This window comes from Desulfocicer niacini, assembly GCF_054657595.1.
On the sequence record NZ_BAAHYK010000022.1, the window covers coordinates 57672 to 105468 of the forward strand.

General features: G+C 50.2%; 31 protein-coding genes (1 of these 31 running past the window's edge). 19 read left to right on the top strand and 12 right to left on the bottom strand.

The genetic code is table 11. The features are described 5' to 3' along the window. From ACYQ2M_RS13355 to ACYQ2M_RS13395, 9 genes are all read left to right on the top strand, one after another. On the top strand, positions 1–828 hold the 3' portion of the coding sequence (locus tag ACYQ2M_RS13355) for a GHMP family kinase ATP-binding protein (RefSeq protein ID WP_459916850.1). It extends 216 nt beyond the left edge of the window; 828 of the gene's 1044 nt are visible here — the last part of the coding sequence; its start codon lies off the left edge, out of view; its stop codon occupies positions 826–828. Between the two features lie 121 nt (positions 829–949). Next, entirely contained in the window at positions 950–1831 is an 882-nt protein-coding gene (glyQ, locus tag ACYQ2M_RS13360) for a glycine--tRNA ligase subunit alpha (RefSeq protein ID WP_459916851.1), read from the top strand. A 2-nt stretch (positions 1832–1833) separates the two neighbouring features. After that, the gene (gene glyS / locus ACYQ2M_RS13365; protein WP_459916852.1) at positions 1834–3909 is read left to right on the top strand and encodes a glycine--tRNA ligase subunit beta; all 2076 of its coding nucleotides are present in this window, start codon (positions 1834–1836) and stop codon (positions 3907–3909) included. A 202-nt stretch (positions 3910–4111) separates the two neighbouring features. Next, positions 4112–4369: a hypothetical protein gene (locus ACYQ2M_RS13370; protein ID WP_459916853.1), complete on the top strand. Its 258-nt coding sequence runs from the start codon at positions 4112–4114 to the stop codon at positions 4367–4369. Next, the gene (locus ACYQ2M_RS13375; RefSeq protein WP_459916854.1) at positions 4338–5255 is read left to right on the top strand and encodes a nucleoside phosphorylase; all 918 of its coding nucleotides are present in this window, start codon (positions 4338–4340) and stop codon (positions 5253–5255) included. The genes ACYQ2M_RS13370 and ACYQ2M_RS13375 overlap by 32 nt, the downstream gene beginning before the upstream one ends. A gap of 79 nt (positions 5256–5334) precedes the next feature. Then, on the top strand, positions 5335–7368 hold the full coding sequence (gene ligA, locus ACYQ2M_RS13380; protein WP_459916855.1) for an NAD-dependent DNA ligase LigA: 2034 nt from the start codon (positions 5335–5337) through the stop codon (positions 7366–7368). Between the two features lie 263 nt (positions 7369–7631). Next, positions 7632–8771 (top strand): acyl-CoA dehydrogenase family protein, encoded by a 1140-nt coding sequence (locus tag ACYQ2M_RS13385; protein ID WP_459916856.1) that lies wholly within the window; start codon positions 7632–7634, stop codon positions 8769–8771. Between the two features lie 86 nt (positions 8772–8857). Further along, the gene (locus ACYQ2M_RS13390; RefSeq protein ID WP_459916857.1) at positions 8858–9634 is read left to right on the top strand and encodes an electron transfer flavoprotein subunit beta/FixA family protein; all 777 of its coding nucleotides are present in this window, start codon (positions 8858–8860) and stop codon (positions 9632–9634) included. A gap of 15 nt (positions 9635–9649) precedes the next feature. Next, the gene (locus ACYQ2M_RS13395; protein ID WP_459916858.1) at positions 9650–11269 is read left to right on the top strand and encodes an FAD-binding protein; all 1620 of its coding nucleotides are present in this window, start codon (positions 9650–9652) and stop codon (positions 11267–11269) included. A gap of 81 nt (positions 11270–11350) precedes the next feature. On the opposite strand, the gene ACYQ2M_RS13400 is transcribed toward ACYQ2M_RS13395, so the two are convergent. The 5 genes from ACYQ2M_RS13400 to ACYQ2M_RS13420 form a co-directional block, all read right to left on the bottom strand. Beyond that, positions 11351–11533 (bottom strand): hypothetical protein, encoded by a 183-nt coding sequence (locus ACYQ2M_RS13400; RefSeq protein WP_459916859.1) that lies wholly within the window; start codon positions 11531–11533, stop codon positions 11351–11353. A 379-nt stretch (positions 11534–11912) separates the two neighbouring features. Beyond that, on the bottom strand, positions 11913–12617 hold the full coding sequence (locus ACYQ2M_RS13405; protein ID WP_459916860.1) for a thiamine pyrophosphate-dependent enzyme: 705 nt from the start codon (positions 12615–12617) through the stop codon (positions 11913–11915). A 92-nt stretch (positions 12618–12709) separates the two neighbouring features. Further along, on the bottom strand, positions 12710–12970 hold the full coding sequence (locus ACYQ2M_RS13410) for a hypothetical protein (RefSeq protein WP_459916881.1): 261 nt from the start codon (positions 12968–12970) through the stop codon (positions 12710–12712). Positions 12971–12972: 2 nt separating this feature from the next. After that, positions 12973–13455: a thiamine pyrophosphate-binding protein gene (locus ACYQ2M_RS13415; RefSeq protein WP_459916861.1), complete on the bottom strand. Its 483-nt coding sequence runs from the start codon at positions 13453–13455 to the stop codon at positions 12973–12975. Between the two features lie 147 nt (positions 13456–13602). After that, entirely contained in the window at positions 13603–14886 is a 1284-nt protein-coding gene (locus ACYQ2M_RS13420) for a nickel pincer cofactor-dependent isomerase, group 22 (protein WP_459916862.1), read from the bottom strand. Between the two features lie 997 nt (positions 14887–15883). Between ACYQ2M_RS13420 and ACYQ2M_RS13425 the strand changes: the two genes are divergently transcribed. Genes ACYQ2M_RS13425 through ACYQ2M_RS13440 form a run of 4 tightly spaced genes read left to right on the top strand, consistent with a single transcriptional unit; the run spans position 15884 to position 18648 of the window. Continuing rightward, positions 15884–17218 carry a TolC family protein gene (locus ACYQ2M_RS13425; RefSeq protein WP_459916863.1) on the top strand — a complete coding sequence of 445 codons (1335 nt, stop codon included), beginning with the start codon at positions 15884–15886 and terminating at the stop codon, positions 17216–17218. Positions 17219–17223: 5 nt separating this feature from the next. Beyond that, entirely contained in the window at positions 17224–17979 is a 756-nt protein-coding gene (locus tag ACYQ2M_RS13430; protein WP_459916864.1) for a response regulator, read from the top strand. 30 nt (positions 17980–18009) lie between these two features. After that, positions 18010–18453 (top strand): DUF3842 family protein, encoded by a 444-nt coding sequence (locus ACYQ2M_RS13435; protein WP_459916865.1) that lies wholly within the window; start codon positions 18010–18012, stop codon positions 18451–18453. Positions 18454–18459: 6 nt separating this feature from the next. Beyond that, on the top strand, positions 18460–18648 hold the full coding sequence (locus tag ACYQ2M_RS13440) for a CooT family nickel-binding protein (RefSeq protein ID WP_459916866.1): 189 nt from the start codon (positions 18460–18462) through the stop codon (positions 18646–18648). 322 nt (positions 18649–18970) lie between these two features. Here the strand turns inward: ACYQ2M_RS13440 and gltA are convergent, their stop codons facing one another. From gltA to ACYQ2M_RS13460, 4 genes are all read right to left on the bottom strand, one after another. Further along, positions 18971–20383, bottom strand: a complete 1413-nt coding sequence (gene gltA / locus ACYQ2M_RS13445) for an NADPH-dependent glutamate synthase (protein ID WP_459916867.1) — start codon at positions 20381–20383, stop codon at positions 18971–18973. 83 nt (positions 20384–20466) lie between these two features. Next, positions 20467–21291: a sulfide/dihydroorotate dehydrogenase-like FAD/NAD-binding protein gene (locus ACYQ2M_RS13450; protein WP_459916868.1), complete on the bottom strand. Its 825-nt coding sequence runs from the start codon at positions 21289–21291 to the stop codon at positions 20467–20469. 707 nt (positions 21292–21998) lie between these two features. Continuing rightward, positions 21999–22496 carry a peptidylprolyl isomerase gene (locus tag ACYQ2M_RS13455; RefSeq protein WP_459916869.1) on the bottom strand — a complete coding sequence of 166 codons (498 nt, stop codon included), beginning with the start codon at positions 22494–22496 and terminating at the stop codon, positions 21999–22001. A gap of 368 nt (positions 22497–22864) precedes the next feature. Further along, positions 22865–24826, bottom strand: a complete 1962-nt coding sequence (locus ACYQ2M_RS13460; protein ID WP_459916870.1) for a phosphoenolpyruvate carboxykinase (GTP) — start codon at positions 24824–24826, stop codon at positions 22865–22867. Between the two features lie 468 nt (positions 24827–25294). Here ACYQ2M_RS13460 and ACYQ2M_RS13465 point away from each other — a divergent pair, with 468 nt between their 5' ends. The 3 genes from ACYQ2M_RS13465 to ispH are packed head-to-tail and all read left to right on the top strand — an operon-like array spanning position 25295 to position 28619. Then, on the top strand, positions 25295–26053 hold the full coding sequence (locus ACYQ2M_RS13465) for a ParA family protein (protein ID WP_459916871.1): 759 nt from the start codon (positions 25295–25297) through the stop codon (positions 26051–26053). Then, positions 26050–26916 (top strand): ParB/RepB/Spo0J family partition protein, encoded by an 867-nt coding sequence (locus tag ACYQ2M_RS13470; protein WP_459916872.1) that lies wholly within the window; start codon positions 26050–26052, stop codon positions 26914–26916. Before ACYQ2M_RS13465 ends, ACYQ2M_RS13470 begins: the two co-directional genes overlap by 4 nt. Continuing rightward, positions 26913–28619 (top strand): 4-hydroxy-3-methylbut-2-enyl diphosphate reductase, encoded by a 1707-nt coding sequence (gene ispH / locus ACYQ2M_RS13475; RefSeq protein WP_459916873.1) that lies wholly within the window; start codon positions 26913–26915, stop codon positions 28617–28619. The genes ACYQ2M_RS13470 and ispH overlap by 4 nt, the downstream gene beginning before the upstream one ends. Here ispH and ACYQ2M_RS13480 read toward each other — a convergent pair. Together ACYQ2M_RS13480 and ACYQ2M_RS13485 are read right to left on the bottom strand one after the other, a co-directional pair. Continuing rightward, entirely contained in the window at positions 28545–29555 is a 1011-nt protein-coding gene (locus ACYQ2M_RS13480; RefSeq protein ID WP_459916874.1) for a 1-acylglycerol-3-phosphate O-acyltransferase, YihG family, read from the bottom strand. The genes ispH and ACYQ2M_RS13480 overlap by 75 nt on opposite strands. A 52-nt stretch (positions 29556–29607) precedes the next feature. Further along, positions 29608–31092, bottom strand: coding sequence for a sigma-54-dependent transcriptional regulator (locus tag ACYQ2M_RS13485; protein WP_459916875.1), 1485 nt, complete (start codon positions 31090–31092; stop codon positions 29608–29610). A 252-nt stretch (positions 31093–31344) separates the two neighbouring features. Here ACYQ2M_RS13485 and ACYQ2M_RS13490 point away from each other — a divergent pair, with 252 nt between their 5' ends. Beyond that, a complete protein-coding gene (locus tag ACYQ2M_RS13490) occupies positions 31345–43152 on the top strand; it encodes a beta-ketoacyl synthase N-terminal-like domain-containing protein (protein ID WP_459916876.1) in 11808 nt (3935 codons plus the stop codon). Positions 43153–43171: 19 nt separating this feature from the next. Here ACYQ2M_RS13490 and ACYQ2M_RS13495 read toward each other — a convergent pair whose 3' ends face one another. Next, positions 43172–44119, bottom strand: a complete 948-nt coding sequence (locus tag ACYQ2M_RS13495; RefSeq protein WP_459916877.1) for a patatin-like phospholipase family protein — start codon at positions 44117–44119, stop codon at positions 43172–43174. A gap of 484 nt (positions 44120–44603) precedes the next feature. On the opposite strand from ACYQ2M_RS13495, the gene ACYQ2M_RS13500 reads away from it, so the two are divergent. Next, positions 44604–45053, top strand: a complete 450-nt coding sequence (locus tag ACYQ2M_RS13500) for a ferritin-like domain-containing protein (RefSeq protein ID WP_459916878.1) — start codon at positions 44604–44606, stop codon at positions 45051–45053. Further along, positions 45047–47701, top strand: a complete 2655-nt coding sequence (gene recD2, locus ACYQ2M_RS13505; RefSeq protein WP_459916879.1) for an SF1B family DNA helicase RecD2 — start codon at positions 45047–45049, stop codon at positions 47699–47701. Before ACYQ2M_RS13500 ends, recD2 begins: the two co-directional genes overlap by 7 nt. Positions 47702–47797: the final 96 nt, after the last annotated feature.

The window sequence follows — 47797 nt, forward strand, 5'->3', positions numbered from 1 at the left end:
GCCGAGTTTGATGCACAAACGGTTCCCTTTACCCATCCCATGGGTTTGATGTTTGCAGTGGTGCGGTTTTTCAATGGTCATGGGGTCCATGTACACATCGAATCTTCTTCTCCCCCGAGAAGCGCCCTGGGCGGATCTTCCGCCGCCGCCGTGGCCATGGTAGCAGCCTTTAATAAAGCCCTGGAACATCTGGTGGAACCCGGTCCCGCCGCTGCCATAGCCCATCACATTGAATCCAGCGTGGCAGGCGTTCCCTGTGGTCAGCAAGATCAGTTGGCCGCAGCATTTGGCGGGGTGAACCTATGGCACTGGACCGTTGAAAAGGGACATCCCGCCTTTGTAAAGGAACCTGTCTTTTCCGATGAGAATGCCTTGACAAGCCTCAACAGCAATCTTCTGGTGGCCTATTGCGGCATCCCCCATGTGTCAAGTGATATCAACAAAAGATGGGTAAATCAGTTCCTTTCCGGGCAAAATCGTGATAAATGGGAGCAAATTGTAAAACTCACTGCTGGGTTTTCCGCTGCGGTTAAAGCACAGGATTTTCACCGAGCAGGACAGTTGATGAACCAGGAAACCCGCATCCGACTGGACATGACACCCGATGTTCTGGATGACACCGGTCAGGCCCTGTTCAGTGCAGCCCAGGACATGGGTTGCGGTGCCCGATTCACCGGGGCTGGGGGTGGGGGATGTCTCTGGGCCATTGGTGCGGATTCCACCATGGAAAAATTGAGACAGCAATGGCAGGCAATACTGATAAACAAGGATCAGGGGCACCTTTTGGAAACGGCCGTTGATCATAAAGGTATAATGATACTCTCATGAGTCGTGGATTTCCATTCTTCACACCTCAATGTTCTGGTGAAAAAACAAAATCAGTACATGAAATGGTGGCAGATTGGAAATACTTATGACGGACGAGTGATACTTTAAAGGCGAAAAAACTATGAATTTTCAGGAAGTAATTTTAAATCTGCAAAAATTCTGGGCAGATCAGGGATGTGTCATCATTCAACCCTACGACCAGGAAGTGGGGGCTGGCACCTTTCACCATGCCACCACCTTGAAATCACTGGGACCGGAACCCTGGAAGGTGGCCTATGTGCAGCCTTCCCGGCGGCCCACCGACGGCCGGTATGGAGAAAACCCCAACCGACTCCAGCATTACTACCAGTTCCAGGTGCTGCTCAAACCCTCCCCCGCCGATGTGCAGAAGCTGTATCTTGACAGCTTGAAATGCATCGGCATTGATCCCCTGGCCCATGATATCCGCTTTGTGGAGGATGACTGGGAATCCCCCACCTTGGGCGCATCGGGCCTTGGCTGGGAGGTGTGGCTGGACGGCATGGAGGTTACCCAGTTCACCTATTTTCAAGTGGCGGGAAGCCTGGAATTAAGCCCCATTTCCGTGGAGCTCACCTATGGACTGGAACGGCTTTGCATGTATCTCCAGGGGGTGGACAGCGTATATGATCTCATGTGGAACGACACCATCACCTATGGCGATGTCTACCACCAGCAGGAGGTGGAGCAGTCCACCTATAACTTTGAGGTGGCCAACACAGATGTGCTGTTTGATCTTTTCTCAAAATATGAGGGTGAGGCCCTGCGCATTGTCAAACAGGGCCTGGTACTGCCAGCCTATGAATTCTGTCTGAAATGTTCCCACACCTTTAACCTTCTGGACGCAAGGGGAGTTATCAGCGTCACGGAAAGAACCGGGTACATCGGAAGAATCAGAAACATTGCAAGGGAATGTGCCAAGGCCTATGTGGCCCAGAGAGAAGCCCTGGGGCATCCCCTTTTAAAACAGGATAAACAGGTGTAATCATGAGTGATCTTTTAGTTGAAATCGGCGCGGAGGAAATCCCCGCCGGATACATAGTTCCTGCCCTTGCGGCATTTCGGGAAAGCCTTATTTCAGCCCTTGTCAGGGCCCGGATCAAACATGGGGCAGCAAAGGTATATGGCACCCCCCGACGGCTGGCGGTGATCATTGACCAGGTGGCAGACACCCAGACGGCAAAAAACTCCACCGTCATGGGTCCTCCGGCCCGGGTGGGATATGACAAAGACGGCAATCCCACCATTGCCGCAGAAAAGTTTGCAGAAAAAGCAGGCGTATCCCTTTCGGAGGTGACCACCACAACCACGGACAAGGGTGACTATCTGACAGTGATGATAGAAGAGCCCTGCCTGTCTGCAGCGGATATTCTGGCCGAGGCCCTGCCGGGTATAATTTTAAACCTTCCCTTTCCCAAGCGCATGCGATGGGGCAGCCTTTCCATCAGTTTTGCCCGGCCCATCATTTCTTTAACCGCCCTTCTGGGGGAAACGGTGATTCCCTTCAAGGTGGGTAACATCACCTCGTCCAACGAGGTGTTCGGGCATTTTTTCATGCATCCGGGAAAATTTCCTGTGGCATCCCCGACCAATTACCTGGAGTTGCTTCGATCCAAGGGAGTTATTGCCGACATTGACGAAAGAAAAGCCCTTTTAATCCAGGAAATCGAAAAGACAGCCGCAGTCCATGACAGCCATATTCTAAAAGATGACGAACTGGTGGACATTGTCACCAATCTCGTGGAATATCCCTATCCTGTGGTGGGCAGATTTGACGAGGAATTTCTGGAAGTGCCCGACGAGGCATTGATCACGGCCATGAGAGAACACCAGAAATACTTTGCCCTCACCGATGCCAACGGCGCTTTAAAGCCCTGCTTCATTGCCGTGAACAACACCCTGGCAACGGACATGGATGTGGTGGCCGCAGGCCATGGAAAGGTGATCCGGGCCCGCCTAGCCGATGCCCAGTTCTTTTACAAGGTGGATCTGGAATCCACCCTGGATGATTTTGCCGAGAAACTTAAAAAAGTCACCTTCCAGGCAAGCCTTGGCTCCATGTATGAAAAACGCCAGCGCCTGGAGGCACTGGGACAGTACCTCACCGGTGTGGTTTACCCCGACGGCAATGAGACCCTTCTTGAAAATGTTGTCCGGGCTGCCCGGATCTGCAAGGCGGATCTTGTAAGCCAGATGGTCATTGAGTTCACCAAGCTCCAGGGGGTCATCGGCCGGGTTTATGCCGAAAAGGCCGGGGAAAACAAAGAAGTATCCACTGCCATCGAACAGCATTACCGTCCGGTGCATGCCGGAGCGGAGCTTCCGGCATCTGAAACGGGCAAACTGCTTGCCCTGGCCGACAAGATGGACAGTATCTGCGGTTGCTTTTCCATTGATCTGGTTCCCACCGGAGCCTCTGATCCCTATGCCCTTCGCCGCCAGAGTATAGGCATTGTCCAGATCATACTGGAGGCAGGGTTTACCTTTTCGCTTAAATCCCTGGTGGAAAAAGGCGTATCCCTTTATGTGGACGACACAGACAAAAAAGCCCCAGTGGTTGATCAGGTCCTGGCCTTTATCAAAGGCCGCATGGGCAACATGCTGGTGGACCAGGGTCATTCCCGTGAATCTGTAAATTCGGCCCTGGCCGTTTCCTTTGACAATGTCCCTGACTGCCTGCTTAGAATCACTGCTCTGGATGCCATGCGCAGGGAATCTGATTTTGAGCCCCTGTCCATTGCCTTTAAACGGGTGGTTAACATCCTTAAAAAGGCACAGATCAAGGAAGACATAACAGTGGATGAAACCCTGTTTGAAGATGACTCGGAAAAAGACCTTTATGCCGCCTGCCAGGCTGTGGGGGAACAGGTAAAAGCTTTCACGGCTGCCGGTGATTATGAAAAGGCCCTAAGAAAAATCGCCACTTTAAGACCCTTTGTGGATCGATTCTTTGATGAGGTTATGGTCATGGTGGAGGATGAGGCTGTAAAGCAAAACCGCATGGGACTTTTGTGTGATGTGGCCGCATTATTTCAGAACATTGCAGATTTTACGTTGATATAATGCACATGGCATTAACCAACTGCCACAACGAAAAATGAAAATGGCATGGTGCCGCCCCCGACGGGCGAGCGGTTCGGCTCCGGACCGCTCGCCCACCGGGGGCTGTGCTGTCGGCACTTTGAGGCAGTATTTTTATAAAAATTAAAATGAGAACATCATCGGGCATGCATATCATCATCCTGATGTATATGAGGAGTAAGAAATGGCAGGTTATGATCCTGAAAAAGACAAAACATTAAATGAGTGGAAATGTGAAGAGACCGGGTTGATGGTCTCCATTCATCAATATGCCGGCGGCGAGCCAAAACTGCAGATCGGCCCCAGAATTTTAAAAAAAAAGGACGGCACCGACCGTGCCCCCTCCAAAGCAGGCCGCCTGTCCATGGAAGACGTATTGTGGCTATATGACATCATTGATGAGGTAAAGGATGAGCTTTCCGACGTTGTCGGACCTGAATAGTCCATCCCTGGTACCACCGGTGGGGGTCGGAAAGGCCCCGGATCTTTCCCCCCTTGCGGTGATGATCAGCACGGTACCTGATGTACGCTATATCAAAAAAAGCCTGGGTCAGCCCCGGTCCAGGCCTTTTTTTATGGGAGAGCTGTTCTCAACCCCGGTGACCTCGGGAGCATGCCCGGACCAGAACACACAGGATAATGCTCCTGGCGCATCCATGAACCATTTTACAACATTCATGGAAAACCAGGACCAAGACCCACGCAAAAAGGCAACACAGTCCACTGTCATGGAGAACACCGTCTCCTTTGCCGGTCCTTACATGGGAGCCCCCTACGCCGCCATGATGCTGGAAACCTTCATTGCCCGGGGGGTCCGGCAGATAATTATTATTGGCTGGTGCGGGTCCATTTCACCCACGGTGAACATCGGGGATATCCTGATGCCGGATGCTGCCATTTCCCACGAAGGCACTTCCATGAATTACATGGATTCCCCCGAAGATTTTCCGGTGATATACCCCCCCGCCCCGCCGTCATCTGCCATGGGTCTTGCCGGAAACCTTTCCGGCTTTCTCCATAAAAGGAAGATACCTTTTAAGAAAGGATACATCTGGACCACGGATGCCATTTACCGGGAAACAAGACAAAAGGTGAATTTTTTTCATTCCCGGGGGGCCCTGGCCGTGGAAATGGAGTGTTCCGCCCTTTTTGCCGTGGCGGCTTACCGCGGGGTGGAGCTGGTTCCGCTTTTAGTGGTGTCAGACGATCTATGCGGTACCCGGTGGAAACCTGCCTTTAAAACCAAAGCCTTTGCCCATGCCCGGAAAGTGGTTAACCATGCCATCATAGATTTTTGCGGTCAACCTGAGTATCGCATGACAATCTAAATGAAACACAAGCCTGCCCCCGTTTACCCATGACGAATGGCTGACCTTGTGACCAAGCCCAATTTTTATTGAGGAATCCATGGAAAACGCATTAATAAAGCAGGAGGCGTTAACCCTCCAGCGGGAATTAAACCGCCATAATTTTCTTTACCATACCAAGGATGCCCCGGAAATTTCCGATGCCGAATACGACCGGATGATGGTCCGGCTTCTGGAAATTGAAAAAAAATTCCCCGACCTTTCCACCCAGGATTCTCCCACCCGCAGGGTGGGGGCTGCGCTTCTGGATGCCTTTGAAAGTGCTCCCCATTCCCTTCCCATGTTAAGCCTTGACAATGCCTTCTCCGACGGGGATATCCTGGATTTTCATAAACGGGTGCTAAAATTTTTAAAAAATGCGCCGGTATCTTACATTGTGGAACCCAAGATGGATGGCGTAGCCGTGGAGCTTTGCTATGAAAGGGGACTTCTCACCCGGGCCACCACCCGGGGGGACGGAGTTGTGGGAGAGGTAATAACAGACAACGTAAGAACCATCCGCGCCATTCCCCTGCGCCTTGTTCTGCCAACGGACATGCCTGTTCCCGAAGTACTGGAAGTCAGAGGCGAGGTGATCATCAAGGCCAAGGATTTTGTGGAATTAAACCGCAAACAGCAGGAAAAAAACCTGCCGGTGTTTGCCAACCCCCGCAACGCCGCCGCCGGTTCTTTAAGACAGCTCAATTCCAGAATCACCGCCTCCCGGCCCCTGTCCATGTTTGTCTACGGCACCGGGCTTTGCCGGGGCATTTCCTTTGAATCCCATGGCAATATGCTTGCCACCCTTGAAAGCATGGGCTTCCCGGTGAATCCCCTGATAAAGCAGGACCTTTCCATACAGAAAGTTTTAACCCAATACCGGAAACTTGAAAAAATACGCCATACGCTTCCCTACGAAATTGACGGTATGGTGATCAAGGTGGACGACATTAAATTACAGGAAACCCTGGGGGTTAAAACCCGAAGTCCCCGGTGGGCCATTGCCTATAAATTTCCTGCCGTGGAGGCCACCACCGTGATCAATGACATTATTATCCAGGTGGGTCGCACCGGTATTTTAACCCCGGTGGCCCAGCTTGAACCTGTTTCGGTGGGGGGAGTAACGGTTTCCCGGGCCACCCTGCACAACGCCGATGAAATCATCAGAAAAGATGTCCGGGTGGGGGACCAGGTGGTGGTGATCCGGGCCGGGGATGTGATTCCCAAGGTGATGAAGGTCTTAACCCAGCACCGCACCGGAGAAGAGAAACCCTTTATCATGCCCGATGCCTGCCCGGTGTGCCACAGCAGGGTGCAACGACTGGCCGACGAGGCCGCAGTTAAATGCATCAATGTGTCTTGCAGTGCCCAGATCAAGGAACGCATCCGACATTTTGTATCCAAGGGAGCCTTTGATGTGGACGGCATGGGCAAAAAATTGGTGGAACAGCTGGTGGACCGTGGTATAGTGTCCTCATTTGCCGATCTTTTTACCCTGGAAAAACCGGTGTTGTCCGCCATGGATCGCATGGGGGACAAGTCTGCTGCCAACATTGTAACGGCATTGAAAAACGCAGCCGCCATTACCCTTCCAAGGTTTATAGTTGCCCTTGGCATTGATCACACAGGAGAAAATGCGGCCCTGCTCCTGGCCCGGCATTGTGAAACACTGGAAGGGGTTATGACCGCCTCCCGGGAAACCCTGGAAGGTATTGACGGTATTGGACCCAAAACCGCTTCTGCGGTGCATGATTTTTTTGCAAATGCAGACAATCGCCGTGTCATTGAGCAATTGCTGGCCAATGGGGTGAGCGTGGCGGCCTCCAGGGAAAAAAACCTTCCTGGCAATTCGGCAGTACAACCAGGCCCCCTGGCTGATAAAACCGTGGTGCTCACCGGCACTTTATCCACCATGACCCGGAACGAAGCAAAAAATCATTTGCAGACTCTGGGTGCCCGGGTGACGTCGTCCATCAGTGCCAAAACCGATTTCCTTGTGGCCGGGGAATCTGCGGGCAGTAAGCTTACAAAGGCCCGAAATCTGGGCGTCACCATCCTGGATGAAGCGCAGTTCAGAGAACTGGCCGGATTATGAACCACAAAGAGTCCTTGCCACACCTCGACCACCCGGTGAAATGCTCAGATGGATGGCAAATGCCATGACCAGGCCTGCCTCCTGCCAGCACCCCTGATGCTATGACCACGCTTGAATTTATTTTAACTTTGATGGCCACGCAAAAAGTCCGATGTTTGATTTTCAACCACACCCCCTTGCCGCTGATACCTGTTCAGCAGTAATAAACCAATGATTGGACTTTTTACAGGTTTATCAACTTTCGGAGTTGCATGTAATTAATTATGGATACGTTCTTAACGGAAAAACATCGCATTGTCAGAAGTTCAGTGAGGGCCTTTGCCCAGCGTGAAATCATGCCCATTGCCCGGGAAATTGATGAAGACCGAAGATTTCCCTGGGAGGTAGTAGATAAAATGGGAAAGCTTGGCTATCTTGGAATCCAGGCCCCCCGGGAACTTGGGGGGGCCGGTATGGATGCCGTGAGCTACATCATCATCATTGAAGAAATCTCCAGGGCTGCGGCATCCCTTGGACTTCTTTCCTCGGTCCACAACAGCGTGGCCCTTTATCCAATACTTGCCTTTGGCAATGCCTTTCATCATGAAAAATTTGTGCCGGACCTGGCCACGGGCAAAAAAATCGGGGCCTTCTGCCTCACCGAACCCAATGCCGGTTCCGATGCCTCGGCCATTGAAGCCACGGCCATCAGGGACGGCGGTCATTACATTGTCAATGCCAACAAGGTGTTTGTCACCAATGGCGGCGTGGCCGATATTTGCGTGATGTTTGTCAGAACAGATCCCGCTGCCGGTCCCCGGGGCATCAGCGTCATTGTGGCCGAAAAAGGAACCCCAGGATTTGTGGTGGGAGAAAAGGAAAATTTGTCCGGCATGAGGGCCAACCCGGTATGTTCCATTCGCCTGAGCGACTGCAAAATCCCCGTGGATAACCTGCTTGCCAGGGAGGGCATGGGTCTCAAAATCGGTCTTGCAGCCCTGGATACCGGCCGCATAGGCATTGCAGCCCAGGCCGTGGGCATTGCCCAGGCAGCTCTTTTGGAGGGCATTAAATATGCAAAGGAGCGTATCCAGTTCAAGGTGCCCATTGCCAAACATCAGTCCATCCAGAACATGATTGCCGACATGGGTACAAAGGTGGAATCCGCAAGGCTAATGGTGTACCGGGCAGCGCTTCTTAAAGACCGGAAACAACCCTTTTCCAAGGAGGCGGCCATGGCTAAACTCATGGCCAGTGAAACGGCAAGCCAAGTGGCGGACATGGCCGTGCAGATCCATGGCGGATATGGCTATTCCAAGGCTTACAGCGTGGAACGGTATTACCGGGATGCAAGGATCACAAGAATTTACGAGGGAACCAGCGAAGTGCATCGCATGGTTATTGCGCGGCATATTCTTTCTTGATTCTCAATGCTGCGAGTGATTCTTCGTTGGGTCGGCCTGCCGACATGAACGTCATAAAAAAACTATAGAAAGCGTGTGGAAAAAATATGGGACTGAATATAATTGTGTGTGTAAAAGCGGTGGTGGAAGGATCTTGGGCTCCGGGACCCGGTGCCCGGAAAACAACTACCCTGAACCTGTTTGACCGCCCGGCCATTGACATGGCCATGCAGTTGATCCAAAAATATGACGGCACGGTGACCCTGGTTTCCATGGGACCGGAATCGGCCTGTTCCGCCCTGTACGAAGGGCTGTCCATGGGTCCCGGCCAGGCGGTGCTTTTATGTGATCCATTATTCCGGGAGTCCGACACCTATGTCACGGCCCGGGTTTTGTCGGCTGCCATTGACAAATTATCTCCCTTCGACCTCCTGCTCTTTGGTACCCGGTCTTCGGACAGTGACACCGGCCATGTGGGACCCCAGACGGCCCAGATGCTTGGCCTTCCCTATATATCCAACGTTTACACAATAGAAGACCCGGACATGAAAAACACCCGAGTGAAACGGCGGGCAGACGGATTTCTGGAACAATTTGAGCTGTCAGGCCCGGCGGCCATGAGCGTTATACCCGGCAATACGGCCCATGAATACACGGGCCTTTATGAAATTGAAAACACCTTTGACAATAAATCCATCCAGCACTGGGATCATACACATCTGGGGCTTGGAGCCCACGAAACAGGGCTTGCAGCATCCCCCACAAAAATTGTGGCATTAAATCCCCACAAACAGCAGAAACAGTGCCGCTTCATTACCGGAAGTATGGCCCAGGCAGCTGAAACACTTGCGCAGACCCTGTCACAGGAAGGATTGGTGGAGTAAACGATGACAACGGACATGAATATACAATCAAATAAGGCTGATGTGGCTGGAAAAGAAATCTGGGTATATGGAGATCTGAGAACCTCTGGTATGCTCAACAACAGCCTTAATGTACTGGCCGGAGCCCGGCAGCTGGCGGCTGAAACCGGTGGAAAGACCGTTTTTGTCATGACTCAAAAAGACACCCGCCACAACCCCGAAGCCGTCCCTGAAAGCGTTGCCGCAGACAAGGCACTGAAACACGGGGCTGACAAGATACTGCAACTTGAAGCATCGGTAAAGGGCTATCTGATGCCCGAAGCCGAGGCCCGGGTGCTTGCCCATGGCGTGTGTCAGAAAAATCCCAGTGTATTTGTCTTCCCATTAAATGTGATGTCCCGAGAAATCTGTGCCCGGGCAGCAGTGCTGTGCCATGCCGGCATGATTGCCGACTGCATGGATTTTGAATATGATGCCGGAGAGATCATTGCGGTTTGTCCCTCCCACGGCGGGGAAGTCATGGCCCGGCTGGGATTTTCTAACCCCGATGTCACCGGATTTATCACGGTGCAGCCCACGGCCTTTACCAGGAAAGAAACAGACACCTCCATGGGAGAAACCGAAACACTGACGGTGCAGCATGCTCTCCCGGACAACAAGATGACCTTTCTTTCCAGCCGTCGGGAACCCACCTCCCGGAAAAGCCTTGAATCTGCAGCTAAAATTGTGGTGGGCGGGGCAGGTTTGGGTAATATTGAGGGATTTTCAGCCCTTCGAAAATTGTCCGCGGCCCTGGGAGCTGAAACCGGAGCGACAAGGCCACCGGTACTGTGGCATTGGATAGACGAAGATCGCCTCATCGGCCAGACCGGCAAAACCGTTTCTCCTAAACTTTTGATTTCCCTTGGCACCTCCGGGGCCGTCCAATACACCGCCGGCATCACCGGCGCAAAAACCATTGTGGCCGTGAACAAAGACCCCGATGCCCCCATTTTCCGCTTTGCCGACATCGGTATTGTGGGGGATGTGAATCTTTTTCTGCCGGTATTCACCAAAAAAATTCAGCAGATTTCGCTGCGCTCCCTGGCCGATGCCATGGACACCGATGGCGCATCCGTGGAGGGAGGCGATTTTGGTTCAAGATTGATCCGCATGCGTCGTTCCCACGGCCTGACAAGGGAAGTCCTGGCCGAATCCGTAGGCCGCACCCCGGAATTCATTAAAGATGTGGAGAACAATCAGACCACGGCTTCGGTGGGCCTGCTTTTAAAGCTTGCCGAGGTATTTGACATTGATGCCGGTACATTTCTAAATGAAGAAGAGCAGACAAAACTTGTTGGAGAACGGGCCCAGGCCTATACCCGGCGAACATCCAACTACCATTACCAGAGCCTGACCCCGGGGGCGGAGAACGAGCATCTGCGGGTGTTCATGATCACCATTGAATCGCGCCAGAAGCATAAGCCGGTGGACTATCGCCACGAGGGTGAAGAGTTTGTTTATGTGCTTGGAGGAAAACTGGAGCTGACACTGGATGGTAAAAATCATACATTAATGCCCGGGGAATCCATGAAGTATAATTCCCAGATCCCCCATCAGCTCAAAAGCTTAAGCGATGAAAAGACCCGATGTCTGGTTACGCTGTATACGCCTTAACAGACTAGGGCTGGACAACATCTGCCTGATTTTCGCACTTCAGGCATTCACGGGTGTGCCTGAATCAGAACTTCATGACCTTTATTTGCCAGCCTCTCGACTGTAAAGGATTTCTAAATGCAATGCAACCCCTTCAACAAGCATACCCTGCCTGGCAATAACGCTGGCGGTGTAACCGGGCATTAACAGACATTTCAGGTGGGGGTGACGGGTGGTAATCTTTCCCTGCCCCCACCCCAAAGTGGCCCAGTTGTGACCAAGCACGTATACCGCCTCTCAACACCTTATTTCCCAATGCTTCCGGGTACCGCCCACCCGCTGGATACAGCGCCGCCTTGAGTTTATTAAGGTGCTTTTTCAGTGTAGATTCATTGATGCCTAATTTTTTGGGCATTTCACGATAGGGCATTTTATTATCCATGGATATCAATGCCAGTATCTCCTTTTGTCACTGGGGCAACATGGACTGACTGTTCATTGAGCCACCTTCCTTTACAATCGCACCATGGCTGGAGATTCTGTTTTCCGGTGGAAATTCTCAAAAAAAATGGGCCAGACCTGCATAAAAGCAAGCCTGACCCCATTTTATTTTTCCTGATTTCTGCGGATTACAGCCTTGGGCTATACAAAATCTGACATCGACTTATGCATCCTTCTGGGGACGCATGTCAGCCTTGTCGATGCCGGCAACGGCAACGGGTTTTTTCATGGCATTCCGACGGAACGGGTCGCCCAATTCCATGTTGGTCATGATTTCAATGAAGGTGGTTTTACCTTCTTTCATCTGGGCTTTCACGGCAATCTTAAGCTGCTGGGTGACCTCTTCCATAGTGAAGGCCTGGACACCGTTAACCCCGCATGCTTTGGCCACTTCTGCATAGGAAACATCCCGGTTAAGTTCCGTTCCCACAAAGTTATCGTCGTACCACAAGGTACTGTTTCTCTTTTCTGCACCCCAGTGATAATTACGGAAAATAATCATGGTGATGGCAGGCCACTCTTCACGACCGCAGGCAGCCATTTCATTCATGGAGATACCAAAGGCACCGTCACCGGCAAACCCCACCACAGGGACATTGGGTTTAGCAATTTTTGCACCAAGAATGGCAGGAAAACCGTATCCACAGGGTCCGAACATGCCGGGAGCCAGGGATTTACGACCTTCTTCAAATGTCGGGTAGGCAGCACCCAGGGCACAGCTGTTTCCAATATCTGAAGAAATAATAGCATCCTTAGGAAATCCATCCACAATGGCACGCCATGCCATGTGGGAGGTGATTTTAGCGGGATCGGCGGCCTGGGCACGCTGGTTCCAGGTTGTGCCGGGATCATCATTTTCATGATCCATGCCGGCCAGTTCTGCAGCCCAATCGGCTTTAATTTTTGCAATGGTGGCCTTGCGTACTTCACGATCTGCATCACCGGCTGTAACAGCAAGTTTTACCAGAATGGAGGTGCCACTTTTTTAGCATCACCCACAATACCCACGGATATTTTTCTGGTCAGCCCAATGCGATTGGGGTTGATGTCCACCTGGATAACTTCTGCCTTTGTGGGCCAGTACTCAATGCCATATCCGGGCAGTGTAGAAAAGAGATTCAGGCGGGTACCTAGGGCAAGAACCACATCCGCCTTGGCAATGAGCTGCATGGCAGCCTTTGATCCGTTATATCCAAGCGTACCTGTCTGTGTACATGGGATGGCTACCGGGGAACATTGATCTGGGCAGGGGCAGAAGCCCGCTTGGCCTGGATGATAACCCGGTTGAGCACTTCTGCCACCCGGGAAGGATGGAGTACTTCTTCCTGGTAGGCCACCATGTCTTCAAATACTGCCATCTGGGGTACTTCCTGGAAACCACCCTGGCCCATGCTCATGTTGGCAGCCTGGGGGATAACCAAAAGAAGGGGAGTATGGTTCCAGTAAGCGGTTTTAACAGGCGTTACAAAGTTGGTGATGCCGGGGCCGTTCTGGGCAATCATCATGGACATCTTGCCCGATGCGCGGGTGAAGCCATCGGCCATGGTTCCGGCATTTCCCTCATGACCGCAGTCCCAGAAGATGATTCCAGCCTTGGGAAACAGATCGGAGATGGGCATCATGGCAGAGCCGATAATTCCAAAAGCGTGTTCAATACCGTGCATCTGAAGTACTTTTACAAAAGCCTCTTCGGTGGTCATTTTCATTTTTCAAACCATCCAAGTAAATATATTGTCTTACCCCTGAAACTAAGGGGTAAAAATATCTGCCGCCGTATGCAGATATATCATGATAAACTCATAGGTATCTAATATATCACATATCATATGTCTATCAAAGAGATTTTTCAATTATCAAATATTTTCCAATTCCCCTGTTTCATCAAAGCCCAAGACAACTTTTTCAAAAATTTCGGCGATGTCCATGGCCTCAAGGTCGGGCAATAGGGCTTTGCTTGCCCAGAACTCCTGGACGTGGAGGGTATCTTTAATAATAACGGCCCTTATATTTAAAGGGTTCAGAGGTCCCAGGGTGGTAAAGGCCGCCTGGATGGCCTTTTCATCACTGGGCAGGCGGATGGGAATAAAGGCCTTTCTCAACGACATGCTGGTCATGGCATTCATAAGGGTACTTTCATAATCAAGGCCGTTGAATACCTTTTCTGTTATGATGTCGGCATTGCCAAGCCCGATGCCATTGCCTGCGGTCTTCTCAGAGAGGTTTAAAATGGCAATGCGACCCACCTTGAGGCAGTCTGAAAAATCGTCTTCCATTAAATCAAAGGTTCGTCCGGTGACATTGGGATCCATGCCGGAACCGCTGATCTCTTTACCGATGCGTTGAATCACCAGCACGTCCAGTTCGTTAAAGGGAAGACGGGGAAACTGATCCCGGGCTGCTGCAAGAAGTGCTGGCTCACGGGTGAATATTTCATGGGCCATGACAGGCTCAATGTCCATGGTCTGGTCAAAAAAATCCTCCACAACGGCAATGCCGAAACGGATATTGGTTTTTTGGACAATTTCATCCCCCATGGCTTTGAGCAGGGGAAAAAATCCATACTTGAGTGCCATGTTATGGTAGGTCAGAGCCCCCTTATGCTTGCCCATGCCAATGCACAGCATCTTATAAAGCCCACTTTCCACCGGCCCTTTAAATTTTGTATGGGGTTTTATCCGGTTGATGCAAATGGCATGATCCATGGCAAGGGCCTCCCGGGAAAAATACACCGGCACCCCGTCCATGACCTCTCCCACCCTGTCCACCGCCATGGAAGACAAAACAGGGGCACCACATACATCCTCGGAAATCCCAAGTTTATGAAGCACCTGGACCTGACCGTCGGCTGTGGCCCCGCCATGGCTGCCCATTGAGGGAATAATAAAGGGGGATGCCCCCATTTCACGGATAGCCTGGCAAAGGGCCGTAAGCAGTTCAGAAATATCGACAATTCCCCGGCTGCCCACCCCAATGGCCACCGTGTGGCCAGGTTTAATACCCGAACGGGGAAGGATGTTTTGCAACTTTGCATTCAAAACGGCCACGGGGTTTTCAATTCCCCGGGGGGGATGGTTGATTTTCACACGATAAAAATCAGGAAAAACGATTCTTTCTTCAATGTAGGCAGGATAACGCATGGAACTTCCTTTATAAAAAAAGTTGATATTTTGGGGACCGGACCTTTCTGGGCAAGGTTTTACGAAGGATCACCTACGATTAAACAGCTCCCATATTTCAAATTGACAGGAAATGATTTTTCTAATTATAAAATCAGATGTCAGACATCGGACTGATCCAAATTTCATTTAGTAGCACTGCGAAAACACATTATAAAGTAAAAGCCGGGCTTAGTTACAAGCTCTGCCGGAGCTTATAAGTATTCGCCAATTATGGCAGGTGGTCGATCTTGAGCTCAAGCTCAAATCCGGGGCCGGGGTTTCATCATTCTACTCTCCATTGCCATAATGGGTAAAATGATCGGCGGGCCAGCCCAAATGGCTATTTTTGCCAGCGGACTCATGGGTTCCATCTCGAGAAATGCCGTGACCAACACGTGGGTACTGGCTCCATCCCCATCCCCTTGATGAAACGGGTGGTGCAGGGGAGTTCATCGGAGCGCAGCCCCTTGATTTTTCAGCATCCGACACGGGAAAAATCGTTGCCGCAGATGTGATGATAAATTTTCAACAAACACTTTTTAAAAAGTTAGAAGCTGACCATCCCGGTATTGAAATTGTTCTAGAGGGGGAGGGCGACGGTTCAGGGCCATAATGCTCACCTCCATCAGCACCGTAGGGGGACTTATACCGTTAATTTTGGAGACCAGCCAGCATGCAAGACAGCTTAGCTTTCGGAGTGGCCTTTGCCACCATCTTGACCCTGGTGCTGATTCCCTGTCTTTTGACCATTATAAATGATATCAGATATGCAGTTACTTGGTTTAGTTGATCAATAAGCGTAATGGAATTTATGCCAAGCTATACTAGTGTCATGCCAATCGAATATAGTCGCTTCGTTCCCGCTGAAATCAGGTTAAAAATAACAGTGTACATGTCACCCGATTTCAGCTCAATCCGACATTAGATCTTTGACTCGACACTAGTCGAATATTTACAAAAACAGCGGAGAAAACAAATGAAATTAAAACACTTGAAAACAATTATTCCCATGGTACTGATGACACTTTTTATCGCCTCCAGCGCCATGGGTAAAGAGTTGATCACCATGGAATCTGCAAAACAGATGGCCCTTGAAAAAAATCCATCCCTTGCCGCAGCCCGGGAACGGGTGAACCAGGCCCGGGAAGCCATTGTCCAGGCCCGGGCAGCATATCTGCCCACAATATCCACCACCTCGACATGGAACTATACAGAAAAGACTGGGACATCCACCTATGGATACAATGAGAAACAGTACGCCAATAGAATATTGGCAACCCAACTCCTCTTTGACGGATTCTTAAGAAAATACACCATCCTGGCTGCCAGGTATGGGAAAAAAATGAGCATGGCCTCCCGGGAGGATGCTCAGCGGCTCCTGGCCTGGTCGGTGGCCCAGAGTTTTCTGAACATCCAGCTGGCAAGGGAAAACATTAAAATCGTTGAATCGGACATGGCTTTTAACCGGCAGCAGGAAAAAGAAGCCCTTGCCAGGGAAAAAGCGGGGACGGGCTCGTTGAGCGATCTTTTAAATTTCAGAACCAAGGTGAACACGGCAAACACCTTCCTGATAAGCTCCCGGCAGGATTTAAAGGAGTCCTGCCATGGACTTGCCGCCCTTCTGGGATATGCCGACGCCCAGCTTCCGCAAAACCTGGAGATCGCGCCCCTGGAGATCAACGACACCGGCCTTGGGATATTTGAAAATAAAAATATGCCACCGCCTCCATATGAAGACAACGACATGGAGACCTTTCTTGCAAAGCGACCGGATCTTCTCCAGGCAGCATACGCAGTAAAGGCCGCCGACGCCCAGATCAACATGGCAACCGCAGGATATTACCCCACAGTCTCCCTGACCGGTTCCTACGGCGTAAGTTCCGGTGAAACCTTCAGTGACATGGCAGACACCGATAAGATGGGTGGGGCTGTGGGGGTCACCGTTAATTTTGAACTCTTTTCCGGAGGAAGCACCCGATCCAGTGTCCGGGAAGCAGAATCAGCAAAAAAAGAGTTAAAAAATGAGCTGGAATCCTCAAAGCTCACCGCCATGTCAGATATCAGATCTGCCCTGGAGGATATCAACACCACCCGTCAGCAACTGATCCTTCAAAAGGAAAACACGGATCTTGTGGAGCGGATGAGAAACCTTGTGGAAAAAGAGTATGCTGCCGGACAGGCCTCCCTGGTAAGGCTCAACGAAGTTCAAAACAACCTTGTGAGCGCCCTGGGGGATCTGGCCATTGCCAGGGTCTCTTTAATACTTGCCATGGAACGTTTTAAGTACTACACGGGAAACAATGTGCATTAAAAATCATGGATAAAAACATACGACTGTTGATAATTGAAGACAATCCGACCACCGTGGAGAACCTGGTGGACTTTCTCGAAGCAAAGGGATATCTCCTGAATTTTGCCATGGACGGCATCGGCGGAATGCACCTGGTCAGAAAGACACCCACGGACAACAGAATCCCGACGATGGGGGATGTAAAAATGGATACCGGCACCTTTAAAGTCACAAGGCAGGGTGAAAAAATAGATCTGCACAACACATGCCTGTCCATTTTAAAACTGCTCATGGAAACCTCTCCCAATGTGAAAGGTATAAATCAAGTTCCCCCAAAATTCAAAGACCACGTCATGGCCCTAATCCCGGGAACTCATCTTATTCACATTGAGAAAAAGAGGCCCCCTGTTCATGTGGTCGTGATCAAGCTGACAGATATTACCACACCCTATTACATGTTTTTTTACATGTTTTTTCACGCTGGGGAATTTTTCAAGGGAAACGGCCATGTCAAGCCCCCTCAAATGCTCTTGAACTCCCTTGCCCTTTTTCTCATACCCGGGAGCATCATCGGATATATCGCCCCATGCCTACTCAATTCTTTGTGCTTTTTCAACACCATTTGCTCCCAAAGCCCGAGCCAGATCTTTCATCTATGCAATGAATCCTTGAACTCTGATCAGGATAGAAAGGCCCTAAAAGCAGACGTTATCTTTTGGCCTTGGCCACAGCAAGGCCTACCCTTTGGAAAACCGGATCCGCTCGCCCATAACAATCCTTGACAATCGTCATGGACAAGGCTAAAAAAAGCCATGAACCTAGACAAATTAATCAAAATATGTGTAATTGACGGACAGGGGGGCGGCATCGGTTCCACCATCATCCGCAAGCTCAAGGAGCGATTCGGTGAGGGCATTGAAGTCCTGGCCCTGGGCACCAATGCCATTGCCACGGCCCAGATGCTCAAATCCCGGGCCAATCGGGGGGCATCGGGCATCAATGCCATTGTCCAGACTGTTAAAACAGCCGACTTCATCGTTGGAACCGTGGGCATCATCATGCCCCATGCCATGATGGGAGAACTGACACCGGAAATGGCCGAGGCCATTGCCCAGTCACCGGCAAAAAAACTGCTTCTGCCACTTACCCAGGAGAACCTGGCCATTGTGGGACTTGCCTCAACGCCCCTGCCCCAGCTTGTTGATGAACTCATTGACAGGTATGCCAAAAATTTTCAACCGAACCTTAAGGAGTAAAAAAATATGTGCGAAGCAACAGCTTACCTTGTGAAAGATGAAAAGGAAGAAATGCTGATGGAAGCCGTGGACACGGTGATTCCGGAAGAGGGAGGAATTCGTCTCGTGAGTATTTTTGGCGATCAAAAGTTTATTAAAGGATATATATACGCATTGTCACTGGTGAATCACAAGGTGTTTATCAAGCTGCACTGAAACACCACTCTACCATCAACCAGAAATAACTGCAACCATATTATACCCCTGAGTTACGTTGTTGTACAAGGGGCACACAACCTTCCACTATCCTTCCATGAAGTGTCCCTGTAAATTTACTCAGAAAAAATAACAGGCAGCACAAAAAAACAGAAAGGGAAAAGAGCCGGACGGCAAGTCTTACAAATAGTGTCTATTTGCGGCTCTTAATTCCCTTTCAAAAAAATCCTGATTCATACATTAACTACATGTGTAAATCATGCTGGATTCAATTTCAAGTCTTGATTTACCCGACAGTCATTTTTTGTCGAATTAAGTAGTATCACCATCCCAGTGTGAGATACTTGTGCATGGAATCTGCGGCTTCACGACCGGCTCCCATGGCAAGAATAACCGTTGCCATGCCGGTGACAATATCACCGCCAGCCCATACCCCTTTTTTCGTTGTCTTGCCCGTTTCAGGGTCGGCAACAATATTTCCCCAGGGGTTTAGTCCGATGTCCGGGGTGGCGTTGGTCAACAGCGGGTTGGCCTTGGCTCCCACGGAAACCACCACCAGATCACAATCCATGCGATATTCCGATCCTTCAATGGGCACGGGACGACGTCTACCCGATGCATCGGGTTCGCCAAGTTCCATCTTCAGACATTCCATGCCCACAAGACGACCATTTTCATCACCAAAAAACTGGGTGGGGTTGGTCAGCAGCACAAACTCAATGCCCTCTTCCTCGGCATGGTGCAGTTCTTCGGCCCTGGCGGGCATTTCATCCCGGGAACGTCGATACACAACCTTCACTGAATCTGCTCCCAGACGCATGGCTGTTCGTGCTGAATCCATGGCCACATTTCCGGCACCCAGGACCACAACATTTTTACCCTTGGCCACCGGGGTGTCATATTCGGGGAATAGATAGGCCTTCATGAGATTGGTGCGGGTGAGGTATTCATTGGCAGAAAAAACACCGATGAGATTTTCCCCGGGCAGATTCATGAACCGGGGAAGCCCGGCACCCACGCCCACATAAACGGCATCATACCCCTCTTCAAACAATTCGTCAACGGTGAGGGTGGTGCCCACCACACTGTTTGTCTCAATTTTTACGCCCAGTTTTTCCAGGGTTGCCACTTCAGATCCCACAATGTCCTTGGGAAGCCTAAACTCAGGGATACCATACACCAATACACCGCCAGTTTTATGAAAGGCTTCAAAAATAGTGACTTCATGTCCTTTGACAATAAGATCGCCTGCCACGGTGAGGCCCGACGGGCCGGAACCCACCACAGCCACTTTTTTACCGGTTTTTGCCGCCACCTTGGGAAGGGTGGCTTCACCGCTGTTCCGGGCATAATCCGCAGCAAACCGCTCAAGATAACCAATGGCCACCGGCTTGTCTTTCTTGCCCACAATGCATCGGCCTTCACACTGAATTTCCTGGGGACACACCCGACCACACACCGCAGGCAAAGCATTTTTTTCCCACAGAACTCCTGCGGCACCGGCAAAATCACCTTCAACAATTTTATTAATAAAGCCCGGAATATTGACGGACACAGGACAACCCTCCACACAGGCGGGTTTTTTGCACTGCAGGCACCGGGATGCTTCCAGCTGTGCCATTTCCGGTGTCAGGCCCAAGGGGACCTCTTTAAAATTTCTATTTCTCACATCGGGTGCCTGTTCAGGCATTTTCACCCGTGGTGTCTTCTCTTTTTTGACTTTCGTTTCTGCCATTACATCCTCCAGTATAAAATACATGCCCACACGGGCATAGTTGCCAAAACAAAAAAAATAAAACGCCTGTGACAGCAGGAAACTTATTTACACCTACATCCGTTCATGCTGAGTTTTTCTTCTGGCTGATATGCCTGGAGACGTTTGGACAATTCATCGTAATCCACTTTATGACCATCAAATTCGGGGCCATCAACACATGCAAATTTGGTTTCCCCCCCCACAGAAACCCGACATCCGCCGCACATACCGGTACCATCCACCATAATGGGGTTCAGGCTGACCAGGGTTTCCACATTGCTTTCTTTGGTAATCATGGAGACAAACTTCATCATGGGGACAGGACCTATTGCCACCACCAGACTGATGTCTTCTTTTGCAAGGACATCTTTAAGTATGTCGGTTACAAATCCATGGTGCCCCTTGGAACCATCATCAGTGCAGATATGCAGAGTGTCTGACACCTTTGCCATTTTATCTTCCAGAATCAGCAGGTCTTTATTCCGGGAACCCAGGATGGTGATAACCTCGTTGCCCACTTCTTTCAGGCCCCGGGTGATGGGATGAAGCACGGCGATACCGGTGCCGCCGCCCACGCACACCACCTTTCCCTTTTTCTCAAGATGGGTGGCTTTGCCAAGGGGCCCTATGACCGCATAATATTCCTGGCCCACGGCCATGCGCCCAAAGAGAGTGGTGGATTTTCCAACAATCATGTAGATGATTGTAATGGTACCCTTTTCCGGGTCCACGTCGGCCATGGTCAATGGAACCCGCTCGCCGGTCTCATTGGCCTGAAGAATTACAAACTGACCGGGTTTTGCCTTGACGGCAATGCGGGGTGCCTCAATTTCGTTCAATACGATGGTCCCCTGCGCCATCTCTTCCCGGTGGACAATTTTAAACATTTATACCTCCTGCAATCAAAATCTTTTCAGTATATGCGGTGAGACGCATCATTGTGTGTCTCAAATTTTCAAAAAATGCACAACATGTTTTTGGTAAATGATCATAACCAGATAAAACCAATAAAATCAAGATAAAATTATATAGCCCATTCACTTTCCTTTAAACGAGTTTGCCAAGAATATCTGCCAAGAGTTGGATTCATAATTCCCCATGTCACTGACATGATGACAGATGACATTGAAAACGAATGCGTTCCTGAAGAAAGCCTTATCTGAAACATTACATTTCACAGAATCTCAATGGGAATGTGTAGCAAACTTTTTCAAAGACAACAAGACAATATAATCAGAGCTCCAAATAAAAAAAACAAATAAACACATAACACAAAACAGGGTATACATATATAATAAATATCATTCACCAGACATAAATAAATATACCACTGGTCAAATACCCAACTAAAGTCAATCCGGGGGAACGGTCAGAACAGCTATCCATATTGACCGTCATGAATTCAAGAAAGGGATGTGTAGCAAGGATGACATCTCGTGAAATGCTGACAACAACTATACCTTCGCCAATTATATTCTTGATCAGTTTGCCAGGCATAAGATGTGTTCTGGAAATAATAAACATAGAACATATTGAGCCTTACCCCTCTGATCGAAGCAGATTTTTAAAATTGACGAAGGCATTGATTAAGGGCTTAAGCGTCTATGACTTCGGCTTTTAAAATGCTGATAGTCTGGGTGGGAACATCCTGATGTCCCCCTTTGTTCCCCGTTGCCACGCCTTTCATTTTATTGATTACGCCATGTCCCTTGGTGACCTTGCCGAACACCGTATATCCCCATCCCTGGGGGGTCTTGGCTGTGTGATTCAAGAAGTCATTTTTCTTAACATTGATGAAAAACTGTGCTGTTGCACTGTGGGGGTCCATGGTCCTGGCCATGGCAAGGGTATAGGCGTCATTGGAAAGACCATTGTCTGCTTCGTTTTCAATGGGCGCATTGGTGGGTTTTTCCTTCATGTCCTCGGTCATGCCGCCACCCTGGACCATGAATCCATCAATAACCCGATGAAATATGGTTCCATCATAGTGACCGGCATTCACATATGCCAGAAAATTTTCCACGGTTTTGGGTGCTTTTTCAGCATTCAGTTCCACCTGAATTTCACCCATGCTAGTTTCAATTTTTACCATTTGCAATCACCTGCTTCTTTAGAAATAATGTTAAAAGAGATGGGGATGAAACCCCTTTTCGGTGTTTCATCCCCACAATATATCTGTGATAATAAACCTGATCACCTAATTTCACATAATGAACAGATTTTTTTATATAGCTGCCACGGGAACACTGCATTTCTGGACCCGGGTTACCCGCAACAAAAAGTTAAAACTCATTTTGATTTGCCAGGATTTTTATATAAAAGCCACATGGCAAAAAACACCTGACACAACTAAAAATGAAACACCGGAGATTTCAATTCATTGGACGGCGTTTCATATAAAAAAACCATACCCTGACCTTGGCCATGATTGTTTGTTCTGCAGTATTTGGCAGTGCCGTATCAGGAACAAAGCATATCCTGGGGAGACACTATGGCTCCTTTGTGCTGTCTTAATAGCATAAGTTCTGCCTTCTGACCATGGAGAACTTTAAACAGGGTATCTGGAATATTTTTTTCCCGGGAATATGCGTCAATCTGGAAATCCAACCGTTTTATAATATTATCAACGTACAGGGAAAACTGTTTAACATAGAGTTCATGGGGATATTCCTTGTCAATGACCTGCTTGAAAAGAAGCTTCAGATCATCATACAGGGGCAGATGTCCAATGGGGGTTTCAATTCTCTTAACCTCACGGTGGGCATAGCGTTCCAGCCAGGAAAGCCATACTTTTACATCCCGTTTTTCCCCCAAAAGTTTTTTGGAATCCCCCCCCCTTGCAACGTCAGTGAGAAAATAATTAAGACCCGCCATGACGGGTTTTTTTTCCAGAGCAATGGCGGGGTTACCAAAGAATTTAAACTGGGCATCCATATAATCCCCCAGTGCCCCGGGAATAAAGGCCGCATTGGCCCAGGGTGCCCGCCGAACCCCTGTGACCCCAAGTTCCGTTGCCGTGGCAGCAGACACAATGCAGGCCCCCAAGACCACACCATGTTCTTCATTTTTTGCAACCCACACCGGAGGCATGGTATCGCTGTCCCGGCCGCTGTAGGTGATCATGCGGGTTTCCACACCATCGGGATTTTCCGATTCCGGAGAATAATTATCCAATGCCGTGGCAGCAAGGGTGCATCTGGAATTGGGGTGAGAGATGGGCACCGGCTTGCCATTGGCATCAGTCTTTCCCTGATACCATTCCCCCTGAAAATTAAATCCTTTTTCCGGCGCAGGCTCTCCATTACCCACCCAATGAGGTTTTTTGTCTTCATCCACAAGCACATTGGTCCATATGACCTCCGTGCCGGGTTTACGCAAATTTTCCATGAGCTGGGGATCACCCTCCCAGTTCACATCCTCAAGGATGCCGAAAATACCGCACTCGGGATTTATGGAGCGAACAGACCCGTCCCCGGCAATCCACATCTGGGCCAGATCATCCCCCACAAAGCAATCCCCGGCCATGGCCGTGGTGGTTTTGCCACATCCGCTGGGGGCAGCCCCGGCACACCAGGATACCCGCCCACTTGGGCCTTTAATACCGGTGATAAACATATGCTCGGACAACTCTTTTCCCCGGTTTTCATACACGGCCTTGTCCACGGCAAAGCGGTGATTTCCTTTTTTCAACAGCAGGGTATTGCCAGCATAGGTACAGTTATAGCTGTAGGTGGTCCGGTAACGTCTGTCCATGAAGACCCGGGCATTGGGAAGATCTTCGGTTCGATTCTGCCCTTCACTATGTATGTTGGTAAAAAAATGCCCTCGCTTTTCCACCTCTTTATCGAATCCGTTAAAGGCATTGCGATAAAGGATTTCTGCACTGTGGGACACATAGGCGGAACTTGTCAGTTCAAGAGCAGGATTGGATGCAGGTGCCCCCACAGGTCCGCGCATGTAAAAGCCCACAATCATGGTTTTACCCGCCATGATGCCGACCATGTGCATGTTGATTTCCTCAAGGGCGTTTTGACGTTCCATGCGGTTGGCAAGACTGCTGATCTCTTCATCAACATCTGCTATGTAAAAAGTACGATCTACAATACGGCCCTGCTCCTGTGCCAGGTCGTAATGAATGGTATGATTTTCCATTGCCAGCGGTGCTTCTTCTTTATTTTCAAGAGCAAGTTCTTTTATAAACTGACGATCGTCTCCACTGCCGGTGTTTACAAACACCGACCGGGGCCGACACACTGCAATGGCATTGGCGATGCGTTTGAGCACTTCTACATTTTCTATGGTTTTTAGACGGGCATACTGGACATCATCCATGTACTGCCTGAAGATCACATCCATTTTATCGGGAGAATCCACTTTACCCAACGTTTCAGCTATATCCGGTCCCACGTTCTTGTCCACCATTTTTATTAACCTTCACCTCATTTTTAATCACTTTTTTTTATAAAAATTCATGAAAACCTCAAAGCTGAAAAGCCCTGCCCTGACAGCTTTACACAGTTTTATTGTATTATCTATTGCATCAAATCGTCTTTCTTTAACATGTTCTCAATAAAAAACAAATAATTTAAATTTTTTTTGCGCTGAAAGAAACTTTATGTTATCAGTCAGCTGATCCATTATATGAAAAAGCAGGTGCTGGATATTAGGTATTGTGTGTTAACAGCAACGGCTTTTTCATTGTTCTTTGTGGCAGGTGGTTATTGCCATGTATGTTTTATATGGAACTCCCGTCAAACCAGAAGGGATTTTCAATTTTCATTGTGGGCTGGCCCGATCCAGGATACGGTCTGCCCGTGGCAGCTATAACAAAAAATAATGAGTATCGATGTTTAACAGGCCAAGGCACCTTTATTCCCTTAATGGACTATTATGACAACAACAATAAGTATCTCCAATCAGAAAGGTGGTGTGGGTAAAACCACCACGGCGGTGAATCTGGCAGCAGCCCTTGCCATTTCAGGAAAAGACACCCTGCTTGTGGACTGCGACCCCCAGGCCAATGCCACCACAGCCACTGGTATTGACAAGCCAAGTCTAACGGCATCTCTATATCACGGCCTGATCGGTGAGATGCCTCCTTCATCCCTCATCTGTGACACGGAAATCAAAAAACTCAAAATATTGCCATGCAATGTGGACCTCATCGGTTTTGAAGTGGAATTCATGGATAAGCCAAGGCGGGAACGAATTCTGGGAGATCTGTTGTCAAAGGTGACAACGCAGTTCAAGTACATCATCATCGACTGCCCTCCCTCCCTGAGTCTTTTGACCCTCAATGCACTCACCGCCGCAGATGCGGTGATTGTACCTCTACAAAGTGAATTTTTTGCCCTGGAAGGGCTTGGCCAGTTGCTTGAAACCATCAAACGGGTTAAAATGTCCCTCAATCCCAGCCTGCGCATTGAAGGAATCCTATTAACCATGTATGATAAAAGAACCAACCTGGCCCGCCAGGTGGTGGAGGATGCAGAAAAATATTTTAAGGAAATGATCTTTAAAACCAAAATTCCCCGCAATGTCAAACTGGCAGAAGCCCCCAGTTATGGCATGCCGGTGATCTCCTATGATGCCAGCTCCCCCGGTGCCAAAAGTTACCTGGCCCTTGCAAAGGAACTCTTGAACAGATGACAGGAAAGAAAGTAAGAAAAACCGGACTTGGCAGAGGGATCTCTGCCCTCATTCCCGATATTCAGCCCATGGATAAAAAATCGGGCAGTTATTTCATGTGCGACATAGATGATATTATCCCCAACCGGTTTCAACCAAGAACTCTGTTTTCCGAAGAAGATCTGGAGAATCTCAAGGAGTCCATTATTGAACAGGGCGTTTTGCAGCCAGTGCTTGTCAGAAAGCAAAACGACAAGTACGAACTCATTGCCGGAGAACGTCGTTTCCGGGCAGCACGACGGGCCAATCTGACCCACATCCCAGCCATTATCCGTAATCTTTCCGATGAACAGGTGCTGGAAGTTTCCATCATAGAAAATATCCAGCGGGCAAATTTAAATCCCCTGGAAGAGGCCGAAGCCTACCACCGTCTCATCATGGAATTTAAATACACCCAGGAAAAGGTGGCGCAAAAAATCGGAAAAAGTCGTTCCGCCATCACCAATTTTTTAAGATTACTCAAACTACCGGAACCCATCAGCAAAAGCCTTGCAGAAAACCAAATTTCCATGGGTCATGCAAGGGCGCTTCTTGGAGCAGGCGCACAAGCCCTCCAAATCAAAGCCTGGGAGGCCGTTATTTCAAGGGATCTTTCCGTGCGGTCCACAGAGCAGCTGGTAAAAAAAATAAAGGAAAAACCCGGTGTTCTGGAACCGCCCTCCCCCGAAAAAACCCAGCTGGAAACCCTGTGCACCGCCCTTACCAAAAAAATTCAATCCAGCGTAAAAATAAAGAAAAAGGGAAACAAGGGCAAACTGGAAATCAGTTTTAAAAACGAGGATGAATTCCAGCGAATCATCCAGCTTCTGGACAAACTTTCATGAAAATCACCGTTGCAAAAACCGCTGGCTTCTGCATGGGGGTCCGCCGGGCCGTTGATATGGTTCTGGATGCCGCCAATCGCACCGGGGGTCCCATCTGCACCTTTGGTCCTCTGATTCACAACCCCCAGGTCCAGGAAATGCTCCAGGAAAAGGGGATCCCCAGTATCAAGGATATTCCCGAAAAGGGAGAAGGGACCATTCTCATCCGTGCCCACGGGGTCCCCCCCCGGGATAAAACTGCCCTTGAGGCCGCAGGCTTTAAGGTCATTGACGCCACCTGCCCCCGGGTTATCCGGGTCCAGACCATCATCGGCCGTCACCATGATAAGGGTTACAACGCCATCATCATTGGCGATGCAGATCATCCCGAGGTGCGAGGCCTTCTGGGCTATGCTGGGGAAAAAGGCTTCACCGCCGCCAGTCTGAAAGAGGTCAAAACCCTGCCCGCCTTTGACAAGGCAGTGGTGGTGGCACAGACCACCCAGGACACTTCTTTATTCCAGGAGATCAAACACTGGATCGCTGAAAATCACCCCCATTACAAGATCCATGACACCATCTGCCACTCAACGGAAAAACGCCAGGCGGAAACCAGAGAAATTGCTGAAAAAAGCGATGCCGTCATTGTGGTGGGGGGAAAACACAGCGGCAATACCCAAAGGCTTGCCCAGATTGCCCAGGCCACGGGCAAACCCTCCATGCACATTGAAGATATTTCAGAGATTGATTACCAATTGATTGACCCTGCAGACACCATTGCCATCACCGCCGGGGCATCCACCCCCAACTGGATCATCAATAAAACCTGCCGGGCCATTGAAGAGCATATACGGGCCGGGCAGAAAAAAAACCGGGTGTTTTTCCAGGTCCGAAACCTTCTGTTGAAAACCAATGTACTGCTGGCCGCAGGTGCCGGGTGTCTCACCCTTGCCTGCGCCTACCTCCAGGAGCTGGACCATGTACTGATCCATGCCGTTGTTGCAGGACTCTACGTATTGTCCATGCAGATTTTAAACAATCTTTTAACCATCTCTTCGGACAGGTACAACCATCCCGAGCGGGCTCAATTCTACGAAACCCATAAATCCCAAATGACCACGGTGGCCCTGGTCAGTGGCGGTGCCGGGTTAATACTTTCCTTTTCCCACAGCACCATGGCCTTTATGATACTTATGACCATGAGCTTTCTGGGGCTGACCTATAATCTTGACATCTTTTCGTTTCTACCAGGCGTAAGCAGATTTAAGGCTTTAAAGGATATTCCCGGGTCAAAAACCCTTCTTATTGCCGCTGCCTGGGGGACTGTGACATCCATTCTGCCAGCCATGGAAAGCTTTACCTTTTCTGCCGTGGCCGTTTCCTTTGTCTTTGCTACGGGGCTGGTCTTTGCCAGAACTGCCTTTTTCAATGTACTGGAAATGCAGGGGGACAGAATCACCGGCAAAGAAACCCTACCCCTGATACTGGGTGAAGAAAAGAGTCTGGCCCTTATCAAGACGGTTCTGACAAGCGTAACCGTCATGCTTCTCATTGCCACCACCCTTGGGATCACAGGTTCCATCGGATTCCTACTGGCCATTATTCCCACCCTTCTTTTAAATCTCATTGTCCGGTGCGAAAACGGCTATCTACTGCCGGGAAGCAACCTTGAGTTCATCGTGGATGCCCACTTTCTCCTGGCAGGCATGGCTGTCTTCTGGTGATACAGCAGCCTGCTGTGAAGGGATTTCATGTGATACTTTATGATCTACATGTCCCAGAAGGCGATGTATCGTATCATCTTTCTGTCGCCAGAGTGCATTTAACCATTGACAGAAACGATCTCTGAACAAAGCATCATTAAAAAAATCCCCCACCATGTCCTGGGACACCGGCATGGACTTCACATCCACGATGATGCGGTTCACCCGCCCGGAAATAAACCCCCAAAAGCTGTCTGCACCCTGGGGATAGACAATGGTTACGTCAACAACGCGGTGAATGTTTTCTCCCATGGCACCCAAGACAAAGGCCACCCCCCCGGCCCGGGGTTTTAAAAGGTACCGGTGGGGGGATTTTTGTGCCCCATGTTTTGCCCAGGTAAACCGGGTGCCCTCCACAAAATTCATAATGGATATGGGAAGGGCTTTAAATTTTTCGCAGGCCCTGCGGGTGCTTTCCAGGTCCTTTCCCTTTAAATGGGGATGTTTTTCCAGAAACGCCCGGGAATACCGACGCATGAAGGGAAAATCCAGTGCCCACCAGGCAAGACCCAGAAACGGCACCCAGATCAGTTCTTTTTTTAGAAAAAACTTCAAAAAGGGTATCCTGCCATGGAATACGGTCTGGAGCACCAGAATATCCATCCAGGACTGATGATTGGAAAGCACCAGATACCATCCTTCCATCTCCAGGGTATCCACACCCCGGATATCCCAGACAACGCGGGTGAAAAGGCGAGAATTAAAAAGATTGATACTGATCCATGCCGTTGAAATGCCAATTAGCAACCGGTCACACACCACCCGGCAGGATGGCTGTGGCACAACAAATTTCACCATGGCCACAATGAAAATAAATGTACACATCACCATGGTATTGATCAGGTAAAATAGAAATGACAATGTGCCCTTTACCGGGCCGGGAAGAAAATTGAGCATGATATATTGTTCCTGTAAACTGAAATCCGGTTTCTGGGCAATTTTCTAGTATTCATGAAAAATTGCCCTGTTCATCAATATATTTTTTAACGGTTCTGCGGTCCATTCCAGCCCGCCGAGCCACTTTTTCATAGGCCCCGTGCTTCTGGTAAAGTAATTGCAGATACCCCGAAGTTAATTCTGACACGGTGAGATCTCCGTTATTTATACCCTTGATCAGTCGGTGTTTTATCCCATCACTGCCTTTTTTCTGCAACCTTTCGTAAGTGCGCCGGAGCATGACCTGTTTCACACACTGCTCAAGTTCCCTGACATTCCCGGGCCAGTTATAATCGTTTCCCAGCTCCCTTTCAATCATGCCAAGGACTTTTTTTACCAGTTCTTCACACGCAGTTCCCATGATCCGCTCCACGGTGAAGGCCAAAAGTGCGTCAAGCTCTCCCGGGTCCTGGACAATGCGTTTACGCAAGGGGGGCACCTCAATGACATCGGAACTGAGCCGGTAATAAAAATCATCCCTCAGCACCCCTCCCCCGGCAATATCGGCCATACTGCGGTTGGTAGCAGCAATCACCCTTCCCTGAAAACGGGACTTCGCATGCCCTCCCACGGGGGCAAATACCCGATCCTGGAGCACCTGCAACAATTTAATCTGAACATGGTTGGGAACTTCACCGATTTCATCCAGCAAAATGGCACCGTGGGGGCTGCAACGCTCAAACACACCGGGGTAATCCTCCACAGCACCTGTGAAGGCCCCTTTTCTATGCCCAAACAATTCTGATTCAAGCAGGGTTTCAGGAAACTGGGAAAGGTTCAGGGATATGAAAGTACCGGTGAAACTGTCGGCAAAACACCCCCTTTTGCTGTCAAAGGGAATAAATCCGCTACGGCCCACGGCCATGGCAGCAGTTCCCTTGCCCGTGCCGGTTTCTCCGAGTATCAGGGTGGAAAAATCCTCCATGCGGTTCCACAGGTATTTATCATACCATTCGATGTTGCTGGTAAAAACATTATTCCACAATTTACGTTTCAACTCCTTCATGCAGGCACTGCTGCCCACAAGGGAGTTGGAGATGAAAAAAAATGCCCGGCGCAGCTGAAAGGAAAAGGCAAAGTAATGGTCATAGCACCTTTCCGGAAACCCCCGCTTATGAAGCATGGCCATGGCCTCACGGGCAAAGGACACCCTTACAGGGGTATCCCCGGCGCTGATCTGCTCCATGATCAAATGATCAAACTGATCCCGAAATTTATGAAAAATATCAAAAAGGAACACCACACGGATGAGGTTCTGGTCCTGCCCCCTAAAGGCATCAAGGGTGGCCCGCCCTTCTTTTTCTAGCTGTTTTATCCGGATATCAATTTCTTCAATACAGCGATCAGCACTTTCTCTGCGGGAAACAGAAGGAAAAAGTCCGGCAATCGTCCGATCCAATTTTTCCCTCAGATCCCCAAAAGGATTGGCAAAGGCGGCATGGTACACGGTCTTGAAAAAACGCCGTTCTTCACTGTTTAATTTTCTGGGTTTAACCACCCGATCTCCTGTGCATTAAATGTATGTGGCAAATCATCATATGTACGTTTTTTTGATTTAGCATATAAAATTTAAAAATTCAACACAACTAAGCCTATGCATATCAATACAGGAAATACCATAAGATAACAGCAGCATAGAAAATTAATATTCAAAAAACGCTTTAAATTCATATTTGCTGTGACAATGGCGGCATATTTGCATATATGAGTTCTTTTTTAATATAAATCTACATGGGAGAAACCAGATAAAATGTTAACCCGAATTTTGAATTCAAAACTGCCCTTGATGGTATATAACCCCACAAAAGTCTTTTCCTTAAGTTTTTTCACTGAAATATTCCAGGCCGGTGGTCTACCCGTTTTTGATGCCGAATTCATGCCGGAAGATGAAATCATTCACGGAGCAAAACAGCTGGAAAAAGCAGGTGTTCTGTTCGGGTTAAGGGTGGTGACCCCCGGTGACACCCTTATTGAAACGCTGAAAGAACTGCACCTTGATCAGCTGGACGTGCTGATCATTCCGGTGAACGGAGACAATGGGCCCGTATCTTTTTCCGGATTCGGTGATACAAAACTCATCCTTGAAGTCAAAGACATCAACATAAATGACACCATTGAAGCCGCTGATCCCCACGCATTGATCCTCAAGGGCAATGAAGCAGGTGGCCGGGTGTCGGGATATTCTGCATTTATCCTCATGCAATGGTATCTGCAAAACAGCCAGAAACCCGTTTTTATCCACGGCGGTGTGGGAAGAAACACGGCATCCGGCATGTTTGCCGCCGGTGTCAGCGGTGTGGTTCTGGACAGTCAGGTATGGCTAGCCGATGAATCCCCGGTGGCGGAAAATTTCAAATCCCTTCTGGAAAATCTCGTGGAAAGTGATTCCATAGAAGTGACCACCGATCATAGCTTCATCATCCGGATATTTGCAAAACTGGGTACAAAAATTGCCCGGGAACTCAAAGAAAAGGCCATCCTCTGGTCCGACCGGGACAATGCCAAAGAACTGGTATACCAGGAGATTAAAGCCAACAGCACCGCCCTTGATGACACAGATGCCAGCGCCGTGCAATCCCTGTTTTTTCTGGGACAAGACGCTCTTTTTGCCAAGAGCTTCAAAAAGATAGCCACCTCCATCAAGGAGATGATTCCCGGCTTTTTTAAAGAAATCGGAGAACAACTGCAATGGGTGGACAGCTTTGACCCAGTGGTACCAGATTCTCCCCTTGCCAAAGAGCATGGCACCACATATCCCCTGATCCAGGGTCCTATGGCCAATATCAGTGACAATGCCGATTTTGCAGCCCAGGTGCTCAAAGCCGGCGCCCTGCCCTTTCTGGCCGTGGGAAGCCTGCCGGATTTTCTGGCAGAACCCATGCTTGAAAAAGGGGCCAAACAGGTGAAAAACTTCGGTGCGGGTCTTGTGGGTATTGAAGCCTTTAACCCGGCCATTACCAAACACATGGACATGGTGAAAAAATACAAGGTCCCCTTTGCCTTGTTTGCCGGCGGAATTCCCTCCCAGATCATAGAGCTTGAAAAAGCGGGCACAAAAACCTATCTGCACACCCCGTCGGTGTCCATGCTGAAAAACGCCATGGAAAACGGCTGTACCCGGTTTATCTTTGAGGGCAAGGAGGCCGGAGGCCATGTGGGTTCCCTTTCAAGCCTTGTACTTTGGGATGCGGCCATCACAAGACTTCTGGAAAATGAAAAAAATGATCTTTCCGGCATCAGCCTGGTCTTTGCCGGGGGAATTTCCACCTGTTTTGCCGCCTGGTTTATCTCCGGGATTTCGGCCCGTCTGGCGGCCCGGGGAGTAAAGATCGGACTACAGGTGGGCAGCGCCTATCTTTTCACCCAGGAGATCATTGAAACCGGTGCAATGAAAAAAAGGTACCAGGAAATTCTTTGTAAAACCGATAAAACCGTGGTCATCGGCACCAGTGTGGGCCTTGCATCCCGCACAGCCCCAACGGAATTTGCAAGGATGACGGTGAACCTTGAGAAGGACATGATCAAACAGGGAAAAACCCTAGAAGAGCGCAAACGGGCCTTTGAAAAAAACAATATCGGCTCCCTGCTCATCGGTGCCAAAGGCTACCTGCCTGATTTCAAGCGCCCCGGAGAAGAATTCTACACCCGGTTTGATGACAATGCCCAGGAGGAAAAGGGAAACTTCCTGGTGGGGGACAGCCTTGCCTATTTCCATAAAACCCTGACCATCCCCGATGTCCACAATCTGTATTTTAGAGATAAAGATACCCTCTACAGAAACCTTGGAAAACTGGAAATTTTTTCCTCCCAGAAAAACCGCCTCAACGATGAAATTGCCATTGTGGGCATGGGCTGCATTCTGCCAGGAGCTTCAGATCCCGAACAACTGTGGGACAACATCATGGGCAAGCGCTATGCCATCAAGGAAATGCCCGATGACAGAATCCGAAAAGATCTCTACTATGACCCGGACAAAAGTGCCGAAGACAGATCCTACACCATGCTGGCAGGTCTTGTGGAAAACTACCGCTTTGACCAGGAACGATTCGGGTATAATGATGACAAGGCCGCCAAACTTTCCCGAAGCCAGAAAATGCTGCTGGAAGCCGCCTACCAGGCCGTGGAAAATGCAGGCTACCTCAACGAGAATCTTTCCTTTGCCTGTAAAGATCCCCAGCGCACGGCCGTCATTATCGCCACCTGCCTTGGCAATGAGCTTGGCAATGAACTCCAGCTGAAATATCATTTCCCACAAGTGGTGTCCATGTTAAGGAAACTGCCGGAATTTGCGCTTCTCACCGAATCGGAAAAGGCAAATCTTGTGGAACATTTACGCGTGGGCATGGAGGGTAACAATCCGGGATATGACCCGGTGCACGGAATTTTGTTAAACATTGAAGCCTCCCGGGTGGCCCGTCACCTGGGCATACGGGGGCCCAACTACATTGTGGATGCCGCCTGCGCCTCTTCTTTTACGGCCCTGGATGCCGCCGTGGGTGAACTGCTTTCAGGGGAAAGGGACCAGGTCATCGTGGGGGGGGTCAACACCCATCTGGCCCCGGAATCCTTCATCGGATTCTGCAAAATGGGTGCCTTGTCTGCGGATGGCTCTTTTCCCTTTGATAAACGGGCCAATGGCTTCATCCTGGGTGAGGGGGCAGCGGTTTTTGTGCTGAAACGCATGAAGGACGCCCTTCGGGACAATGACGCCATCCAGGCTGTTATCAAAGGCATCGGCAGCAGTTCCGACGGCCGGGGAAAAGCCATTGCCGCCCCCAACATCAACGGGCAAATCCTGTCACTGAAACGCTGCTTTGAAAACATGGCACCCCGGGTCACCCCTGAGGATGTTTCCTTTGTGGAAGCCCACGGTACCTCCACCATCATGGGAGACCAGGCAGAGCTTGAAACCCTGAAACAGGTTTACAGCACATCAAAAACCGGTATCAGTTCTGTGAAATCCCAGATAGGCCATCTGTTGGGTGGGGCCGGGGCCGCAGGACTTGTCAAGGCGGTGCAGGCCGTTAAAAAAGGAGTGCTGCCCCCCAATGCCAATTTCGAGACCCTGTCCCCCAACCATGATCTCAAAAATTCGGCCATGTACATCATAGAAGAGGCAACCCCCTGGGTGGAGCCGGACAACAAAACCCGCAAAGCCGGGGTCAGCTCCTATGGATTCGGCGGCATCAACTACCACATTGTCATTGAAGAATACCGAAGTGATTATACAGCGCTGCCACGGGATATTTTCACTGATCCTGCATATGATTTCAACGATGACCGCATTGTCATTGCTGGCCTTGGAGTACGCCTGCCCGGGGCTCCGGATACAGCTCAGTTCTGGGAAACCTTAAAATCAGGAGAAAAACAGCTTTCCACCATCCCCGAATCCGCTTTTGACAACGCTGCCTACGCCGAACTGGATAAAAAATCCAACTACCGCCTGCCCATGATTCAGGCAGGGGTAATCAAGGATTTCAAGTTCAACAACATCAAATACCGCATGCCCCCTACAACGGTGAGATCCCTGGAAAGGGGCCAGTTGTTAGGACTGGATGCGGCCGACGAAGCCATCACCTCCTGCGGGCTGGATAAATTTCTGTCTCCGGGAAATAAAACCGGGGTTATCCTCGGTACCATTGCAGGGGAACGTCAGAACAAAAATGTGCTGCGGGTGCGAAAAGGCCTTCTGGCCGAAATCATTGCAGGTTATGAAAAGGCAGGAACCCAAAAAAGCCGGGACATCTCTGTGGCGCTGGTGAAAGCCATCAGGGCCAGCCTCCCTGAGAACAATGAGGATACCACGCCCGGTCTTCTGTCCAACATTATTTCCGGCCGCATAGCCAACCATTTCGGGCTTAACGGCGCCAATTATGTGGTTGATGCCTCTTGCGCCTCCGCCGTTGTGGCCATCAACAATGCTGCCCGGAGTCTGGCCTTTAAAGATCTGGACTTTGTCCTGGCAGGTGGGGTGGATGCCAACCTGTACCCCGTGGTGCTTATGGCCTTTAAACGCTTGGGTTTATTGTCTGAAAACACGGCCCGGTTCTTTGATGACCGGGCCGATGGCTACTCCATGGGGGAAGGGGCCGCCATACATGTCCTGACCACCCTTAAAAAAGCAAAAGAAGCGGGTATGGAAGTCCTGGGGGAGATCAACCACTGCACCATTAAATCCAGTGTCCCCGACCATATGCTGGCCCCGTCGGAACAGACCTTTGTGTCCACCATCAATGCCTGTTACACGGAAAGCGGTATACTGAAAAAAGATGTCAAGCATCTTGATCTGTTCGCCTTTTCCAATATTTTAGGAGATATGGTGGAAAAACAGGTGGCGGAAAAGTGCTTCACCCATGACCTGTCCTGCGGCAATGTCAAAACCCAGTTCGGCTATTTCAAGGCGGCCAACCCGGCGGTGGTCATGGCCAAGCTTGCGCTCATGAACAAAAACAGAACATTGCTGCCTTTTCGGTATCTCGATGAAGCCCATACCACCCTTAAAAACGGCACAAAACTCAAACCTGTGAAGGACATCACCCCGGTTTCCCCGCGGGAACCCATGCGATTTGCCTTTAATGTCAACGGCATCGGAGGCAATCACTGTCATGTGATTTTAAGCCCGCTACCGGCCACCCTCCGGGCCTCCAGGGCACTGGAGATCCCGGTCCGGGATTCGGTATCCAAAGAGAAGACAAACCTTTCCCCGGCAACGGCCCACGTGGCCGCAGCTTCCAAGGAGAAAAGTCAACGCATCATTCCACCAGCCACAGCCATTCGCATGAAACCGACCACCACAGCCCCCTTCCCCACGGATGGCAAACACCAAAAAATGGTGGCTCTGCTGTCCGGTCAAGGTGCCCAGAGCCCGGGCATGATGAAGGAACTCTATGACAGTGATCCAGACATCAAAAACACCATGGACCGGGGGGAAGAAATCTTTGTGGAGCAGCGGGGGTACTCGTTGCTTGAGATGATGTTCGGGGAAGACGACCGACTCAACCTGACGGAAAACACCCAGCCGGCAGTATTTCTGTCTTCGGCGGCCCTGTTTGACCGACTCCATGCCGGCGGGTTTGAGCCCGACTGCTTCATCGGCCACAGTGTGGGGGAATACACAGCGCTGTTCTGCAGCGGCATGCTCAATTTTGACGATGCCATGCGCCTGTTGCTCAAACGGGCTGATCTAATGAAAGAGGCGGCGCAAAAACACCCCGGCAGCATCATGGTGGTGTTCCGCAATGAAAAGGAAACCGCCACATTTATCCGGCAAAGTGGAATCCAGGACATCTACATCACCAACAAGAATTCAGAAAATCAAACGGCGGTGTCCGGCAAAACCCCTGCCATTGATGCATTTTGTCAATATCTCACTGCTCAAAACATCATCTTTAAAAAGCTCAATCTTTCGGCGGCCTTTCACACCCCGCTTCTCCAGGAAGCCGCTGAAAAACTCAGGGATTACCTGGCAAATATCACCTTTAACGACACCGCCTTTGGCCGGGTGATCTCCAATGTCACAGCCCGGCCCTACCCGGAAAACCGGCGGGAAGTCAAGGATCTTCTGGCCCGTCAAATCACCTCGCCTGTGGAGTTCATCCAATCCATTGAATATGTCTATGAATCCGGCCGGACCCACTACATTGAGGTCGGCCCAGGTCGGTTACTTGCCAACCTTTTAAAAAACATCAATATTGTACATTTCCAGACCATGGTCACCGTGGATCGCCGCCAGGGAGACATAAAATCCTTTGAGGCCTGCAAGGCTTACCTGGCCGCCTACAGCAGCATCTTCACCCGGCAGCGGGATGAACGGCAGATGATAGTTCCCGGCGGTGCAGAAAAGGTCATGGACATTCGAGCGGAAGGTACAAGAGCACCCATGCCCGTGTCCCTGGACGATGATTTTGCGGCATTCAAGGCACAAAACAGTGAACTGGCGGAAAAACTGCTCCAGGAGGAATTCCGACGTCAGAAAAGAGAAGCCGCCGTGGACGCCCTGGAACGGTTTGATTTTAACACCGACCGCATTATTATCTCCGGTGTTTCCGTGGGACTGCCGGGGAAAGCAAGAAGGGTATTTGCCACGGATAACTTTGACCGCATTCTGGAAGGTACCAATTTCATTGAACCCTTAACCATCGAAGACCAAAAACGCATCACGGACAAAAACATCACAAGGCTTTTTAAACAGCCCGACGGCAATGCAAGATTTGTACAAATCACCAGAACCGAAGATGTCATCCAGCTGGCCGGTCAACTGGGATATTTCAGCCTCACAGACGAGTATGGCATTAAAACCCAGTATGACATTGCCATGGCCCTGGCCGTAGCTGCTGGCATTGAAGCCTTAAAGGATGCCGGAATTCCCCTTGTCATGCAGTACAAGGAGGCATCTGCCGGAGGCGGAAAAATGATCCCGGACGGATTTGCCCTGCCGGTGGAAATGCAGGAAGAGACGGGTGTGATCATCACCTCGTTGTGGCCCAGCAATGAAACCCTGCTAAATGAAATGGAACGCTATCTCTATGATCGCTTTTATTTAAAGCCCTACGAAGAATTTGAAAACATCTACTTTTATCTCATGGAAAACGTAAAAGAGATGGGCGTAAAAGAAAAGATCACCGACTGGTTCTTTAAAATCAAGGGCAGCAGACAGGAAAATTTCGGTGCCTACAAATTTGACAGAAACTTTCTCATGAACGCCTGTCCCCTGGGTGCAGCCCATCTTGCCCAGATCATCCGGGCCAAGGGCCCCAACACCCTTTTAAGTTCTGCATGTGCCTCCACCACCCAGGCTATTGGTGTGGCCGAGGACTGGATTCGGGTTGGAAGATGTAAACGTGTTATTGTCATCGGCGGTGAAAATGCCACATCCCCGGCCCAGAACCAATGGGTGGGCAGTGGCTTTCTGGCACTGGGGGCAGCCACGGTGAAAAAACGGGTGTCCGAAGCAGCCAAACCCTTTGATTCCGAAAGAAACGGAACCATCCTGGGGGCCGGTGCCGTGGGGCTTATCATTGAAAATGCGGCCCGGGTAAGGGCCAGAGGCATGAACGGCCAGGCAGAAATACTTGGTACCCACATGGCCAACAGCGCCTACCATACCTTTAATATTGATGTCCCCCACATGTCCCGTGAAATGACAAGGTTCATCAACCGCATGGAACAGCAGCATCAGATGACAAAAAGCGAGTATGCAAAAAAACTGCTGTTCATGTCCCATGAAACCTATACCCCGGCCCGGGGCGGCAGTGCCGATGCGGAAGTAACGGCTTTAAAAACCGCATTTAAAGATTACCTGAATCACATCTGCATTTCCAACACCAAGGGATTCACCGGCCATACACTGGGAGCCGCCATTGAAGATGTTGTCATGGTTAAAGCCCTTCAGAAGAGAAAGGCCCCGCCCATTGCCAACCTCACCAGTATCCCGGATCATTTCAAGGCATTGAACTTCAGCAGCAAAAAAGCCATACAGTCCGAGTATGGACTGCATCTGGCTGCAGGATTTGGATCGCACTTTGCCTTTCTGTTAATTAAGCGCATTGAGGAAAACACCTTTGATAACAATCCAGCATACACCCGCTGGCTCCAGGCCATTTCCGGAGCCGTGAATCCGGAACTCAAGGTCATAGACAACACCCTTTGTGTGGTGCCGGGTCCTGGCGGTGCCCTGCCCGGGACAGAAGCACCTGCACCCGGCAAACAGGCCAAACTTCCTGGATCGGTGTCCATGCCAGAAGCCATGTCCTCCCAGAGGGCTGTATCAAACAGGCAAAGCCCATTCCCGGCCGGAGATCAAACAACCGCTGCCCGGGCAGTTTCCACTCGGATACCCCCCAGCAATGTGGCCGGAACATCGGCAGATGCGCCTGCCATATCACCGGCATCTGAAGCCTCCCCATCAATGGCTCCTGCGGTTCCTGCAGGAAATTCTGCTGGCGCAGCTCTGAGCAAAATAAAGGAAATCATTGCAGAGCAGACCGGGTATACCAAAGATATGCTGGAAGATACCCTGGATCTGGAAGCCGACCTGGGAATTGACACGGTTAAACAGGTGGAAATCTTTGCCAAGGCGGCAGGACATTTTGGATTCCCAGTACCCGAGGATCTCAAATTACGGGATTTAAACACCATTGCAAAACTGGCAGATTACATCAATACCAAGGCCACTCCCCTGGAACCGGATACACCGCCTGACGGTGGCACGGACGGTACCGGAAATGGAGGGGCAAAAAAAGGAAGTGATGCAGGAATAAAGGGTTCTGTGCCTGCTGGTACGCCTGCACCTGGAGCCTCTGCATCTGCTGCGACAGGTGCCCTTGAAAAGGTAAAGGAAATTATTGCCGAACAGACCGGGTACACCACGGACATGCTGGAAGATACCCTGGATCTGGAAGCCGACCTGGGAATTGACACGGTTAAACAGGTGGAAATCTTTGCCAAGGCGGCAGGGCATTTTGGGTTCCCAGTACCCGAAGATCTCAAATTACGGGATTTAAACACCATTGCAAAGCTGGCCGATTACATCAATGCCAAGGCCACGCCCCTGGGACCGGATACGCCGCCTGACGGTGGCACGGACGATGCCGGAAATGGAGGGGCAAAAAGTGGAAATGATGCAGAAATAACGAGTTCTGTGCCTGCAGATGTACCCAGAACATTTGTATCGACTACGACAGGAGCTCTTGAAAAGGTAAAGGAAATCATTGCAGAGCAGACCGGATACACCACGGACATGCTGGAGGATACCCTGGATCTGGAAGCCGACCTGGGAATTGATACGGTTAAACAGGTGGAAATCTTTGCCAAGGCGGCAGGGCATTTTGGGTTCCCAGTGCCAGAAGATCTCAAATTACGGGATTTAAACACCATTGCAAAGCTGGCCGATTACATCAATGCCAAGGCCACGCCTCCGGAGCCGGACACCCCGCCAGCCGGAGATAAAGGTCCTGACAAAGGCACACCAGATGGCTCCGTTGGCCCGTCCAGCGGCACCGGTACCCCCACAGAAACGCAGGGGACCGCTTCTGCCCGGGACACCCGGAGGCATGATTCAAAAGCATCTGCACCATCGGATATTAAACGTCTGGTGCCCATCATCAAAGCAGTACCCGGTCCCATACCAGGGACCATGGAGCTGTCAGGAAAAACAATTGTCATGACCCTGGACAATGTGGGTTTTGCAGAAAAAACAGCCAGGTTGCTGGGTAAGGATACCCGGATCATCGGCATGGGACCGGATCAAAACGCTGGAGACTTTTGCCATCAGGTGTTCCCGGTGGATCTGACATCTGAGGCATCCATCAAAGAAGCTGTTGATGGGATTATTAAAGCCCATAACGATATTGCAGGCTTCATTCATATGGCACCTCTTAATCTATGTTTCCCGGAAAAAGGCAGCAATCACATTTCAGGAACAGCCCATGTCCATGCCTTTTATCATCTCATGAAGGCATTTTTTACATCGCTGAATAAAAAAAATCGATTCCTTACGGCACTCTCCCTGGAATCGGTAATCTTTCCCCATGGGGATGCACTTACAGGAACCGTTGAACCCTGCTTTGCCGGTATTTCCGGCATGATGAAAAGCCTTGCCAAGGAGATGCCCCACACCCGGGTGAAGATGGTGGATTTCTCATACCCGGAACCCCTGGCATCCCTGGATCTCATTGCCGGACAGTTCATCAACGAACTCTTTTCGGATGATACCCGGGTGGAAACCGGCTACCGAGGACCGGGAAAATATATCCTGAAGCTTGAAGAACAGCGCCCCCAGCACGCAGGCACTGGACTTATCAAAAACGGGGACACCCTGCTTGTCACCGGCGGTGCCCGGGGCATCACCTTTGAAATTCTGCAACGGGTGGTGGAAACTTATAAAACCAACCTGGTCATTCTGGCCAGAAGCCCCATTGACACAGTGAATGAAAGCTTCCTTGACCCCGCCACCACGCCGGCTAGCATCATGGCGATGTTAAAGGAAACCATGAAAGGTGCCAAACCGGTTGCCCTTAAAAATGAAACCGATCGCATCATGGCAATCCGGGCTTCCCGCCAGAACCTTGATACCCTGAGATCCCAAGGGGTGACCGTGAGATATCTGTCAGCGGATGTAGCCAATACTTCGGCTGTGAAAAATGCCCTGTCCGGCATAAATCACGTTGATGGTGTCATCCATGCCGCAGGTCTTGAAGAGAGCATGCCCTTTGATAAAAAAGCATATGCATCCTTTGCCCGGGTATTTAACACCAAGGTCATGGGATGCCGCAATGTCATGACAGCCCTGGAAGGCAAACCGGTGCGCTATCACATCGGGTTTTCTTCGGTGACGGCAAAATTCGGCAACGAAGGCCAGGCCGACTACACCGCCGCCAATGACATGCTGGCCAAAATGCTTTTTAAAGCCCAGGCCGACAACAAGGATCTCACATGCAAGGTCATGGACTGGACCGCCTGGAGCGGGGCCGGCATGGCCACCCGGGACACCGTTAAAAAGGTACTCACCGAACGGGGCTTGAAGTTTTTGCCCCTGCACGAAGGCATTGATTTTTTCATGGATGAAATGACCGATACCGTCACCACAGAGGTGGTCATCACCGGACTGGATGAGGCCTTTGACCGGGATTCGCTACTGTCAGTGGCACCTTTTCTGGACAGGCAGACACAAAAAACAGATAAAGAAACGGTGTTTTCCCGTCATCTTTCCATAGAAAAGGACTGCTTTCTTCTGGATCATGCCATGGACGGCACCCCCATTTTTCTGGGGGCCACCGGCGTTGAAACCATGGCCGAAGCGGCCATGGCAAGCCGGGAGAAAACCGGATATCTCAACCGGGTGACGGATTTTTCCATTCCCTACGGCATTAAGCTGCTCAAAAACCGGCCTAAGTCCATTTTTGTTTCAACGAAAGCCGAAGCAGATGATCCCGACGTATGGCACTGCACCATTACCTCCCAGTTTATTAACCCCGCAGGTGTTGCCATGGGAGATCCAAAGCTGCACTATAAGGCCCGGCTCATTGTAAAGGACGCCCCCCTGCCCGGTGAAAAACGGTCTATCCCGAAGTTTACCCCCGTTGCAGATTCAAAGGAGTTGGCCAACCAGATTTATCACCCCCAGCGCCTTTTCATGGATAACCTGTTCCGCTCCATCCATGACATTGTCAGTTTTGACGGAACCACTCTGATAAGCCTGTTGTCCCATAAAAGTGATGCCCCCTTCTTCACCCATGGGGCCACACCGGAATTTTTAACGGATGTGGTGCTTCTGGACGGCATGTTCCAGACCGGCGGGGCCTTTGAGTTTTTCACCGACTCCTATGTGGTGCTGCCATACAAGATCGGCAGTCTTGAGTTCATGGCCCGGGGAAATAAGAACACAAATTATCTGTGTTTCACCACCCGAACGGCATCTGACGATGAGACAGACACCTATAATATGGATCTTGTGGATGAAACAGGTAATTTCCTGATGAAGCTAAGAGACTTTCAGATGGTGAAACTGAACCGGCTTACCCCTGACAACAGCATCAGCAGGGGGATCATCGATAAATAAAAAATGACCGGATTGCTGGTTATACAGATTCCTGGATTTCCATCAACCTCCGGATATCATTAATCTTGCCACGGGTGGCAAGGTACCCCTCTTCAATGGAGTGTTCCACCTGATCATAATCAAGCATTTTCAGGTCTCCCAGACGAGGGGTAATAAGGATATCCGGAGGATTAACGGCAAAGTTGACCCGGGTAATCCGATCCTGCATAAGCTGTATGGCGGCATTAATCACCTGCCGGGTACCGGGGGGAGTCTGTTTTTTTTCTTTCTGCAGTTCCAGTCTTTCCCGGATCATTTTTTCAGCGGCTTCATAACGGGCTGCCAGATTTTTTAGAAACTCGTTGCGCACCGGGGGTGGTTGAATCTGTGTGTCTGCTTCGATTTTCTGCTGGCGACGACGGGACACCAGCTGAGAGTCAAGATTCACGGCAATGACAATGTCTGCCCCCATGGCCCTTGCAACCCCAACCGGTACCGGGTCCACCACTCCGCCATCTATCAGCCATCTGCCCTTATGAAACACAGGGGCAAAAAGTCCCGGATAAGACATGGATGCCCGGAGTGCCTTGAACAGATCGCCACTGTCTAAAACCACCTGGTCCCCGGAGTGCATGTCGGCGGCAACCACTTTCAAGGGGGTGGCAAGTTCTTCAAATTCTTTTTTATCACTGTGCATGCCGAAAAGCGCCCTGAGTTTTTTATCCCCATCAAGGAGCCCCGATCGGATCAGGCTGAAATCTGAAAAAGAAAACATGCTTTCACCGTCCATGTCGATGACAAATTTTTTCAGCCGTTCCAGACCGCCACTGGCATAAATGGCACCCACAAAAGCACCCACACTACAACCGGTCACAAGATGAATGGGAATCTTTGCATCCTGCAGCGCCTCAATAACCCCAATGTGCGCCCAGCCCCTGGATGCGCCGCTCCCCAGTGCCAATCCTACTTTATAGGTACAGGTAGTCATATTTTCAATCCTTTTTGATTTACACCATAACTCAAACTTAAAGCTGTTGAGCCAACAATTATGACAGCAGGCAGATATTCTGGTCAAGGCCGAAAACAAAGACCATCACAATACCTGCCATGGGAAAAATAAGGGAAATTAAAGTTGTTTCAAAAGCACGAATCAGATATAGTAAAACTTGAAAAAAACAGTAATTACTCATGACACTTGGCACTGCAAATCAAGCATCAAAAGGGCATTATCTTAATTTTCGGGCTTGGTCACAACATGGGCCACATAAGGGTAGTCTCAGGCTTACGTTATTGACGCTTTTATTGAAATCTGCCTTGAAACACAGATAGTTGTCAAAACCATAGAACCTGAAAAAAACTCAGGCTCTAATACCACATAGCCTGACCCCGTCGGCCCGCAATGATGACGAGTGACCCAAGTTATGACCATGCCCTAATTTTCTTTGAGGAGATATAAACAGGAGACATCCCCCATGAACACCTATGAAGGAATCATCAATTACGCCATTGGAAAAGAGATAGAAGCGGAAAATTTTTATAAAGAAGTGGCGGCCAAAACCACCAAAGACTTTTTGAAAGAGATGTTCACCGCCTTTGCCGATGAAGAAAAAAAACACCAGAAAATATTAAATAATGTGTTGAAAAATAAAATCATCGGCTCCCATTTCAAGGCTAGCAGTGATTACGGCATATCCAAAACCGTGGAAAAACCCGATGTATCCGATGGCATGACCTTGGCCGATGCCTTTGCCATTGCCATGAAAAATGAAGAAGAGGCCATGAACATGTACCTGAAGCTGGCAGCAGACTGCGACTCCGCCGATGCCCGTAAAATTTTCCAGGACCTTGCCGCCATGGAAAAAGGTCACAAATTTAAAATGGAAACCGCCTACACAGAGACTGCCTACGCCGAGGTATGGTAAACAGCATTCCCCACATCGGCGTTATCCAGGAACGCTTAGAGGGTATTGTTGACCGGGTGACCTTCCACAACCCGGACAACGGCTGGTCCATTTTAAAAGTAACCCCCTTTAATGCCATGGGTCAGGAAACGGTGGTGGTGCATCAGACCCGGGTATTTGCCGGTGCCACCATGGTGTTTGAGGGGAGCTGGACCGTTCATCCAAAATTTGGACGTCAGTTCCAGGCCGTGGTGGCCACAGAAAAAAAACCGGCTACCCTGGCGGCCCTGGAGAAATATCTTGGTTCCGGTCTTATCAAAGGGGTCGGTCCCAAAACCGCACGCAAAATCGTAAAACACTTCAAGCAGGACACCCTCAACATCTTTGAAACCCAGATGGAATCTCTCACCCAGATCCCGGGAATTGCCCAAAAAAAACTGGAGATGATCCGGCATGCCTGGACCCGGCACAAATCCATCCGGGAGGTGATGATGTTTTTACAGACCCACGGCATCAGCACCCTTTTTGCCGTGCGGATTTACAAAACCTATGGGGACAAAGCCATTGCCATTGTCACTGAAGATCCCTATCGGCTGGCCAATGATTTTTACGGCATCGGTTTTTTTTCTGCGGACAAGGTGGCCTTAAGCATCGGCCTTGACAAAGACAGCCCCCGGCGAATCATGGCAGGCATCCGCCATGTGGTGGCAGCCGGTAGAAATGACGGCCACTGCTATCTCACCCTCACCCAGATAAACGAAAGTGTAAAGGAACTTCTGGAACTTGATATTGAAGATCAGCTGGCCACCTTACTGGATCATATGGTGGAAGAAAGGCAGCTCATGGTGCGGGAACTGCCCACGGAACACACCACCGCCATGCGTTGTTATTATGCCCGCTCCCTCTATTTTGATGAACGGTATGTGGCCCGGCGGGTGGCCGGCATGGGTCCTCCGCCACCGGCGGATCTTCAACGGATACAGCGCTGGATTGATCTGTTCTGCAAAACCCGGGAAATAAAGTTAAGCCATGAACAGGCAAAGGCCGTGGGCCGGGTGGTGTGCGAAAAATTTTCCATCCTCACCGGGGGTCCGGGGTGCGGCAAAACCACCACCACCCAGGTGATTGTAAAACTTGCCGAAGCCATGGGCCTTAAAGTGCTTCTGGCTGCTCCCACGGGCCGGGCGGCCCAGCGCATGGGCGAAGTCATCGGCCGGGAAGCCAAAACCATCCACCGGCTCCTGGAATGGAAGGGCGGTGAGTTTAAAAAGAACGAGTCCCAGCCCCTGGACACGGATTTTCTCATTGTGGATGAATGCTCCATGCTGGACATCAGTCTGACAGCCTCCCTTTTAAAGGCCGTACCCATGGACAGCCGGGTGCTGTTCATCGGGGATGCCGACCAGCTGCCCTCGGTGGGGGCCGGCAATGTGTTAAAAGACATTATTTCAGCAGATACGGTGCCCTGCTTTCGTCTCACACAAATTTTCCGCCAGGCCCGGGAATCAAAAATCATCCAGTATGCCCACCAGATCAACCGGGGGGAGATGCCCTGGGTGATATCCCCCTTTAAAAAGCCCTCCGTGTGGCAGGATGGGTCCGACTGCATGTTCATGGACTCCGATGAGGCCACCGGGGAACAGCTTCGCTTCATTGACCGGGTCAAACGCCTGTGCACTGACCACCTGGAGGTTTCCGGTGACAGCCTTTCCCCCGGCACTGCTGACCCTGAAGCACTGAATCTGAACGTAAATAAAAATCAAAAAAAAGATAAAATTCTCACACCTGAAAATATCCATGAAAACAAAGAAAGGCTTCCGGATCATCCATGCGACGGCCTTCCAACCCATGGCAATGATGACCATGAAGATGCCCCATTGTATGAATTTCGCATCAACGAAACCGTCAGGCCCTATGAAACAGAGCTTACTATCCCTGCGAAATTTCAACATGTAGACCTCAATGCCCTTGCCCGGGCAGACTCCCGAGTGGCGGAACTCACGACGGTCTTAAAAAAGGTACATCCCTGGTCCTCCCTTCACTATGGATATGCAGCCCTGGATGTGGTGACCCAGCTTTACCTGACATGGATTCCCAAATACTTTGGCCGGGAGCGGGAGATACAGATTCTTTCCCCCATGACCCGGGGTTCCCTGGGCACCTCCAACCTCAACCGGGTGATCCAGAATGCGGCCAATCCTTTCAGGGAAGGCAAACCCCAGCTGAAGGTGGGAGAACGTATTTTCAGGTGCGGGGACCGGGTGATCCACCGCAGAAACAACTATGATCTGGGGGTGTTCAACGGCGACATCGGCACCATCATTGCCATTGATAATTCAGAGCCCAGCCTCACCGTTGCCTTTTATCCGGATCAGCGCCAAGTGTTTTACCAGAGAGACGACATCATGGAACTGGATCTGGCCTGGGCCATCACCATCCATAAATCCCAGGGCAGCGAGTTTGAAGTGGTGATCATTCCGGTGCTGACCCAGCATTATAAAATGCTGTACAGAAATTTATTATACACGGGGCTTACCCGGGCAAAGAAGCTGGCCGTTTTTGTGGGCACCCGTAAGGCCATGTCCATGGCGGTACGCAACCAAGATGTCAGCCAGCGGCAGACGGCATTGGACTTTCTGTTGCAGAAAGGCCCTGAGTTGTTTGAATGAGTCTGGATGAACTGCTGAAAAAAAGGGGAATCCCCCTTATAAAGCCCATGTCGGCCCGCTGACACAACAAAGCATGGAAATGGGATTATACCGCCG

What these genes read in the sequence shown, in the direction of transcription:
- ACYQ2M_RS13375 (WP_459916854.1), top strand. Translation starts at nt 4,338, where the DNA reads ATGAGCTTTCCGACGTTGTCGGACCTGAATAGTCCATCCCTGGTACCA.
- ACYQ2M_RS13500 (WP_459916878.1), top strand. Translation starts at nt 44,604, where the DNA reads ATGAACACCTATGAAGGAATCATCAATTACGCCATTGGAAAAGAGATA.
- ispH (WP_459916873.1), top strand. Translation starts at nt 26,913, where the DNA reads ATGAAAATCACCGTTGCAAAAACCGCTGGCTTCTGCATGGGGGTCCGC.
- ACYQ2M_RS13490 (WP_459916876.1), top strand. Translation starts at nt 31,345, where the DNA reads ATGTTAACCCGAATTTTGAATTCAAAACTGCCCTTGATGGTATATAAC.
- glyQ (WP_459916851.1), top strand. Translation starts at nt 950, where the DNA reads ATGAATTTTCAGGAAGTAATTTTAAATCTGCAAAAATTCTGGGCAGAT.
- ACYQ2M_RS13495 (WP_459916877.1), bottom strand. Translation starts at nt 44,119, where the DNA reads ATGACTACCTGTACCTATAAAGTAGGATTGGCACTGGGGAGCGGCGCA.
- gltA (WP_459916867.1), bottom strand. Translation starts at nt 20,383, where the DNA reads ATGGCAGAAACGAAAGTCAAAAAAGAGAAGACACCACGGGTGAAAATG.
- ACYQ2M_RS13415 (WP_459916861.1), bottom strand. Translation starts at nt 13,455, where the DNA reads ATGAAAATGACCACCGAAGAGGCTTTTGTAAAAGTACTTCAGATGCAC.
- ACYQ2M_RS13420 (WP_459916862.1), bottom strand. Translation starts at nt 14,886, where the DNA reads ATGCGTTATCCTGCCTACATTGAAGAAAGAATCGTTTTTCCTGATTTT.
- ACYQ2M_RS13460 (WP_459916870.1), bottom strand. Translation starts at nt 24,826, where the DNA reads ATGGTGGACAAGAACGTGGGACCGGATATAGCTGAAACGTTGGGTAAA.
- glyS (WP_459916852.1), top strand. Translation starts at nt 1,834, where the DNA reads ATGAGTGATCTTTTAGTTGAAATCGGCGCGGAGGAAATCCCCGCCGGA.
- ACYQ2M_RS13435 (WP_459916865.1), top strand. Translation starts at nt 18,010, where the DNA reads ATGAACCTAGACAAATTAATCAAAATATGTGTAATTGACGGACAGGGG.
- ACYQ2M_RS13480 (WP_459916874.1), bottom strand. Translation starts at nt 29,555, where the DNA reads ATGCTCAATTTTCTTCCCGGCCCGGTAAAGGGCACATTGTCATTTCTA.
- ACYQ2M_RS13470 (WP_459916872.1), top strand. Translation starts at nt 26,050, where the DNA reads ATGACAGGAAAGAAAGTAAGAAAAACCGGACTTGGCAGAGGGATCTCT.
- recD2 (WP_459916879.1), top strand. Translation starts at nt 45,047, where the DNA reads ATGGTAAACAGCATTCCCCACATCGGCGTTATCCAGGAACGCTTAGAG.
- ACYQ2M_RS13385 (WP_459916856.1), top strand. Translation starts at nt 7,632, where the DNA reads ATGGATACGTTCTTAACGGAAAAACATCGCATTGTCAGAAGTTCAGTG.
- ACYQ2M_RS13430 (WP_459916864.1), top strand. Translation starts at nt 17,224, where the DNA reads ATGGATAAAAACATACGACTGTTGATAATTGAAGACAATCCGACCACC.
- ACYQ2M_RS13455 (WP_459916869.1), bottom strand. Translation starts at nt 22,496, where the DNA reads ATGGTAAAAATTGAAACTAGCATGGGTGAAATTCAGGTGGAACTGAAT.
- ACYQ2M_RS13425 (WP_459916863.1), top strand. Translation starts at nt 15,884, where the DNA reads ATGAAATTAAAACACTTGAAAACAATTATTCCCATGGTACTGATGACA.
- ACYQ2M_RS13395 (WP_459916858.1), top strand. Translation starts at nt 9,650, where the DNA reads ATGAATATACAATCAAATAAGGCTGATGTGGCTGGAAAAGAAATCTGG.
- ACYQ2M_RS13450 (WP_459916868.1), bottom strand. Translation starts at nt 21,291, where the DNA reads ATGTTTAAAATTGTCCACCGGGAAGAGATGGCGCAGGGGACCATCGTA.
- ACYQ2M_RS13370 (WP_459916853.1), top strand. Translation starts at nt 4,112, where the DNA reads ATGGCAGGTTATGATCCTGAAAAAGACAAAACATTAAATGAGTGGAAA.
- ACYQ2M_RS13390 (WP_459916857.1), top strand. Translation starts at nt 8,858, where the DNA reads ATGGGACTGAATATAATTGTGTGTGTAAAAGCGGTGGTGGAAGGATCT.
- ACYQ2M_RS13440 (WP_459916866.1), top strand. Translation starts at nt 18,460, where the DNA reads ATGTGCGAAGCAACAGCTTACCTTGTGAAAGATGAAAAGGAAGAAATG.
- ligA (WP_459916855.1), top strand. Translation starts at nt 5,335, where the DNA reads ATGGAAAACGCATTAATAAAGCAGGAGGCGTTAACCCTCCAGCGGGAA.
- ACYQ2M_RS13465 (WP_459916871.1), top strand. Translation starts at nt 25,295, where the DNA reads ATGACAACAACAATAAGTATCTCCAATCAGAAAGGTGGTGTGGGTAAA.
- ACYQ2M_RS13405 (WP_459916860.1), bottom strand. Translation starts at nt 12,617, where the DNA reads ATGGATCATGAAAATGATGATCCCGGCACAACCTGGAACCAGCGTGCC.